Below are 57433 nucleotides of genomic sequence, written 5' to 3' on the forward strand. Positions count from 1 at the left end.
CCCTCCACGCCACTGGAAATCGCCATCTGCGCCGACGCGGACCTCGGGCAGGCGGACATCAAGCTCGCTGCCATCTACGAAAAGGTGAGGAAGATTACGGCCGGCGAGCCGGACAGGAAGCTTCTGGTCGAAAGCCAGCGCTCATGGCTCACCTTCGTGCAGGGAACCTGCCCGCTCGGTGCTGTCGGCGGCATTCCGCCGGTGCTGGGGCGTGCTTGCGTGCGTTCCGCTTTCGAACTGCGCGGGAAACAGCTCATGGCTTGCCTGTCGAAGCCGGACATCGAGCGCAAAGCCTGCCTCGATGATTTCAAGATCCTCGAAGACAAGAAGTAGTCTTTGGAGCGTTGTCCAGAAAGGCTGGCGCATGGCCGGGCCTCTATGCGCGACCGCATCGCTTCGCGTCAGCCGCGCGCCAGATCCTGCCGGTCGAGCAGCACCTCGATCCGGCCGTCCGCCATCCGCGCCGCCTTGTCGCACATATGGCCGATCACGTCGGGGTCGTGGCTCACCAGCACCAGTGTCATGCCGTGGCGGCGCTTGAGGTCGTTGAGCAGATTGAGGATGCCGGCCTGCACCGAGATGTCGAGCGCCGAGGTTGGTTCGTCGAGCAGCAGCAGCCGGGGCTCGAGCAGCAGGGCCCGGGCGATCGCCACGCGCTGGCGCTGGCCGCCGGAGAGCTGGTGCGGATAGCGTCCCGCGATCTCGGCGGCGAGGCCGACATCGGCGAGGCTGGCCCTGACACGACCGGCAATATCGGTCTCTCCTCGTATTTCCAGCGGTTCGCCGAGCACGCGCCCGATCGTGTGGCGCGGATGCAGCGAGGCATAGGGATCCTGGAACACCATCTGGATGTCGCGCCTCAGGGCGCCCTCGATGGCGCGCCCCGGCTGCAGGGAATGCCCGAATACCGCAATCGCGCCCTGCCAGTTCAGGTTCAGTCCGGCAAGGACGCGCAGCACCGTGCTCTTGCCGCAGCCCGACGGTCCGACCAGCCCGAAGGTCTCGCCGGGCTCTACGGCAAAGCTCACACCGCGCACGGCGGCAAAGCTGCGGCCGCGACGCTGGAAGCTGACCTCCAGATTGTCGATCGACAGCGCCGTCATTGCCGTGCATCCCCTGGGTAAGGCGCTTGCGGGGTGTCGGGAGCCGGCAGGCGGGTGCCGTAGGTCGCTGCCGAGGGGCGAGCCTGCCACAGGCCGCGCGTATAGGGATGGCTTGCCTGGGCGAGCTCATTGGCCGGAAGAGCATCGACGATCGAGCCCTGGCGCATCACCAGGACGCGGTCGGCAAAGCGGGAAACCTGCTGCAGGTCGTGGCTGATCAGGAGCAGGCCCATGCCGCGTTCGCGTGCCAGCCGCTCCAGCAATCCGAGGATCTGATCGCGCACGACATGGTCGAGCGCGGAAGTCGGTTCGTCGGCAATCAGCAGCTCCGGCTCGCCGATCAGCATGGCGGCGATCATCACGCGCTGGCCCATGCCGCCGGAGAGTTCGGCCGGCAGGCTGCCATAGACACGCTCGGGATCGTCGAGGCCCACCTGCTCGAGCAGGGCGAGAGCCTTTCGTCGCCGTTCGGCCTTGGGCAGGCGGCCATGCAGCAGCAGGACCTCCTCCACCTGGCGACCGACACGGTGAGCCGGATTGAGCGAGAATTTCGGATCCTGCAGCACCAGGCCGATGCGCCGGCCGCGCAGGCGCTGCCAACCCCGGGCGTCGAGACCGGCGAGGTCGGTCTCGCCCAGCCGCAGGCCGGCTGCCCGCGCTGCGAGGCTGGTGGGTAGCAGGCCCATGATCGCCCGCGCGGTGAGCGACTTGCCTGAGCCGGATTCGCCGACGATCGCCACTTTCTCGCGCCCGACCGTGAAAGAGATGCCGTGCACGAGCTGGCGAGGCGCCGCTTCGCGGCCTTCCTTGTCCTCGACTGTCTTGTCCTTGGTCTCGACCACCAGGTCCTCGACCTGCAGCAGCGTATCAGTCATGGCGCGGATCCAGGATGTCGCGCAAGCCGTCCCCCAGCAGGTTCAGGGCGAGGCTGGTGATGAAGATGGCAAGGCCCGGCGCGGCGGCGATCCACCACTGGTCGAAGATCACCTTGGTACCATCAGCCACCATCGAGCCCCATTCGGCCATGGGCGGGCGCACGCCGAGGCCGAGGAAACCCAGGCCGGCGGCGGCCAGGATGATGCCGGCGAGGTCGAGGGCCAGCCGGATGATGGCCGACGGCAGCACGAGCGGCAGCACATGGCCGAGAAGCAGGCGCGGCCCCCTGATGCCGACCATGGACGCGGCGGCGAGATAGTCGCTGCGGGCCAGGGCAGCGGTTTCAACCCGGGCGAGCCGGGCATAGGCAGGCCAACTCGTCAGGGCCAAGGCAAGGGCGCCATTGACCAGGCCGGGGCCGAGGATGGCAACGAAGGCGAAGGCCAGCACCAGGCGCGGGAAGGACATCACGATGTCGGTCAGGCGCATCAGCACCCGCTCGGTGAGGCCGCCGAAGAAGCCGGCGACCAGCCCGACGGCTACGCCGAGCGGAGCCATCAGCACGGTGACCAGGACGATGAGCAGCAGGGTCGGCTGCGCGCCGTAGATCAGGCGCGAAAGCAGGTCGCGCCCGAAGCCGTCCGTGCCGAGCCAGTGCTGCCAGGATGGGGCGGCGAGACGGATGGCGCTGTCCTGCAGGTTGGGATCGTAGGGGGCGATCAGCGGGGCCGCCAGCGCCATGAAGACGAGCAGGACGAGCACGCTCGCCCCTATCAAGGCGGATGGCGAACGGCGCAGGGCCGCCAGGGCGGTGACGAGGAAGGCCATCAGCCGCGCTCCGCCAATGCGGCCGGATCGATGCGGGTGACGATCAGGTCGGTGAGGCTGTTGAGCAGCACGAAGGCCATGCCGATCGCCAGGGTCGAGCCGAGGATGGCGGCGGTGTCGCCGGCGAACATGGCAACGGTGAGATAGCGCCCGATGCCGGGCCAGGCGAATACCGTCTCGGTCAGCACCGCGCCCTCGAGCAGGCTGGCATAGGCGAGGGCGACCACGGTGATCAGCGTGCCAGCCACATTGGGTAGGATATGGACCAGCACCACGCGCAGGGGCCCCGCTCCCTTGGCGCGGGCGGTGAGCACATATTCCCTGGAAAGCTGTTCGAGAATGGCGGCACGCGTCAGCCTCGAAATGCCGGCCATCGCATAGAGGGCCAGCACTGCCGTCGGCAAAACGAGATGGGCGAGGGCACTGCGCAGGGCGCCCGGCGTCCCCGCAAGCCAGGCATCGATCAACGCGAAGCCGGTGACGGGTTTCATGGTGTATTGGAACACGATGTCGAGGCGCCCCGGTCCTGGCGCCCAATGCAGCCTGGCATAGAACAGCAGCAGGAAGATCAGGCCGAGCCAGAAGATCGGCGTCGAATAGCCGATCAGCGACAGCAGGCGGGCGATGTTGTCGAGCAGGCCGCGCGGCCGCAGCGCTGCCAGGATGCCGAGCGCCAGGCCGAGTGTGGCGCCGATCAGCGCCGCGGCGGTGGCCAGTTCGAGCGTCGCGGTGAAGGTGCGCAGGATGTCGGAGCGGACGGGCTGGCCCGTCGAGGTGGCCATGCCGAGATCGCCTTGGACGACATGGCCGAGATAGCGCAAGAACTGCATCACCAGCGGCTGGTCGAGCCCGAGTTCGCGGCGCGCGGCCTCGTAGCTCGACTGGCTGGCGTGATCCCCGACCTGCTGCAGGGCAGGATCGATGCTGGAGAGCCTGGTCAGGATGAAGGTGACGACGATCAGGCCGAACAGCGTCAGAACGACGGACAGCAGCCAGCGCAGCACTCTGAGCACCGGGCGGAGGAAGGGCCTGGCGCCCGGCGTTTCATCAGCTTGCATCGTCAGTCCTGGAAGTGGCGCGAATGCGAAGCCCCGGCGCCACGAGGGAGAAGGCCGTCTCGTCCCAATCTCGACGATTGGAACGAGACATCAAGTCACTTCTCGACCTGATCGTAATAAACCTGGTCGGCGTTGAGGCCCTGGGCATAACCCTTGACCGCCTTGCTGAGCACAACCTGGTCGCTGCCCTGGAACATCAGCACATAGGGGGCACTCTTCTGGATCTTGCGCTGCAGCGTCTCGTAGAGGGCGGCGCGCTTGGCCGGATCCTGCTCCTTCACGGCGGCGGCCGTCTCGTCGCTGAGTTCGGGAATCACCCAGCCCGCCTGCTTGGCGATGGTATTGTACTTGTTGTCGCGGTTGATCGCGAAGGCACTGGCGTTGGAATGCGGGTCGAAATAGTCAGGAATCCAGTAGCGCAGCGTGAATTCATACTGGCCCGAGCGGCCCTTGGCATAGATGTCGCTGGCGACGCCCGGCTGGATATCGAGCGTGAGGCCGACCTGGCCGAAGGTCTGCTGCAGGGACTGGGCGATCTGCAGATAGGGCTCTTCGTTGAAGACGGGGAAGGCGATCTTGGTCGGGCCGATGCCGGCATCTGCCAGGATCTTTTTGGCCTTCTCGACATCGAGCTTGTAGGGATTGTCGTTGAGCGCACCCGGGAAGCCGGCGGGCAGGAAGGCCTGGTGCACCTGCGACTGCCCGCGCAGCAGGTTCTTGGCGATACCCTCATAGTCGACGAGGTAGCGCGCGGCTTCCCAGAAGGCGGGATTGCCGAGGGCGGCATTGGCCTTGGTGTTGATCAGGAGATAGTCCGAGCGGGCCGACGGCACGGCGAGCACGTTGAGCTTGCCCTCCTTCTTGAGGGCGTCGATCTGGTCGGCACCCAGGCCACGGGCGATATCGATGTCGCCCTGCTCGATCAAGAGACGGCGGGCGGCCGGGTCCGGCACGTTGCGCAGGATCACGCCCTGCAGCTTGGGGACGCCGCCCGGCGAGGTCGGATTGGCATCCAGGACCAGCGCCTCATGCGCGGTATAGGTGTTGATCTTGAAGGCGCCGCTGCCGGCCGAGTGCGACTTCAGCCAGCCATTGCCGAAATCGCCGTTGGCCGCCTGCGGAGAGACAGTGGCTTCGTCGACGACGGAGGCGATCGGCGCAGTCAGGATGGCGAGCACGAAGGCGGGGCCGACATCGGCCTGCCAGCTCAGCTTGACCTTGCCGTCATCGGCCTTGGTCACGGACTTGTCGACATTCTCCGCGGTCCAGCCGAGTTCGCCCAGGATAAAAGAGGGCGCCTTGTTGAGCTTCACCGCCCGTGAGAAGGAGAAGATCACGTCCTCAGGACGCACGGGGTTGCCCGAGGCGAATTTGGCGTCCTTGGCCAGGGTGAAGACCAGGCTCTTGCCGTCGCTGCCGGCTTCCCAGGAAGTGGCGAGCGCCGGCTCGATGCGAGTGCCGTCCTGGCGGTTCGACTGCACCAGGCGCTGGTAGAGGGCATTGAAGGCCTGCACCGTCGTCAATTCGAAGCCCTCGGCCGGGTCGAAGCTGACGGCATCGTCGATCGACTGGCCGACCACCAGCAGGCCGGGTGGCGTTTCGGCCTGCGCCGCGACCACCAGCATGGTCGACAGGCCGGCGGCCATAATGGCGATGCCGGCCCTGTTCCAGAACTTACCCATTTCACACCTCATGACAGCCGAAACCTTTGGGGAATGCCCGGTTCCCGGCCTTTCAGCCGCGACGATTAGGCAAGCCGATTGCTATGGTCAATATCTTTCTATCAATCTTGTAGACTATTGGTTGCGGGCCCGAGCCAGCCTGAACCGTGATCACGAAATTTCGGTTCCTATACACGAAAACGTGTGCGCGCGGAGGCTCGTTGTGCCGGATGAGAAACAATGCGTTCACATACTCGCTGCAATTTGTACGCATTGATACATCGCAACACCCGTTTCCGGATATGGTCGGCAGCGGTGGGTATCGTCGTGAAAAAGGGGGAGGCCTCGCCTGCCCGGACCTAATGAAGATCTGATGGCGGCTCGATGAAGCGTCTTCTCAATTTCGTGCTTGTTCTCGTCCTGGTCGTCGGCCTGGCCTGGTGGCAGCGTGCCAGCCTGGTGCCCTGGCTGGTGCAGACGGTGCCTTCCTCCAAGACTCTCATTGCCGCTCTGCCTGGCTTTGCCGATGCGTTGCATGCCCCCGAAGCGCCGCAGGCGGCCGGAACTGGCAAGTCTTCGCAGCGCAACGCCGCGCCCGTGCCGGTGGTGCTCGTCGAGGCGGTCGCCAAGCAGATGCCGATGGTGATCGATGCCGTCGGCACCGCCACGCCCTACGCCTCCATCCAGATCCGCACCCGCATCGACAACACCGCGGTGACGAGTGTTCGCGTCGCCGAAGGCGCCGAGGTCAAGCAGGGAGACATTCTCTTCACCCTCGACGATCGCGCCATCAAGGCGCAGATCGCCCAGATCCAGGCCCAGATCGCGCGCGACCAGGCCCAGATCGCCCAGGCCCAGATTGATCTTTCCCGCGCCAATGACCTGCTCGCCCGCAATGCCGGTGCGGCGACCACGCGCGATACGGCCGCCACTGCCCTCAAGGTCGGGCAGGCGCAGCTTCAGGCCGACCAGGCCTCGCTGGAAGCGGCCGAGGTAACCCTCGATTATACCGTGATCCGTGCACCCGTGCCCGGGCGCATCGGCTCGATCCCGGTCAAGCCTGGCTCGACGGTGCGCACCTCCGACACCGCCCCGCTCGCCACCGTGAACCAGCTCGATCCGGCCGTGGTGGCCTTCTCGATCCCGCAGTCGCGGCTGGCCGAGCTGCGCGAGGCGATGGCGAAGGGCCCGGTGCGCGTCGATGCCCTCACAGGCAACAACACGCTCACCGGCCAGGTGTCCTTCGTCGAGAACGCCATCGATGCCGCCACGGGCACCATCATGGTCAAGGCCGACATCCCCAATCCGCACGAGATCCTGTGGGGCGGCGCCTTCGTCAATGTGCAGGTCGTCCTGCCCAATGCCAGCCCGCAGGTGGTGGTTCCCGATGCCGCCGTCCAGCTCGGCCAAAAGGGAAGCTACGTCTTCGTGGTGAAAGATGGTAAAACAGCTGAGCTTCGGCCCGTGACCGTGGCGCGCGTCGCAGGCGCCGATGCCGTGATCACCAAGGGCGTCGAGAGCGGCGAGCAGGTGGTAGTCGACGGGGTTCTGCGCCTCGTCGACGGCGCGCCGGTCGCCATCAATGCGGGGGCCAAGGAGAGCACCGCCGCCAATACCTCTGCCAAGAGCTGAAGCCGGGAGACAAGCCGTTGCTTTCGGAACTGTGCATCCGCCGCCCGGTCATGACCATCCTGTTGATGGTCTCCTTCATTGCGGCCGGCTGGTTCGGCTACCGGCAATTGCCGGTGGCGGCCGTGCCGCGTGTCGACTATCCGACCATTTCGGTGACCGCCACCCTGCCGGGCGCCAGCCCGGAAACCATGGCTTCCTCGGTGGCCGCCATTCTCGAGAAGCAATTCTCGGCGATCTCCGGCATCTCGACGATGTCGTCGACCTCCTATCTGGGCTCGACCCAGATCGTGCTGCAGTTCGATCTCAACCGCAATGTCGATGGCGCGGCACTGGACGTGCAGGCGGCGATCGCCACGGCGCAGCGCCAACTGCCCAACGAGATGACCACGCCGCCGAGCTTCAGGAAGGTCAACCCGGCCGACCAGCCGGTGATCTTCATGGCGCTGACCTCCGACCAGGCGCGCACATCGGACATTGACCGCTTCGCCCAGTCCAACATCCAGCCGCTGCTGGCAACCCTGCCGGGCGTCGCCCAGGTCAATATCTGGGGTTCGCAGCAATACGCCGTGCGGGTGGAGGCAGACCTCGACCAGCTCACCGCGCGTGGCCTCACCCTCGACGATTTGCAAAAGGCCGTCGCCGCTGCCAATTCCAACACGCCGGTCGGTTCGACCAGCAATAACGGCCGCAACCTCATCCTTGATGCCACCGGCCCGATCCGCTACGCCAAGGGCTACATGCCGATCGTGGTGTCGTCCAGGAATGGCGCCCCTGTGCTGCTGCAGGATGTGGCGCGGGCGGTCGACAGCGTCGAGAACGACAAGACTGCGGCCTGGCGTAACGCGACCCGCGGCATCATCATCGCCATCCAGCGCCAGCCCGACGCCAACACGGTCGCCGTGGTCGACGCGGTCAAGAACACCTTGCCCAAGATCCGCGAGAGCCTGCCTGTAGGTGTCAGCCTCGACATGCTGCTGGACCGCTCCGTGCCGATCCGCGCCGCGGTTGAAGATGTCGAGTTCACGCTGGGCCTGTCGATCCTGCTGGTCATCATGGTGATTTACTTCTTCCTGCGCAGTGCGCGGGCCACCTTGATTCCGGCCATCGCCCTGCCGATCTCGCTGATCGGTACCTTCGCGGGCATGTATGTGCTCGGTTTTTCGATCGACAACATCTCCCTGCTCGCCTTGACGCTGTGCGTCGGCTTCGTGGTCGACGACGCCATCGTCATGCTGGAGAACATTGTCCGCCACGTCGAACTGGGGCAGAAACCCTTTGCCGCGGCCCTGATAGGCTCGCGCGAAGTCGGCTTCACCATCCTGGCCATGACGTTGTCGCTGATCGCCGTGTTCATCCCGGTGATCTTCATGGGCGGCATCGTCGGGCGGATGTTCTCCGAATTCGGCTATGTGATGGCCATCGCCATCCTGATCTCGGGCGTGGTCTCGCTGACGCTGACGCCGATGCTGTGCTCGCGCCTGATCAAGGAGCATGCAGAGGAAAAGCGCCCGGGGCTGCTGCTGCGCCTGTTCGAAGCCGGCTTCAACTGGCTGACCAGGGGCTATGCCCTCACAGTGCGCTGGGCTGTCAATTCGCCCGGCTTCATGCTCACCGTCACGGCGGCGACCTTCGTCGTCACCGCCATCCTCTTCGTCAACATCCCCAAGGGCTTCTTCCCGCAGGAGGACATGGGCTTCGTTTCCGTCTCGACGGTGGGACCCGACGACGTCTCCTTCGAGGCCATGATGGCGCGCCAGCAGGCCGTCGTCACCGAATTGCGCAAGGATCCCGACGTCGTCTCCATCCTGTCGAGCATCGGCGGCGGGGCGACCAGCCAGATCAGCTCCGGCTCCATGAATATCCAGCTGCGCGACAAGCCGGCGCGCCAGGATCCGATCGACGTGGTGATCAAGCGCCTCTCCCAGGAAGCGGCGAAGGTGCCCGGCATCAACACCTATTTCCAGGCGGTGCAGTCGATCAATATCGGCGCCACCCGCTCGCGCAGCCAGTACCAATACGCGCTGATGTCGCCCGACGTCGACGAATTGCGCACCAACGCCCAGAAGCTGCAGGCGCGCATGGCCCAGATTCCGGGCATCACCGGCGTCAATTCCGACCTGCAGATCAAGGCGCGCGATGCCGTCGTCTCCATCGATCGCGACAATGCCGCCAAGCTCGGCGTCACCGTCGACCAGATCCGCTCCGCGCTTTATTCGGCCTATGGCACCAGCCAGGTCTCGACCATCTATGCGCCCGAGAATACCTATGAGGTGATCCTGGAGGCGAGCCAGGCCTATAGCTCGCCGCAGGACCTGATGCGCAAGCTCAATGTGCGCTCGAGCTCGGGGGTGCTGATCCCGCTCGACAGCGTGGCGCGTATCGAGCAGAAGCCGTCCGCGGTCTCGTTGTCGCATATCGGCCAGCTGCCGTCGGTGACGATCTCCTTCAATCTCCAGCCCGGCGTTGCGCTCAGCCAGGCGGTGGACGCCATCCAGCAGGCGACGGCGGAGCTCGATATTCCCAAGACGATCTCCACCCAGTTCCAGGGTACGGCGCAGCAGTTCCAGGATTCGCTCGCCAGCATGCCGCTGCTGCTCTTCGCGGCGGTGCTGGTGGTCTACATCCTGCTCGGTATCCTCTATGAGAGCTTCATCCACCCGATCACCATCCTGTCGGGCCTGCCGACGGCCGGCATCGGTGCCCTGCTGACCCTGCAGATGTTCTCGATGGACCTGTCGATCATCGCCATGATCGGCCTGATCATGCTGATCGGCATCGTCAAGAAGAACGCCATCATGATGGTGGACTTCGCCGTGCAGCGCCGCTCGGCGGGCCTCTCCGCCAAGGAGGCCATCGTGGAGGCGGCGGTACTGCGCTTCCGCCCGATCATGATGACCTCGCTCGCCGCCATCCTCGGCGCGCTGCCGATCGCCCTCGGCCATGGCGCCGGTGCCGAGCTGCGCCGGCCCCTCGGCGTCACCGTGGTCGGTGGCCTGATCGTGTCGCAGATGCTCACCCTCTACATCACGCCGGTGGTCTATCTCGCCCTCGATCGTGTCGCCGGCTGGTTCACCCGCAAGCCGGAAGACCTGCCGGCGCGCACCGACGACGTCCTGCCCGAACCCGAGCAGCACGACGTCAGGCCGTCCGCGCCGGGCGAGCCGGCCATCGCCGCGGAGAAGAAGCCCGGCCTGATGACCGCGGCGGAGTAACCCCCGGGTGCGCGGATGTCCCGTCCGCTCTTCGGAGCACTGCACCTTAATGTAAGGAAAAGCGGACGGGACGTCCGCGCACCCGGAAAGGCCTCATTTGCCCTCCGGCCGCTCTTTCGCTTATGAAGGCTCCGTTTTTTCCGGATGCTTCTCCCATGCGCCTCAAGGCGATCTGCCGTATTGCCGCCGTCGCCCTGCTGGCCATGCCCCTGATCCCGCTGCAATGGCTGGCGGTGAGGCGGGACTGGGCATTGGCCCGCCGCCTGCCGGTATTTTTCCACCGTAGCGTGCTCGCCATCATCGGCGTCCGGGTTGCCGTCAACGGCACCCAGGCCCGGCAACGGCCTCTGCTCATCGTCGCCAACCATGTTTCCTGGCTCGACATCGTGGTGCTGGGCGCCCTGGCGCCCTTGTCCTTTATCGCCAAGAGCGAGGTGCGCGGCTGGCCGGTGATCGGCCTGTTCGCGAGGCTGCAGCGCTCGGTCTTCATCGAGCGCGAACGCCGCCACAAGACTGGCCATGCCACCGCTGCCATCGGCGCCAGGCTGAAGGCCGGCGATGCCATGGTGCTGTTCGGCGAGGGCACCACCGGCGATGGCGTGCATGTCCTGCCCTTCCGTTCCGCCCTGGTGGGAGCCGCGCGCGAGGCGCTCGACGGCGGCGAGGCGGCCGCCTATGTCCAGCCGCTCGCCTTGCGCTATGCCAAGCGCGGCGGGCTGCCGATTGGCCGCGGCGCCATGAAGGAGGTCGCCTGGATCGGTGACATGGACCTGGCGCCGCATCTCGTCGGCATTCTCTCAGGCCCGCCGATCGATGCGGTGGTGAGCTGGGGCGAAGTCCTGGCCTGCGATGCCGCCACCGACCGCAAGACCCTGACCCGCCAGCTCGAAGCCGATGTGCGCAGGCTGGTACGGGCGGGCTGAGGTGTTCCTTCACGCCTGCAGGGCAGGGGGAGGCGGATAGCCGAGTTCGGAGGCGATGAACGTCGCCAGTTTGGGGATATGAGGATTGCCTTTGGCCGCCAGGCCATAGAGCTTCAAAGCCTCTTCGTAATTTTGATGGGCCTGCCACGGGTTCCGGCGGGCGTGACGAACACGCGCCAGAAACAGGTTGTTCAGGAAACAGTTGAAAGCATCGGAGCTATCGGCCTGTTCCAGCAACGCCTCGGCCTCGTCATAGCGTTCGAGCAGACACAGGGCGGCGCCTCGCGTTCCCCTCAACGTCGGGATGTCGGGGCCGAGAGAGGCCGCCAGAGCCGTCCAGCGATCCAGCGGCGCTGCCAGACCAGGGTGCCAATAATAAAGGGCGCGGGTGGCCAGATGATCGAGGATCAGCAAGGCCTCGGCTGTCTGGGGATGCAACTCCAATTCACTCTCGAGCGATGCGATCAGATCCCCCCGCAACATTTCGCCGGTATCAATATCGAGCAAGGCCGCGATTCGACCGGATTGGCGGGTGGGTTCGGGAAGGGCTCCTAGGCCGTTCCAATATGAGCGCAACTTTTGTCGATAGACTTCCCAATATTGCAAATACTCTCGATGATCAGCCTGTAGAACATGGCTCATGTGGTGAATATCGTTCGTCGTATTGGTCCGCGGAGTGAGATTGCCAAGGATCAGGCCTGCCTGAGTGACCATCATGATCACTGCTATCCAGGCGATACTATCGGGCAGGACGTTGCTGGCATAAAGCCAAATGGCGAATGCAAAGAGACTGAGGTCCATCAACGGCCCGGCAGCGGCGAAGAGAAAATTCGCGGCCTTGCTAGGGTGAATTGTGTAATAAGGATAAACTATACCGCAATCGATCGATGCTCCGACCCACAACGTGGTCTTTCCTAGGCGTTTGCGAAACAGTTCTCTGCCTCTGCCAAATCGAATTTCTCTGATTTGTATTCCGAAGATTCGCCCCATGATCGCATGAGCGATTTCATGCAACGCGACACCGGTCGCTAATGCAACGGGCACGACCAGAGGAAACAACACGACGAATAAAACCGGTGACAAACGCAAACCTCCGGAGAGACAACACTCGACTATTCAGTGTAGCGGAAGGAGCATCAAGGAATATTCGTTTCTGTTTGTTGATAATACCTGCGCGGTGCGATGCGATCCGCAACGGCGTGGAATTTTGAAGACCACAAAACGCGGCATGTTTTTTCACTGTGCGGTAGGTGTTCCAACATGGATGGCGCGAACAAAAGCCGCCAGGGCCGTCCTTATGGCTGCCGCGATCTCGGGATCGCTGGCCATGCCGGCGGCATCCAGCCGGGTCGCCAGCAAGGGCAGGGTGATCGAGGCTTCCTCGACGATGCGGGCGGACATCGTGGTCAGCACCAGGCGCAGGGCCGCCTGCGCGTCGCCTGCGCGCGGCGATGCGTTGAAGAGGGCGACCGGCTTGCCCGGGAATTCGAAGCTGCCGACCAGCCAGTCGAGCGCGTTCTTGAAGGAACCGGGAATGCCGCGGGCATATTCGGGGCAGGATATGAGGAGGCCATCGGCGGCACCGACCCGGTGTCGCAGGGCCATGACGGTCTCGGGCGGATTGTCGTCATCGAGATCCGGATTGAAATGCGGCAAGGTGCCGATGCCCTGATAGGGTTCGATCTGCATGCCGGCCGGTGCCAGCAATCCCGCGGCTTCAAGCAGCACGGTGTTCGACGAGCCGAGGCGGAGGCTGCCGGAGAGCGCGAGAAGTGTGATCATTGGCGAATCCGCGGCGGTTCCGAATACCTACTCTTACCAATGGCTGGACGGGCGGCAAGCACACGCGCAAGTGACCGGATGTTGACGAGATAGACGGCTGACATCCGCGCGCATGAGGCGTATTGTCGCGGATCTACAGGTCGCGCTCGTCGTGGCTGTTTCGGCGTCGGCACCCCGCCCGGCGTTCCACTTCGGTCGCGGCCTTCATTCCTTTCGGGAGTAGGACCATGACGATCAGAAATCCCGTCGAATGGGGTATCGATGCCGTCCGCGGTGCCGCCAATGGCGTGGGCGCGCTCGGCACCACCCTGCATCGCCCCGCCGCCCAGTTCGAAACCTCGGCTCCCATCGTCCGCCGGATCGGCTTTGCCGATCTGCGCGAGGTCCTGGCCAAGGGTTTCCAGGATTTCGGCGCCTATCGCACCGACGTCATCTTCATCGGCCTGATCTATCCGCTCGCCGGGCTGGTCCTGGCCCAGTTCGCCTTCGGCAACGGCATGCTGCCGATGCTTTTCCCGCTGGTATCGGGCTTTGCGCTGGTTGGCCCGGTTGCCGCGATCGGTCTTTATGAAATGAGCCGCCGCCGCGAGCAGGGCCTCGAGGCCACCTGGGCGCATACGCTCGACGTGGCCCGCTCGCCCAATTTCGGCGCCATCCTCGGGCTCAGCCTGATCCTGGCGGTGATCTTCGCGCTCTGGCTCGGCGTCGCCGCGCTGATCTATCGCTACACGCTCGGCCCGGCCCTGCCGGTCTCGGTCGCCGCCTTCGTCTCGGATGTCTTCACCACGCCTGCCGGCTGGGCGATGATCGTGCTCGGCGTCGGGGTAGGCTTCCTGTTCGCCCTGGCGGTGCTGGCGATCAGCGTGGTGTCGTTCCCCATGCTGCTTGACCGCAAGGTGAGGATCGGCACCGCCGTCAGGACCTCGGTGGATGTGGTGCGCGCCAATCCCGGCCCGATGCTGGCCTGGGGCTTCATCGTCGCCTGCGCCCTGGTGCTCGGCTCGCTGCCCGCACTGCTCGGCCTGATCGTTGCCATGCCGGTGCTCGGCCACGCGACCTGGCACCTCTACCGCCGCGCGGTGGGTTAGAAGGCGCTGGGTCTTGTCCTGCCCGGGCCTGTCCCGGGCAGCCCGTGCCGGCATCTTCGCGATCCTGAAGGGCAGCCGTCACTTCGATGTCGCTTCGGCGAAATCCTGCTGGAATTGCTTCAGTTCCGGCTCGTTCAGGTCGGAGACCGCCCAAAAGTTCAGCCCTGCCTGGCTCCAGTTCAAGAGGCTATAGCCTTCGCGTTCGCCGGCGGGGGCAGAAGGCCCCGAGGCAGGCCAGATGAAGAGATTGATAACATGGCCGCTGCGCCGGTAGATCAGCGCGGCGACCACACGTCCCTTGAGATAGTCCACCCGCCCGCCGACCAGCGGGAAGCCACGCGCCTTGAGGTCCACCACCGGCGGCGAGAAGTCGATCTTGCCGTTGAACCAGGGCTTGACGGTGTGCTGGTCGGAGGTTGCGACGTCGGTCAGGTGATTGGCGAGCAGGGAGTGGACATGGCTGGAAATCAGTTCGTCCTCCAGCGAGGAACCGGGCTCGGGCCGCGTCGTCACGAACAGCACGCAGGCTGCCAGGACGGCCAGCGATGGCAGCAGGCTCCAGCGCGTGAAACGGTCGACGAGCAGGCGCCAGTCGAGGCCGGCGAGGGTGGAAGTCCGGGAAGCGCCGGCTTCGCGGCGCAGGGCCGCCGCCACCCGGCCATGCAAGGCCGCGGAGGCCGGCCAGCGCACGCCGTCCTGGCTGATCATCGCCCGGATCGCCTCGATCTCGGCAAGCCGCGTGGTACAGTCGGGGCAGCCGGCCAGATGCTCCTCCACCCGCAAGGCATTGGCGGCGTCGAGTTCGCCATCGGCATAGAGCTGCAGCAGCCTGTCCCAGTCCTGATGGGGTGTCTCGGCCATGCTCATGGCTCTCCTCCCGGCGTTGCCTGCCGGTTCTTCCAGGCCGCGGCGAACAGGGTGCGTGCGCGGGCGAGCCGCGACATCACCGTGCCCATGGGGGCCGCAATCGTTTCGGCGATCTCCCGATAGGAAAGCTCCTCCATTTCCCTGAGGACCAGGACCTCGCGGAAGGCCTCGGGCAGGCGCTTGAGAACCGCGCGGATCTCGCCCGCTTCAGCCTGCTGCAGCAAGGCGGCTTCCGGGCTCGCCTCGTCATGCGGCAGGTCGGTTCTCTCCTCCTCGCCTTCGCCGGCATCGAGCGGCTCTGTGCGGGGGCTGCGCTGGCGTGCCTGCCACCAGGAGCGATGGCAATTGCGCACGATGGTCAGGATCCAGGCGCGCGCGCTGCCGCCGCGATAGTCGCCAAAGCCGCGAAAGGCGCGCAGGAAGGCCTCCTGCACGATGTCCTCTGCCGTGTCGGCGTCGCGGCAGAGATAGCGCGCCAGATTATGCGCCGCGTCGAGATGCGGCAGCATCACGGCCTGGAACCGAGCGAGCGTATCGGCGTTCCCTGCCGTCCGTGCGGAAGGCTGCCCGTCTGCGGCCATGGTCCAGATGCCATGCCACCATGCGGCCAGCCGCCGGATCGACGGCAACAGCCAGGGAATGTCGGGATTCGCGCCGGCCTGCGCCGTCATGGCTGCTCGTCCTTCCCGCACAATCTTGGTTCGATCAATGCGCAGCCCACCGCATCGCGACCTTGCCGGTCACCGGCACCGGCCGAGAAAAGGAATAGCTGAAATCCCGGGCCTGCGTGAGGGCGAAATTGTCGGCGGCGGCTTGAAGAGGGCACCGTGCCCCGACCAGGGCGGGCAGGGACAACAGGGCCAGTTGCAGGACGAGCCGCGCCAGGGCAGGGCGATAGAGGCGGTTGGCCGGGGGTATCTCGAAAAGGCTCTCACGCCAGCGACGGCCGGCACCGCTCTCGCCCGGTGAAGGAGGTTCGTCGGAATGGATCATTTCGCGCTCCGGATAGGGAAGGTGGCTGCCAGCAGCCCATGCCGATCCAGATCGCGGTGATCGCTGTTTTATTCCCGAGCGTTCGATTTTTTCCGGCGCGGCTTGCGATGGACAGAAGGAGGCGGCGTAGGCGTGGCAAGCCGGTTTCCAGCTGAGGGCCGTCAGCCAAGAAACGCGTTGTCATGCCCTTCTTGCCACCTGCAGTGGCGCTGGCGATGACAAGCGTCCGATTCACTTCTTCGCGGACGGATCCCAAGTCTCGTGAAATCCTGTTGCCGACGGCAGTGTCCAGTCTTCCAGTCTGAGCCGCGGAATTCGACTGAATTCGCCCACATTATTCGACACCAGAGTCAGCGATCGGGCGATGGCTTGCCCGGCGATCAGCAGGTCATAGGGCCCGATCGGCGTTCCAGCCGTAGCCAGAGCAGCCCTGATATCGCCGGCTTCGCGGGCATCGCCGTCATCGAGGTCGAGAACCTCGAAATCACGCTTGATCAGACGGATGACCTCGAGATTGCGCTCGAGCTTCTGGCTGCGATAGGCGCCGTAATAGAGTTCATGCAGGACGATGGTGGGGAGGGCAATCTCACCCGGCTTGCACGCCAGTATGCGATCGAGCAGCGGACGTGAACGCTGGTTCTTGAGAGCAATGATCGCGTTTGTGTCGATGAGGTAGCGGATCATTCGAAGAACTCGTCGAGTCCGGACCGATCCGGTGTCGCCGGCTGCTCGCGGCCTTCGGCCAGAAAATCGTCGCTGAAACCAAGCTCGAGAGCCGCGCGCAGGGAGGCCCAGCTCTGGGCAGGGCCAGCACGGGGGCGCAGTATGAGAGCATCCCCCTCCCGGATGACCTCGACCTCATCGACCTGGAAGCGGAATTCCTTCGGCAGGCGGACCGCTTGGGAATTCCCGGAACGAAAGACCTTGGCGTAGTGAGGCATCATCGATTCCGTCATGGATGTATATACTCTATTGTATATACATCCATTCGGTCTCGGCTACAACGCCAGGTATTCCGTCTGTATGGCGCTGTCGGCTTCCAAGGCGGCCATGGTGCCGGAATAGCGGATCATGCCGCTCTCGATGACATAGGCGCGATCGGCGATCAGGCGGGCGAAATGCAGGTTCTGCTCGGAGAGCAGGATCGACAGCCCTTCCTGCTTGAGGCGCAGAATGGCGCGCGCCATGTCCTCGACGATCTTGGGCGCGAGGCCCTCTGAAGGCTCGTCCAGCAGCACGATGGCAGGGTTGCCCATCAGCGTGCGGGCAATGGTCAGCATCTGCTGCTCGCCGCCGCTCATCCGCCCGCCCAGCCGGCCCGGCATCGCGGCGAGATTGGGGAAGAGCTCGTAGAGCCGTTCCGGCGTCCAGGGTTTCAGGTCCTGGCGCGGCGGTCGGCGGCCGACTTCCAGGTTCTCCCTGACCGTCAGGTCGGTGAAGACGCGGCGATCCTCCGGCACATAGCCGATGCCGCGGCGGGCGATCTCGTAGACCGGCAGGCGGATGATGTCGGCGCCGTCGAGGCGAATGGTACCGCGCCGGTCGGCGACCAGGCCGATGATGGAGCGGAAGGTGGTGGATTTGCCGGCACCGTTGCGGCCGAGCAGGGCGACAACCTCGCCAGGCCCGATCTCGATGCAGACCTGGTGCAGGATATGGGCGGGGCCGTAGAAACTGTCGAGGCCGGCGATTTCCAGCTTCATGGGGCGGGCTCCTGCGCATGGATTGCAGCAGGCGCGAAAACCGTGCCGTCGCCGAGATAGACGGCGCGCACCTGCGGGTCGTTGCGCACGGTCTCGGCATCGCCGGCTGCGATCAGGCGGCCGCGGTCGAGCACGAGCAACCTGTCGGCATGCTCGAACACCACGTCCATGTCGTGCTCGGTGAACAGGATGCCGATGCCGCGCTGGCGGGCGATGCCGGCCGCCAGGGCCATCATGGCGATGCGCGCGCCCGGTGCCATGCCGGCCGTCGGCTCGTCCATCAAAAGGAGGCGCGGCTGATTGGAGAGCGCCACCGCCAGCTCCAGCCGCTTGAGGTCGCCATAGGCGAGCTCGCCGCAGGGATGGTCGGCCAGGGCGCTGATGCCGACGAGGTCGAGCAGGGCGTTGGCTTCCGTCCGCTTGTAGCGATCGAGGCGGGCGAAGCGGCGCCAGATCATGCCGTCATGGCTCGCCAGGGCCACCTGCAGGTTCTCGATCACGCGCATCGAGGCAAAGGTGGCAGTGATCTGGAAGGTACGCCCGACGCCCAGGCGGCAGATCGCGGCGGGCCGCATGCCGGCCGTCTCGCGGCCGAACAGGCGGATGGAGCCGCGATCGGGCTTGATCTGGCCGTGGATCATGTTGAAGCAGGTGCTCTTGCCGGCGCCGTTGGGACCGATCAGCGCCACCATCTCGCCCGCCGCGACCGTGAGCGAAACGTCCTTCACCGCTTCGACGCCACCATAGGTCTTGGCGAGCCCCTTCACCTCCAGCAGCACCGTCATGGCCGGTTCTCCTTTCGGGGCAGGAGATCGCGCAGGCCCGCCAGTCCGCGCGGCAGCGCCACCACGACCGCGACGATGAACAGGCCGATGGCGAGCTTGGAATAGTCGGTCGCGCTCATCAGCCAGATCGACAGCGTCTTGAACACGCCGGCGCCGAGCACGGCGCCGGAAACACTGCCCATGCCGCCGAGCAACACCATCACCAGCCCATCGACCGAGGTGGTGACGCCGAAGGCATCGGGAAATACGCTGCCCTTCAGGAAGGCGAACAGAGCGCCGGAGACGCCAGCCAGCAGGCCCGCCAATACGAAAGCGGCCCATTGCACCGGCGCCTTGGCGATGCCGACCGCCTCGGCACGCAGGTAGGAATCGCGCACGGCCCGCAGCATGAAGCCGAAGGGGGCGAAGGTGGCGAGCCTGAGCAGGCCGACGCCCAGCAGGGCGACGACCAATGTCAGTTCATAGAAGGCCCAGGGCTTGGCGGCCCATTTCGCCGGCCATACGCTCAAGATGCCGTTGTCGCCGCCGGTGAAGTCGACCCATTGCGAGGCGATAGACCAGCAGATCTGTGCAAAGGCGAGGCTGAGCATGGCGAGATAGACGCCCGAAAGCCGAACGGCGAAGCCGGCGAAGAGCATCGCGCCCGCCAGCGCCAACAAGGGCGCGACCAGCAAAGCAGCTTCCATCGGCCAACCCAGCATCGTCGTCAGCAAGGCGGCGCCATAGCTGCCCAGGCCGAAAAAAGCGGCATGGCCGAAGGAGACGAGGCCGCCGACCGAGACCAGGAACTGCAGGCTGGCGGCAAAGAGCACGAAGATCAGGATCTCGCTGCCCACCGACAGCACATAGGGGCTGGCGCCGAGCGGAAGCAATGCGGCAAGGGCGATGGCCGCGGCGGTGACCAGCCGGCCGGACATTCGCATGGGCTGCCAGGGTTGCGTCGTCAGGCCCAGGGCCGGGCGCTGCGGGCTCGTCGGCTTGCCGAACAGGCCCCAGGGCCTGACCACCAGCACCACCGCCATCACCAGGAAGATCAGCACGATGGAGATCTTCGGAAAGGCGAGGATGCCGAAGGCGTTCAGCTCGGAGATCAGGATGGCTGCCACCAGCGCTCCGACGATCGAGCCGAGCCCGCCAGTGACCACGATGATGAAGGCCTCGACGATGATGGCGAGGTCCATCTGGTGGGTGACGGCGTCGCGCGGGATCTGCAGGGCCCCGCCGAGGGCGGCCAGCCCGACGCCCAGCATGAACACGCCGGTGAACAGCCATTTCTGGTTGACGCCGAGGGCGGCGACCATGTCGCGGTCCTGCGTGGCGGCGCGCACCAGGATGCCCCAGCGGGTGCGGTTGAGCAGCAGCCAGATCAGGCCGAGGACCAGGGGGGACATGGCGATGAGGAAGAGGTCATAGGCGGGGATCGCCTTGCCCGCGATCTCGACCGCGCCCTTCAAACCCGGTGCGCGTGGCCCCAGCAGGTCATCGGCGCCGAAGACGATCACCACGAGGTCCTGCACCACCAGGGTGACGCCGAAGGTGGCGAGCAGTTGAAACAGCTCCGGCGCCCGGTAGATCCGCCGAAGCAGCGTCATCTCCAGCAGGCCGCCCAGCACCGCCACGACCGCTACGGCGGCCGGCAAAGCCAGCCAGAAGCCGAGCGGACCGGACCAGGCATTGGCAAGCGTGCAGGCGACATAGGCACCCAGCATGTAGAAGGCGCCATGGGCGAAATTGACGATGCGGGTCACGCCGAAGATCAGCGAGAGGCCCGACGCGACCAGGAACAGCGAGGCGGCCCCGGCAAGGCCGCTCAGGAATTGGGCGATGATGGTTCCCACGAAGACCTCAGGGTGGGTTGTGTCGAGTGGGGAAGCTGCAACAAAATGTTGCGCTTTCGGTCGTAGGTCCCGTGCGCTGCAAACCAGCGGGATAAGGCGCGGGAATCCCTCCCCGGTTTCGGGGAGGGTGGACCGGCGAGGCCGGTTCGGGAGGGGGAGAGTGGCGCGGCCTTGCAATCCAATGATTCATCTGCGCCACTCTCCCCCTTCCGTCACTGCTACGCAGCGACACCTTCCCCGAAGCCGGGGAAGGATTTGCGCGCTTCACGCCGGGCGCATCGAGCATCATAGCAAGGATGTGCGAGTGCTCTTCACGGCGCCGGCCGCATGCCCTTCACCGTGGCGTCATCCGGCAGATAGTCCTTGCCGTCGCGATAGGCGAAATCGGTCATCACGCCATTGCCGTCCGCGACCCCCGTCTTGCCGACAAAGGCGCCCATGGTAGATTGATGGTCGATGGCGCGGAAGCTGATCGGCCCGAACGGGGTCTCCAGCGGCAGGCCTTCCGCCGCCTTGACCAGGGCGGCGGTGTCCGTCGAACCGGCCTTGGCCAGGATGGCGGCGGCGGCCTTCATGGTGACGTAGCCGACGATCGAGCCGAGGCGCGGATAGTCGTTGTACTTGGCCTGGTAGGCCTTGAGGAAGGCGTCATGCGCCGGGGTTTTCACTGCGTTCCAGGGATAGCCGGTGACGATCCAGCCCGTCGGCGCCTCGTCCTTGAGGGGGGCGAGATATTCGGGCTCGCCGGTGAGGAAGCTCACCACGGCCCGATCCTTGAACAGGCCCCGGGTCGAGCCCTCGCGCACGAACTTCACCAGATCGCCGCCGAAGGTGACGTTGAGGATGGCATCCGGCTTGGTGGCGAGCAGGGCTTCCACCACCGGACCGGCATCGATCTTGCCCTGGGTCGGCCATTGCTCGCCCACCCATTTCACGTCGGGGCGCTTGGCGCTGAGGATCTGCTTGAACACGGCGACGGCCGACTGGCCATATTCGTAGTTGGGTGCCACCGTGGCCCAGTTCTTGGCCGGCAGCTTGGCGGCTTCCTCCGCCAGCATCGCCGCCTGCATGTAGTTGGAGGGGCGCAGGCGGAAGGTCTGGGCATTGCCTTTCGACCAGGTGATGGCGTCCGTCAGCGGCTCGGCCGCCAGGAACATCACGTCCTTCTGCTTGGCGAAGTCGGAGACGGCGAGGCCGACATTGGAGAAGAAGGTGCCCATCAGCATGACGGCGCCATCGCTCGAGGTGAGCTCGTTGGCGGCGGTGATGGCGCTGGCGGGCTTGCCGCCATCATCCTTGGAGATCACTTCGAGCGGCTTGCCGTTGACGCCGCCGGCGGCGTTGATCTCCTCCAGCGCGAGCTGCCAGCCCTTGCGGTAGGGTTCGGTGAAGGCGGGCAGGCCGGAATAGGAGTTGATCTCGCCGATCTTGATGCTGTCGGCCGCATACGAAGGAAGGGCCGCGAACAAGGTCACGGCGACGGTGCCCGCGAGGGCCAGTCGAGACAAGATCCGCATTCAGGGTCTCCGCTCTGGATGTTGGAGGCTTTATGATTCTTGGACTGTGTCGGCTCGCGTCCTCCCGGTCCAGCGTCAAGGCCGTTGGGAGAGGGCGCAAACCGCCGCAGGCAGGCTGAAACGGCGGAAAATCGTTCGTATGCAAACGAGTTTCCGCTGCGAAGGTCGCTATTGTCAAGTCGAATGCTCGGTCGGCTTGTGGCGCGCGCCTTGCCCGGAATGGGGCGTTGGAGCAGGATAACGCCATGGGCTGGAAGGGGGCTGGCATGGTTGCGGCAGGCGGCAGACGATCGCGGTTCCGTCTGGCGGCGCTCATGCTGCTCCTGGGGCTGTGTTGGCTGGGGAGTGTCATCCCGCTTCCGGGGTTGAAGCAGGAGGCCGTGGCGTCTCTGTTCGGTCCCGACGGCCATGGAATGCTGAGACAGCTTTCCATCTTCGCTCTCGGCCTCGGTTCGCTCTTGACGGCGCTGGCCTATCTGGAAATAGCAAAGCTGCTGTTTCCCGGCCTGGCGCGATGGCAGGGCGTTTCTGCCGACAACATGTTCAGGCTGAACGACTATGTGCGTCTCGCCGCCGTGGCGATCGCCCTCTTCCAGGCCTATGGCGTGGCGGTGGCGTTGCAGCAGGGCCCCTATCTCGTCGCCGAATCACAAGGCGGTTTTGTCCTGGTGGCGATTGCCACCCTGCTCGGGGGCTGCGCCCTGCTGTGGTGGCTCGTCGATCGCATCACCCTGCTGGGCTTCGGCAACGGATTCTGGCTGGTCTGGGCGGCTGGTATCGTCTCAGGCTTTCCCAAGGATATAGTGCAGCTGGCGGACCTGACGCGAACCGGCTGGGTGGGGACGGATATCTGGCTGATCTTGGCCGGCTTCCTGTTGGCCGTATGCCTTGCCACCGTCATCGTGAATGCGCTGCTTGTCGACCAAACCAGCGCCGATATCGGCCCTCCGACGGCCTCGAACCGCGAGGCGACCCTTTCCGCCAGGACGGCCAGCCTAGCCCTGATCTGGCCGCCGCTGCTGGCCAATATCATTCTTGGCTATGTCGTGTGGCTGCTTCTGGCGTTTGGGCTATCGACCGAGACCGTTTACGCATGGATGGACCATGGGCGTCCGGCTCGTCTGCTCCTGCTCGCCCTCTTGCTCCCGCTTTTTTGCTTCGCCTATATGCGAACATGGCTCCGCGAGGGCGCGCAGGCAGGTTTCGTGACCCGTCCCAGACTTGTCTTCTGGATGCTTTGCGCGCTCCAGATCATCAGTTGCCTGGGAGGCGAGTGGCTCGAGCGTCACCTGAAATTGCCCTTCAGCCTTCACGGTGCCTCGCTCATTCTGTGCATCACCGTGGCGATGCGCTTCCTGAGAGGCCTATCGTTCGGCACCTTCTCATCGATGCCAAAGGCCGTGGCAACTGGTCCGGAATAGCGGGGCGCTTGCGGCTTAGACCTCATCCTTTGCGTAGGAGATGATCGACAGGAAGCGGATCGGCAATTGCCGCATCTCGTCGGGGCCGTGCGGGGCATCGGCGTCGAAGAACAGGCTGTCGCCGGGCGTGAGGTGGTAGAGCTTGTCGGCGTGGCGGTAGACCACCTCGCCTTCCAGCATGTAGATGAACTCCAGGCCCGAATGCTGGAACAGCGGGAAGACGTCGGACTCTTCCGTCAGCGTGATGACATAGGGTTCGACCACCACGCGGCCGGTATTGCCGGCATTGTGGCCGAGCAGGCGATATTGATGGCCGGCGCGCGTGCCGCGCCGCTCGATGAGCAGGCCTTCGCCCGCCTTGACGAACACCGCTTCGCGCCGTTCCTCGAAGCGCCGGAAGAAGGCGGTCACCGGCACGCCGAGAGCGCGCGACAAGGTCTGCAGCGTAGTGAGCGAGGGCGAGGTCACGCCATTCTCGATCTTGGAGAGCATGCCGAGCGACAGGCCCGTCGCGGCAGCAAGATCGGCGACGGTGATGCCCAGCTTGTTGCGGAAGGAGCGAACCTCGCGGCCGATCGCCACTTCCAGAATATTGTCACGGGCCCCACCGAGCGCATGGGGGTCCTGGCCGGGAAAGGCGGAGGCGGGCGGCAGTTCGCGGGTGGGGAAAGCATCCGAGAACAAGCCTTCACCATCGTCCGGATCGATTGGATCGGCATAACGGGGGCCTAATGTCGGGGCAATGACCGTCTGGCCTCCACGCCCGGCGGTGGGCGTCGGCACTGTCCTGACAGCTGGTGTAACCACCCGCTTCGTCATGCTCGTTCCTTTCACGTCCCTGCGGAGAGTCTGGCGCGTCCGGCGCTTTCTCCCCACTCATTCCCGTTTGCCCCGCACCCGGAAGGTCTGAATTCCAAGACCGCGGCCGGCTTCAGAAAAAACACGCTCTCCCGTAACGAGAGGAGAGTCGTTCCCGCTCGTGTGAAGGCAACCCAGTTGCGGTTGCCCAGCTGTGCGACAGCCAACTCCCCGGCTGCATTGGGCTAACGCTTGAAAAATATCGTGCGGCCCACCGAGCGACAAGCTGGATGCCGCCCGTTATCCCGCCAATATGGCGACCATCGGTCGGGATTCCAGACAAGAAGTTGCGATTTTGGATGGGAGAGACGGTCGAATTGCATTTTTCGCCCGGCAGCGCCGCGTTTCTTGCCAGCCGCGCGGGATCGCTGGGCGAATCGCCGCCCGCCTTCCGGCATCGTCTGCGCACGCGCAAACTGCAGTGGACCCTCATGCCCGCCTCCTGCTCCAGGTGATCTTGCTGCGGGTCTTCCTGAAGTGCAAGAATTTTTCCGAGCATTAAACGTTCAGAAAAATGGCGTGAATCTGCCAAAGAATGTCGCGAATGCGAAGTTTCTTGTCAGACAAGCGCTTGACAGGGGCCGCGCAACGGGCGCAGACTTTCCTGGCATAAAAACAAATTGCCTCTCAGTAACAAAAGCGAACCCGCAAGAGGCTGTATTCGGGAGGAAATATCTATGACACCGGGATCGGAAGATCCGCGGATCGAGGTGATGTATCGCCGCGACCGCGCCTGGGCTTTCGGCGCCATCGGCGCCCTCTGGCTCATCCTGCTTTTCGTCTTCTTCAAGATAGCGCCCGACAGCGGCTCGACGGGCATCACCATTGCCCTGCTCATCGCCGGGGGCCTGGTGCTGCTGTTCAACACGGCCGCGATCATTGCGCTGCTGCGCCACTATCACGAGGACAAGCTGCATCTTTACGGGCTCGACCTCCACTACATCGATGAAATGAAGAAGAGCAAGCGGTGAGGAGCTGACATGGCCAAGACACCTTCAGGCAAGACACCCTATCAGCCGCCCGAACAATCGGCGCTCGGCCAGGTCATCGATTCCATCGTGCTACTCGCCCTAGTGATCGCCAGCCTGTTCGCGCCCATCGCCCTTGGGCTTGCCGGGGGGGGCAAGGTGGATCTGACCTTTTCGGACAAGAGCTGGGCCGGCATGGGACAATCGTCGTTCGCCCAGTCGCTGTGGGAAAAGCTCGGCTATACCGCCGAAACGGCAGCGCCGATCATCGCCTCGCGCTTCGATTATTCCTTCTCGCTGCTGGCCTTCCTGCTCACCGCGGCGATCATCGTGATCTATTTCGGTTTCCTGATCTACTTCTCGGAAAAGGAATACCGGGATGTGATCGCCGAGCGCTTCGGCGACAAGTGAGGGCGATGCCGTGAATACATTCCATCTTCTCGAATATGCGGCCTGGGCGATCTCGATCCTGATCGGCGCCTGGATGCTCTACGACCTCATCAAGACCAACGCCACCTATTCGGAAGACATGCTGATGTCATCCCGAGAAGGTGAAATCGAAGATGAGCTGATCATCGACCCAACGCATAGAGGTGCAAAATGAGCGAGATCACCTCCAATGCGGGGGCTTCGGCGCATGTCCAAACCACGGTCATCCATGGCGAGAAAATCTCTCTGCTGCGCGTGCTCGGCCCCGCCCATGTCTGGGCGCTCGGGGTCGGCATCGTGCTGGTCGGCGAGTTCATGGGCTGGAACTTCGCCGTCGGCAAGGGCGGAGCGCTCGCGGCCCTGATCGCCTGCTGGACGGCGGGCCTGCTCTATACCTGCGTGGCCATGATCGATTCCGAGGTGACCTCGACCGTCGCCGCGGCCGGTGGCCAATATGCCCAGGCCAAGCACATCGTCGGCCCGTTGATGGCCTTCAATGTCGGCCTCTATCTGGTGATGGCCTACACCATGCTCGAAGCGGCCAATGCGATCACCGCCGGCTATCTGATCCAGACGGTAGGCGGCATGGCCGGTTTCGATGCGGTGCATGACAAGCCCTTCATCGTGCTCACCATCATGGGCCTGGCCCTGCTGAACTATCGCGGCGTCTATGCCACGCTCACCTTCAACCTGGTGATCACCGCCATCGCCTTCCTCGCCATCGTCTTCCTGTTCGTCGGTGCCAAGCCCTGGTCGGAGGACCTGCTCAAGCCCGCCGAATTGCTGACGGGCCTGCCCTATGGCTGGCTGGGCGTGGTTGCGTCGCTGCATTTCGGCCTGTGGTTCTATCTCGGCATCGAGGGCACCTGCCAGGCGGCCGAGGAGGTGCGCTCGCCCGCGCGCTCCCTGCCATTCGGCACCATGCTCGGCATGATCACCCTCCTGATCGCGGCCGCCATGACCTGGTATGTCTGCGTCAGCCTGATGCCCTGGGAATATCTCGGCCAGGCCACCACGCCCTTGTTCGACGCGGCCCGCATGACCGGTTCGACCGGGCTGATGGTCCTGTTGTTCGTGGGCACCATCTTCGCCACGCTGGCTTCGGCCAATGGCTGCATCAACGACGCCTCGCGTGCCTGGTTCTCGATGGGACGCGATCGCTACATGCCGGCCTGGTTCGGCGCGGTGCATCCGAAATACCGCACGCCCTTCCGCTCGATCTTCTTCCTGGTGCCGATCGCGCTGATCTTCGCGCTGGGCGCGCCGCTCGACCAGGTGGTGACCTTCTCGATCCTGTCGGGCCTGCTCGGCTACTCCTACATGACCTTCAACGTGATGATGTTCCGCTGGAAATGGCCGGTGGGCAGCATCAAGCGCGGCTATGTGCATCCCTTGCATCCGCTGCCGGCGATCGTGCTGTTCCTGCTGTGCTCGACTGCCTATTTCGCGGTGTTCCTGGGTTATGGCACCCAGCTCATTGCCATGATGGTGTTCTACATCGTGGTCTCGATGTGGTTTGCCTTCCACCGCTACAAATATGTGCGGCGAGGCGACCAGTTCACCATGCCCTGGCCTCGGCCCAGGGGATATTGAGGCGTTGAGGAGGCGGCCAGCATGACCTTGTTCGCATTTCTTGCCGTCCTCGTGGCGGGCTTCGCCGGCCTGGGCTGGCTTTTGAATCGCGAGAGGTCGGCGCTTTGGCGCCGGCGGAGGGCCCTGCTGGCCGATTGCCGCCCGCTTTTCGAGCGGGTGGAACAGGCGGATGGCGTGGGGGGATTCCCCCGGCTGTCCGGGGAGATCGCCGGCCGTCGCGTCGTGGTCGAATTGATGCCCGATACGATGACGCTGCGGCGCTTGCCGCAGCTTTGGCTTTCACTGACGGTAATGATGCCGCTGCCGGGGGGAGCCGCCTTCGGCGTGTTGGCGCGCCCTTCCGGCAGCGAGTTCTACGCCCGCACGCCCGACCTGCCGGTGCGTCTCGAGCCACCCGCCGGCTTGCCCGAGGACGTGATGGTAAGAGGCCGGCGGCGTGGTGCAGCCTTCCTGGCCCAGGCGGAGCGGGCGATCGCAGACCTCATGGCCGATCCCAGGGTCAAGGAGGTGCTGGTGATGCCAGCCGGCCTGAGGGTGGTCTTTCAGGCCGCCGAAGGGCAGCGAGGCCAGCATCTGCTGCTGCGTCAATGCGATTTCGGTGACGCAGGTTTCGATCCCGCCCTGTTCATGCGGCTTTATGATGGTCTGGAGGAGATCGCCCGCAGGCTGTCGCCTGCGCCGACGCCCGCGCATCTGCAGGAGACGCGTGGCCAGCGGGCCTAGGGCGCATCGTCAGTTAGGAATAGACTTCTGGATTGCTTCGCCGCTCCTGCAATGGCGATTGAATCAGAGTCGCAGTGCTCAAATCACCGTCAGGAGGGCGCCATGGCCGCAGCCATGCTCGCGAAACCCTTTCATCCCTATCTCATCCTCGCCCTCGCCGTTGCGCTTCCCGGGGTCGGCCATGTCGCTCTTGGCCGCCAGATGCGCGGGTTGGGATTTGCGTTCTTCACGCTCCTGTTCGCCTTTCTGAGCTGGCATTTGTCGACGCCGGAGACGTCTCCGATCGGCCGCATGGCGGGAGGCCTGTTCGTCTGGGCGCTTTCGATCCCGGATGCCTACCGGGTGGCGCGCCTGCGCTGGGAACGCTGGCGCCAGCAGGCCTGAGAGCTTCATTTTCTCGCTGTTTCCTGTGAGGAAAATCCGTTTCCAAAAAAATATTCCTCACAGGAAAAAAATGTTCAGGTGGATATTGCTGGCGCCTCAGGAAATTGCTAGCCTCCCTGAAATCAACGCATGAGGGACCCGTGCTATGTGTGGCATTGTCGGCCTGTTTCTGAAGGATAAGAGCCTGGAGCCCCAATTGGGTACGCTCCTGTCGGGTATGCTCGCCACCATGTGCGACCGCGGCCCGGATTCGGCCGGGTTCGCGATCTATGGCGCGCCGCAAGCCGGCAAGGCCAAGATCACCGTCCAGTCGGCCGATCCGGCCAAGGATTTCGAGGGTCTCTCTGCCCTGGTCGAAAAGGCCGTTGGTGCCAAGGTCTCCATCACGCCGAAGGACACCCACGCCGTTCTCGTCCTCGATGCCGACAAGGCCGAAGCGGCCCGCCAGGCCATCAAGGCTGAGCGCCCTTCGATCCGCATCATGGGTGCGGGCGAGGCGATCGAGATCTACAAGGAAGTGGGCTATCCCACCGAGGTCGCCAAGCGTTTCGGCCTGGCCGGGATGACCGGCAGCCATGGCATCGGCCACACCCGCATGGCGACGGAATCGGCGGTGACCACGCTCGGCGCCCATCCCTTCTCGACCGGCGCCGACGAGTGCCTCGTGCACAATGGCTCGCTGTCCAACCACAACAATCTGCGCCGCGAGCTCAGGCATGACGGCATGACCTTCGAGACCGAGAACGACTCGGAAGTCGCGGCCGCCTATCTGACCTGGCGCATGAACCAGGGCCTCAATCTCGGCGAGGCCATGGAGAAGGGCCTCGACGACCTCGACGGCTTCTTCACCTTCGTGGTCGGCACCAAGGACGGCTTCGGGGTGGTGCGCGATCCTGTCGCGTGCAAGCCGGCCGTGCTCGCTGAGACCGATCAATATGTCGCCTTCGGGTCCGAATATCGCGCTCTGGTCAACCTGCCCGGCATCGAGGATGCCAAGGTGTGGGAGCCCGAGCCGGCCACCGTCTATTTCTGGGAGCGCTGAGGCATGGATCAACTTGCGAAGAAAGTCGCGAGCGTGAGCACGGACGTTGAAAAGATCGATCTGGCCAAGACGCCGTTGCGCGAGCTCAACCAGGCTCTGCACGCGCTCAAGGCCGGCACCAACGCCACCTCCTGGGAGGTGAGCAATCCCAAGGGCTCGCATGCCCTGGCCGTCGGTGTCGACGCGCCCGTGCGCATCGATGTCAAGGGCAGCGTCGGCTATTACTGTGCCGGCATGAACAAGGAAGCCACTGTCGTCGTGCACGGCTCTGCCGGCCCGGGCGTGGCCGAGAACATGATGTCGGGCGAAGTCCGCATCAAGGGCGATGCCAGCCAATATGCCGGCGCCACCGGCAAGGGCGGTCTTCTGGTGATCGAAGGCAACGCATCGTCGCGCTGCGGCATCTCGATGAAGGGCATCGACATCGTGGTGAAGGGCAATATCGGCCACATGTCCGCCTTCATGGCCCAGTCGGGCAATCTGGTGGTCTGTGGCGATGCCGGCGACGCCCTGGGCGACTCGATCTACGAGGCTCGCTTGTTCGTGCGCGGCAAGGTGAAGAGCCTGGGGGCCGACTGCATCGAGAAGGAGATGCGCCCCGAGCATCTGGAAATCCTCGGTGGGCTGCTGGCCAAGGCCGGCTTCACCGACGTCAAGCCCGAGGAGTTCAAGCGCTACGGCTCGGCCCGTACGCTCTACAACTTCAACATCGACAATGCGGATGCCTACTGACCTGGGATCACAGGCTCTCGGCCTGCTCTTCCCGCTGCATCGACTGTTTCCAGAGCAGGCTATAGGCCTGCGATCCCAGGATTGACCTCATGAGCTATCACAATCCGCCGACCGTTCCGCGCAAGTCCGCGACTTTCGACGATTACACCCTGTCCGAGATCCGCCGCGCCGCCACCACCGGCATCTATGACATCCGCGGCGGCGGCGCCAAGCGCAAGGTCCCGCATTTCGACGACCTGCTCTTCCTCGGCGCTTCGATCTCGCGCTATCCGCTCGAAGGCTATCGCGAGCGTTGCGCCACCAATGTCGTGCTCGGCTCGCGCTTCGCCAAGAAGCCGATCGAGCTCAAGATCCCGATCACCGTGGCCGGCATGAGCTTCGGCTCCCTGTCGGGCCGCGCCAAGGAAGCCCTCGGGCGTGGTGCCTCGCTGGCGGGGACCTCGACCACCACGGGCGACGGCGGCATGACGCCGGAAGAGCGCGGCCAGTCCAAGACGCTGGTCTATCAATATCTGCCTTCGCGCTACGGCATGAATCCGGACGACCTGCGCAAGGCTGACGCCATCGAGGTGGTAGTCGGCCAGGGCGCCAAGCCCGGCGGCGGCGGCATGCTGCTCGGCCAGAAGATCTCCGACCGCGTCGCTCAGATGCGCACGCTGCCCAAGGGCATCGACCAGCGCTCCGCCTGCCGCCATCCCGACTGGACCGGGCCGGATGATCTCGAGATCAAGATCCTCGAGCTGCGCGAAATCACCGATTGGGAAAAGCCGATCTATGTGAAGGTTGGCGGCGCCCGTCCCTATTACGACGTGGCCCTGGCGGTGAAGGCCGGCGCCGACGTGGTGGTTCTCGACGGCATGCAAGGCGGCACGGCCGCCACCCAGGAAGTCTTCATCGAGAATGTCGGCCAGCCCACGCTCGCCTGTATCCGTCCTGCCGTGCAGGCGCTGCAGGACCTGAACATGCATCGCAAGGTACAGCTGATCGTCTCCGGCGGCATCCGCAACGGTGCCGACGTCGCCAAGGCCCTGGCGCTCGGCGCGGACGCGGTCTCGGTCGGCTCGGCAGCCCTGATCGCCCTCGGCGACAACGACCCCGCACTCGAGGACGAATATCGCAAGCTCGGCACCACCGCCGGCGCCTATGACGACTGGCACGAGGGCAAGGATCCGGCCGGCATCACCACGCAGGATCCCGAGCTGATGGAAAGGCTCGATCCGGTCAAGGCAGGCCGTCGCTTGGCCAACTACCTCAAGGTGATGACGCTGGAGGCCCAGACCATCGCCCGTGCCTGCGGCAAGAACCACGTCCACAATCTCGAGCCGGAAGACCTGTGTGCCCTCACCATCGAGGCCGCGGCCATGGCCCGCGTACCGCTGGCAGGCACCAGCTGGATCCCCGGACAGGGTTTCTGAAGATATGCCGGTCTTCGGACCGGCATATTCTTTGTCCACCATGATCAAAAGATGCCGATCTGAAGATCGGCACACCTAACCATCCATTTATCGGGATTCCGCACATGACCCAGGATTTGGCGACGCTCGCCAGGGAAAAAGGCATTCGCTATTTCATGATTTCCTACACGGACCTGTTCGGCGCCCAGCGCGCCAAACTGGTTCCGGCAGCAGCGATCGCCGACATGCAGAAGGACGGCGCCGGTTTCGCCGGTTTTGCTACCTTCCTGGACCTGACACCGGCCCATCCCGATCTGTTCGGCCTGCCCGATCCCAGCGCGGTGATCCAGCTGCCCTGGAAGAAGGAAGTCGCCTGGGTTCCCGCCGACTGCGTGATGGAAGACAAGCATGTCGGCCAGGCGCCGCGCGTGGTGCTCAAGAACGTCATGGCCAATGCGGCCAAGGAAGGGCTCTATGTGAAGACCGGCGTCGAGGCCGAGTTCTTCCTGATCGATGCCGACGGCACCGCCATCTCCGACGCCATGGATTGCGCCGCCAAGCCCTGCTACGACCAGCAGGCCCTGATGCGCCGCTATGACGTGATCGCCGAGATCTGCGACTACATGCTGGAGCTGGGCTGGGGCCCCTACCAGAACGACCACGAGGACGCCAACGGCCAGTTCGAGATGAACTGGAACTTCGACGACTGCCTCATCACCGCCGACCGGCACTCCTTCTTCAAGTTCATGGTGCGCTCGGTCGCCGAGAAGCACGGCCTGCGCGCCACCTTCATGCCCAAGCCCTTCATGGGGCTGACCGGCTCGGGCTGCCATGCCCATATCTCGGTGTGGGACGAGACCGGCAAGGTCAACATGTTCTACGACAACAAGGACGAGATGGGCTTGTCGCGGCAGGGCTATCACTTCCTCGGCGGCATCATGAAGCATGCCGAGAGCCTGTCGGCGATCACCAATCCGACGGTGAACTCCTACAAGCGCATCAACGCCCCCCGCACCATCTCCGGCGCGACCTGGGCCCCGAATTCGGTGACCTGGACCGGCAACAACCGCACCCACATGGTGCGCGTGCCCGGCAAGGGGCGCTTCGAGCTGCGCCTGCCAGACGGCGCCGCCAATCCCTATCTGATGCAGGCCGTGATCGTCGCCGCCGGCCTCGACGGCATCCATTCCAAGGCCGATCCCGGCAAGCGCTACGACATCGACATGTACCAGATGGGCCATACGGTGACGGACGCGCCCAAGCTGCCGCTGAACCTGCTCGATGCTCTGCGCAATTTCGACGCGGACGAGTCGCTGAAAGCCGCGTTGGGCAATGACTTTTCGGCTGCCTACCTCAAGCTCAAGCGTCAGGAATGGAACAGCTACGCCAGTCATCTGACCCAGTGGGAGCGCGACCACACGCTCGACATCTGATCGCGGCGAACAGGTCAGAAAGATCAAGGGCGCCGGAGCCATCCGGCGCCCTTCTTTTTGGAAGCTCTCACAGGAGCCCCTCTGCTCTTCACCCCTTCAGAAACGTGGCCTGTTCGATGGCTTCGCGCGCGATTTCCTGCAGCAGCACGCCGCCTCGATGCAGCGCGCGCGAGGCATGGCTGTCCGAACGCCGGGCCTGCCGCACCAGATGCGCCGCCGCCGGCCTGGCGGCCCTGGCGAGGGCCTGCGGATCGGCTGAAGCCAGCCGCCGCAGTACGGTGCGAATTGGTCGCGCGGCGGCCTTCTGGGTCTGTGCCAGCCTGTCGAGCTCCATGGCGGCCTCGCCGATGGTCAGGGCGGCCAGCATGCCGGCCATATCCCGGTCCATCACGGCGCTGGTCAGGGCCTTTTCGGCGGCAAGTTGCCGGCCGAAACGGTCCGCGGTCCGGCTGAACCATTCCGCCGAGGTCCAGATCCCCGGTGTGCTGCCGATCAAGGCGAGATCATGCCGGATGGCTTGGTGCAGGCGGCGGCGCGTCGCCTGGGCATTGGGCGGGAACAGCAAAGCGAAGGCAAGCGTGCCGCAGGCGATGCCGGCCAGCAGCGTCATGCCACCATTGAAGAAGCCGGCAGCCTCGGTGCGGACATCGTTGCTCGGCCCCACCAGGTCCCAGAAGAAGATGGCAAAGCTCGCTGCGGGAGCAGCCGTACGGGGGTGGCGCATGGCGATCCCGGCGGGAACCATGAACAGGCTGACCACGGCAGCGAGCAGCGGGAAGCCCGAGATCATCGGCATCAGCGCGAAGTTGCAGATGGCGCTGGCCGCAAAGGCCCAGCCCGTGCCTTTCAGGAAGCCGAGGCCGGCGGCGACCGGATCGTCCCGTGTGGCGAACAGGGCGCAGACCACGCCGACGATGGTGACGAAGCCCGAACCGGTCGGGGCTGCCGTCATGATCCAGGCGGCTGAGGCGAGCAGCACGGCGGCGACGGCGCGGATGCTGTTGTGCAGTGCCGCCGTCCAGTCGACGTGGAAGGCGAAGTCGAGGCGCGAGGGCGGTGGTTCCGGCCTGGCTAGGAGCGCCCGGCGCGCCAGGGCCGTCTGCAGGGAAGAGAGCAGCGCGTCGAGCCGATCATACAGGAATAGCTGTTCGTCCCCGCCCTCGCCCCGGTCATCGGGGAAGGAGAGGACCGCACCAAGACGCCCGCGCAAGGCGACGATTGTCGCCTGCTCGTTGGTGCTGCCATTGGCGACGGCTTGCAGCAAGGCGGAAGTTTCGACCAGGAAGATGTCTCCCTGGCCGTCCCGCTGGGTCAGATAGTCCCGCAGGCTGTGCGCGGCGGCGAGCTGGGCCAGCGTTGCGCTGGCGGCGGCGCGGACATGCCCGAGGGCACTGCGTGCGAGGGTGGAAGCGGAGGCGGCATATTCGGCCGTGGTGTCCAGGGCCAGAGCCTTGGCGAACAGGCGCTGCAACGCCGGTGTTGCTGCTGCCTCTCCAGTGATGGCACGGGCACAGATCCCGGCGGCCTGCCGGATATAGGCGTCGAGGCCGGCGCGGACATCGTCCAGGGGCCGGGAGGGAGCAAGGATGGCGCTCAGCGTGGCCTCCACCCCGATGCCGAGCAGGATATAGACGAGGCGCGCCTCGGCGACGTCGAAGATCTGCGAGGGGTTGGCAGCCGCATCCAGGGTGATGATCGCCGCGGTATAGCCGGCCAGCACGGCGCCATAGGCGCGGAAATTCCGCAGCGCCGTGGCGACGCCGGTGCACAGCCCGATCCAGATGGCGAGAGCGCAGAGAAGCAGTTCCGGCGCCTGGGCGAACAGGGCGGTGAGGGAGACGGCGATGCCCGTTCCCGTGAAGGTGCCGAGGACGCGATAGCGTGCCTTCGACAGCGTCATGCCGCGGCTGCCTTGGGCCACGATCCACACCGTCATGGCCGCCCATTTCGGGCTGTCCAGATTGATCAGGAAAGCGAGGTAGAGCGCGATCAGCGAGGCGGCCGTCGTCCGCAAGGCGAAGGCGATGCCGCTCCAGCTGGTGCCGGGCGGCGCCTGCGTCAGCCGAGTCCACAAGGGCATCGGCCCATGCGTGGACGTGGACTGGGCGGTCATGCAGGCGCTTATAGCGCCAGGACAGGAATGGAATAACTATGGCTATTTGGCAAAAACTATTGCTGAATATGGAATAGTCATTGCGAGGTGCCGATTGCATAATCTCCAGAGCCTCTGGATCTTCCTGCGCGTGGTCGAGAGGGGTGGTTTCACCGCCGCGGCGAGCCAGCTCGGCCTGCCGCTGAGCACGGTGAGCCGGCGCGTTACGGCGCTCGAAGAGGATCTCGGCGTGCGCCTGCTCAACCGGACGACGAGGCGGGTGTCGCTCACCGAAGCCGGGCGGGATTTCTACGAACGCTGCAGCCTTGCCGAGGAGATCCTGGAGGAGGCCGATCTGTCGGTTCGCGCCTTGCGGACCGACCCGGAGGGCACGCTGCGCCTTCTGGTCCCCTACGCCCTCGGCCTGATCGCGCTGGAACCGGCCCTGGAGGAATTTCGGCGCCGTTATCCCAGGATCAGGCTGGCGCTGACCTTCGACAATCATCCGCTCGATCTGGTGGAGCACGGCTTCGACGTGGCGCTGCGGACGGGCGTGCTGCCCGATTCCAGCTATGTTGCCCGGCGCCTGGGACGATCACGGGCTCGCCTGCTCGCCAGCCCCTCTTATCTCGAGCGCGCCGGGCGCCCTGCCTCCCCGCAGGAGCTTTCCGATCATGCCGTGCTGGCCCATGGACCGGGAGAGTTCCTGACCACTTGGCGGCTGAGAAGCAAGGCCGGAAGCGAAGTCGAGGTCGCGGTCCGCCCGATCCTGATGTCGAACGAATCCGACACCATCATCCGCCAGATGCTCAAGGGGGCCGGCATTGCCCTGGTGTCCACCCGGCTGATGGCCAATCGGGCCGGAGAGCAGCCCTTCGAGATCGTGCTGCCGGACTGGCACCGGGCCGAGGATGCCGAGGTCTGGGCGCTCTACTCCAAGCGCGCCACGCGTGACCGCAAGATCCAGGCCTTCGTCGAATTCGCGGCAGAGATCTTCGCGCCCTGGACGAGGGATCCGGACGCGGAAGAAGCCTGAGGGCCGAAACCGCATATTTCGGGCGCTGGTTTCCTGGCGGTGTTGATTGTGCTGTTCGAAGCGCGATACCGTCACGCCGACAATCTCAAGCAGGCCCTGTCGTGATCGCCATCCTCGCGGCTCTCGCCGCCTCCTGTACCTGGGCTTGCGCTTCCCTGGTTTCCCATGCCCCGGCCCGGCATCTCGGTGCGTTCGCCTTTGCCAGGATACAACTGCCGACATCCGCGCTGCTCCTGGTCGTCATCGCCACGATGGTGGGTGGCTGGCCTACGATTGAGGTGGGGAACTGGTCGATCTTCCTTATCAGCGGCTTTGTCGGCATCCTCATGGGCGATATCGCCTTGTTCAACTGCCTGAGAAAGGGCGGGCCGAGGCGAATGCAGCTTCTGTTCGCCTTGAATGCGCCGCTGGCAGCGGTTCTGGGCTATGTCTGGCTGAGCGAAAGCCTGAATTTTCGGTCGATCCTCGGAATGGTCCTGGTGCTGGGCGGTGTCGTCATAGCCATCCTCCACAACCGCAAAGCCGATACGGAGAATGATCTCGATGAGCTCCGAGGCTCCTTGTTCTCGGTGATTGCCTGGGGGCTCCTCGCGGCTCTGTGCCAGGCCATAGGCCTCATTGCGGTGAAACCGATATTGTCAGCCGGGGCGAATCCATTCGCGGTATCGGCCCTTCGCACGCTGGCGGCAGCGATCCTGATCCTTGCGGCGGCTCGCCTGAAGGAGCGGCGACAGCCATCCGAAGCGCCGGCAATGCGTTGGGTGGCCCAAACGGTCATTGCGGGTTGGCTCGGCTACGGCTTGGCCATGACCCTGCTTCTGATTGCGCTCGGTCGTTTCGAAACGGGCATCGTTGCGACTTTGGGCGCAACCGTCCCGGTGATGATGCTGCCACTCATCTGGATCCGGACAGGGAGGCGGCCATCGATGCCCGCTTGGGTCGGTGCCTTGATCGTGGTGGCGGGAACGGCTCGGATTCTGATCCGGAGTTGAGCGCGATCGAGGCCGTGCTCGGCGCTCATCCAAGAACGGCGGTGGCGATCTCGAGCCAGAGCGCCGTCGTCACCACGGAAAAGGCGGTGGCGATGGTGATCTGGTTGGAGGCCAGGGATTGTTCCGTCTTGAGCTGGATCGCGATCAGATAGGAGTTCACGCCCGACGGCAGGCTCGCCGCGGCCACGGCGACCTTGGCCGGGAAAGGCGGCAGGCCGAACAACCAGGCGGCGCCGAGGGCGACGGCCGGCATCAGCAGCAGTTTCAGTCCAGACAGGACCAGTGCCGGCCTGAGGTTACCGGAGAGGCCGAATCGGCGCAGGCCGAGGCCCATGGCAAACAAAGCGATCGGACCGGCCACGTCGGCGAGGGCGTCAACGAAGCGATTGGCGATGCCGGGCAGGGGAACGCCGCCCGCCCGCCAGGCGAGGCCGGCGAAGATGCCGATGATCAGGGGATTGCTGAGCAGCCTGCGCAGGAAGTCGCGAATGATCGCCAGGGGATGCAGCGGCTCCTGGCGCCGTGGCCCGAACCAGTGGAACAGCAGGATCGAGGCCATCAGCATGGTGGGCAGATGCACCGAGATGATCAGCGAGAGGATCTCGAAGCCCTCATTGCCGAAGACGCCGAGCATGAAGGGAATGCCGAGCAACACCAGGTTGGAGAAGGCGGCGGAGACGCCGCCGATCACGCCGGCCTGGCCATCACGCCGGAACAGGCGAGTGGTCACCAGGTGGCCGGCGATCCAGGCTGCGGCAACGGCGGTGAAATAGGTGGCCCACAATTGCCAGGGTGCCGAGCCATGGAAGCTCGAGGTGACCATGGTGCGGAACAGCAGCAGCGGCAGGGCGACGCGGACGGCAAAATCGGAAAGGGCATCCCCCGTCTCGGGTTTGAGATAGGAGCTTGCTCCCGCGCCATAGCCGAGTGCGACCAGGCCGAAGACGAACAGCACGGTTTCGACCAGAGGCGACATCGGCTCCTTGGGGCATTCGGGTGGCAGCCTGTGCCACCTCCTTCTGCCCCAAGGTCTCGCAATGCCTGGTGATTCCGTCAAATGACGGCTTCAAGATCAAGAGGCACCAATCCTGTCAGCGAAGCCTTTGTTACACGGTGTGCCGATCTCCAGATCGGCACCTTCCTCGCCAACAAACAGAGCCTTTCCAAGGATGCCGATCTGGTGATCGGCACACCGGTCCGCGTTTATTCCGCAGCGTTGATCTTTTACACCCTCACACCTGCCCGATGCGCCATTGATAGGGGGGCGGCGTGCCGTTGACGGCAAAGTCCCCGATGATCCGGTCCTTGTAGATGCGCGGATTATGCGAGGAGAGGGTGCGCGCATTGCGCCAATGACGGTCGAGGGCGGCGGAGCGCTGCGTGGCGGAGGCGCCGAGCGCGTCGAACACGATGGTGGAGGCATCGAGGATCAAAGTGGTGACCACGGTCTGGGCCTGTGCCACCTCGAGCTCGGCGACGGCATTGGCTGCTTCCTCCGCCGCGGCGTCGCCGGCAAAGCGGGTATCGAAGGCGCGCTGCACGGCCTCGGCTGCCTTGAGCACGATGGCCCCGGCCGAATAGGCCGCGCCACGGATCCGCCCGACCACCTGCAGCACCTGGGCATCCTCGCTCGGGCGCGGAGAGGGGGCGTTGGAATAGCTGCGGCGGCGGGCCTTCACCGCCGCGGCGACGTCGTCGCTGGCAGCACGGCCGATGCCTGCGAGCGTCGCCAGATGCACGAGCTGGTAGAAGGCGGCCGAATATTTGAAGCGGTCGTCATCGATGACGACATCGGCGGGGTCGACGGGGGCATCGGTGAAGGTGGTGGTGCCGCTGGCGGTGAGGATCTGGCCGAAGCCGTCCCAATCGTCGACCACGTCGACACCCGGCGCGTGGCGGGCGACCACGGCCGAAAGCGACTGGCCCTCCTCGCCGCTGGCGCCGATGTCGATCCAGTCGGCGAAGAGGGAACCGGTGGTGTAATATTTGGCGCCGGTGACCGAGGCGGCCTTTCCGGCTTGAAGCTTCACGATGGTGGAGAAGGCGGCCTGCTTGGCTTCGCCGATCTCGGTCCAGGCGCTGCCGGCGATCTCGCCGCGGGAGAGGCGCGGCAGCCAGCGGTCGCGGCGATCCTGGGCGCGGGCATTGACGATGTCCTCGGCGAAGCCGAAATGGGCGCGCAGGGCCTGCGTGACGTTGGAATCGGCGTGGGAAAGCTCGATCAGCAGGGCGAAGAGCTGCGGCAGGCTGGCGCCGAAGCCGCCTTCCTTTTCCGGCACGCGCAGGGCGCCGAAGCGGGCATCCTTGAGCCAGCCGATCGGTTCATGCGGCAAGGTGCGATTGAGTTCCCGCTCGACGGCACCCTCGCGGATGCGTTCGAAGACGGAGCGGAAGGTGGCGGCGAGTTCGTCGTAATTATGTCCCGGCCCGCTGCCCCAGCCCGTCGCCACTATCGATGCCTTCTGTGTCATCTGTCTGATTCTCTTAGCTTTTATCAAGTGATCCCACGCCGAACCCTGTTTCCTGTCCAGCCGGGTCGGTGTCGATTCCATCTATTTTGTATATATTCTCTATAAAAATACTAGACATTTAGTTTGCAGGACGTTTTCATAAGCGCCGACCGATGCGGTAGCCGGGTGCGGTGCCGCCGCTGTTTTCAGATGTGGAGATTGGGAATGCCCCGCCAGATACGCTTCAACGCCTTCGACATGAATTGCGTGGGTCACCAATCACCGGGCTTGTGGGCGCATCCGCGCGACAAATCGTGGAAATACAAGGATCTCGACTACTGGCAGGATCTGGCGCGGACGCTGGAGAAAGGTATCTTCGACGGCATCTTCATCGCCGATGTCATCGGCTATTACGACGTCTACAAGGGCTCGAACTACCACGCCCTCCACCAGGCCGCGCAGATCCCGGTCAACGACCCCTTGCAGTTGGCGGCTCCGATCGCGCTGGCCACCGAGCATCTGGGCATCGGCATCACCGCATCGACCTCCTTCGAGCATCCCTATACCTTCGCCCGGCGCCTCGCCACGGCGGATCATCACTCCAAGGGGCGCGTCGGCTGGAACATCGTCACCTCCTATCTGGAGAGCGGCGCCAAGAACGTCAGCCAGGGGGGCCTGCGCCAGCACAACAACCGCTACGAAGTCGCCAACGAATATGTCGAAGTGCTCTACAAACTCCTGGAAGGCTCCTGGGAGGAAGGGGCGGTGCGGCGCGACCGTGAGAACCGCATCTTCACCGATCCCGACAAGGTCCATGAGATCGGCCACAAGGGCAAATATTTCGAGGTGCCCGGCTATCAGCTCACCGAGCCCTCGCCGCAGCGCACGCCCGTGCTCTACCAGGCCGGTGCCTCCGGGCCGGGCAAGACCTTTGCCGCCGGCCATGCCGAATGCGTCTTCGTGGCAGCGCCGACCAAGTCGCTGCTGAAGGCCTATGTCGCCGACATCCGCCGCCAGGCCGCGGCCGCTGGCCGCGATCCGCGCAAGATCCTGATCTACAACCTCACCACGGTGATCGTCGACGAGACCGAGGCCAAGGCGCAGGCCAAGTTCAAGGACTATGAGTCCTATACCTCCTATGACGGCTCGCTGGTCTTCCTCTCCGGCTGGAGCGGTATCGATTTCGGGCAGTATGCACCCAGCGATCCGATCAAGAAGGTCGAGACCAACGCCATCATCTCGGTGGTCGAGCATTTCGCCGGCGAGGACAAGACCTGGACCATGGAGGAACTGGCGCGCTGGGGCGGCATTGGTGGCCTCGGTCCGGTTTTCGTCGGTTCGGCTTCCCACATCGCCGATACGCTGCAGGAATGGGTCGAGGAGACCGATGTCGACGGCTTCAACCTTGCCTATGCGGTGACGCCGGAGAGCTTCGAGGATGCCGTCGGCTATCTCGTGCCGGAGCTGCAGAAGCGAGGGGCCTATCCCACCGCCTACAAGCCTGGCACGCTGCGCGAGAAGCTGTTCGGCGAAGGCCCCTATCTGCCGGCCAGCCACCCCGCCCATGCCTATCGCGACATCGAGGGGGTGAAGCGCCGCGAGGCTGATGAACGTGAGGCAGGCGTCTCCCGCCTCGCCGCCGGACGGTGATGCCGATGCCGGCGCCCCTCCTGCAGCTTCACGACGTCTCCCTGTCCTTCAAGGGCGTCAGCGCCCTGAGCCGGCTGAGCTTTTCGGTCGAGCAGGGGGAGATCTGCGCGCTGATCGGGCCCAATGGCGCCGGCAAGAGTTCCCTCCTCAACGTGATCAACGGCGTCTACCGGGCCGACGAAGGCGATGTCGTCTTCGACGGTGCCAGGTTCGAGGCCATTCATCCCTACAAGGCGGCCCATCTCGGCATCGGGCGGACCTTCCAGCACAATGCCCTGTTCGATCGGCTGAGCGTCGTCGAGAACGTCAAGGCGGGGCTAGCGCGCTGGGGCCGCGCCACCTTTGTGGAGAACATCTTCCGGGTGGGGCGCGATGCGGCGGAGCGCTGGTGCTTCGAAGCGCGGACACATGAGATCCTGGGTTTTCTCGGCCTGGAGCGCCATGCCAACACGATCGTCTCCACGCTGCCCTATGGCCTGCAGAAGCGCGTCGACCTCGCCCGCGCCTTGGCGGCCTGGCCGAAACTGCTGCTCCTGGACGAGCCCATGGCCGGCATGAACCAGGAGGAGAAACAGGCGATGAGCCGGCTCATCGCCGATGTGAACGGCAAGCTCGGCACCACCGTCGTGCTGATCGAGCATGATATCGGCATCGTCATGGGCCTCGCCCATCACGTCGTCGTACTCGATTACGGCCGCAAGGTCGGCGACGGCACGCCCGATGCCGTGCGCGAAGATCCCGACGTCATCGCCGCCTATCTCGGCACGGTTCACTGAGGGGGGGATGATGATCCAACGTACCCATCGCAACTGTTCCGAAACAAGCGCGACTCCCTTCTCCCCTTGTGGGTTATCGGAATCACACATCTCGGTATTGCCAGTCTATGGCGACGGAAATCCTTCCCCGGCTTCGGGGAAGGTGGCGATGCGCAGCATCGACGGAAGGGGGAGATTGGCGCGACACCGCCAATTGTGGCCCACAAACCGCCACTCTACCCCATCCGACCTCACTGCGTTCGGCCACCTTCCCCGAAGCCGGGGAAGGATAACCGCGCCTTGTCCTGCCATGTTGAGATGTGTGAATAAGATAGCTCTTTGCGGGAGAAGGCAGGTCGCGTCACGGCAAGCCAGGGCCTGCGTAATCCCATGACCTTTTTTCTCGAAACCCTGATCGGCGGTCTCCTCGCCGGCGTGATGTATGGCCTGGTCGCGATCGGCTTCGTGCTGATCTACAAGGCTTCCGGCGTCTTCAATTTCGCGCAAGGGTCCATGCTCCTGTTCGCCACGCTCACTTTCGTGACGCTGGTCGAGCGCGAGGTGCCGTTCTGGGCCGCGATCCTGCTGACCGTCGCGGTGATGGTTTTTGGTGCGGTGCTGATCGAGCGCCTGGTCCTGCGACCCCTGGTCAATCGCGATGCGTTGACCCTGTTCATGGCGACCCTCGGCCTCACCTTCGTGATCGAGGGGCTGGCGCAATTGCTGATGGGTTCGGACGTGCACATGCTCGACCTAGGCATCGACGACGTGCCGATCTCCGTTGCCGGCCTCTCGATCAGTCAGTTCGATCTCTTCGTCTCCGGCGGAGCCCTCGTCCTGGTCGTCGCGCTTTCCATCCTGTTCGATCGTACCCGCATGGGCATTTCGCTCAGGGCCGTCGCCGACGACACGCTTGCCGCCCAGTCGATCGGCATCCGCCTGCCGGCGATCTGGCGCATCGTCTGGAGCGTGGCCGGCATCGTTGCTCTGGTCGCAGGCCTGGTCTGGGGCGCCCGCCAGGGCGTGCAATATTCGCTGTCACTGGTGACGCTGAAGGCCCTGCCGGTGCTGATCATCGGCGGCTTCTCCTCCGTGCCGGGCGCCATCGTCGGTGGCCTTCTCGTGGGTGCCGCCGAAGCCCTGGCCGACATCTATCTGGGGCCGCTGCTGCAGGGCAGCGTGTCGACCTGGTTTGCCTATATCCTCGCCGTGGCCTTCCTGCTGGTGCGTCCGGCCGGGCTGTTCGGCGACCGTGCCATCGAAAGGGTCTAGCGATGTCCCTCCTATCGCAATCCGGCGAAGGCCTCGTCCTGTCGCAGGGCCGCAGCCTCAATCCCCGCTTCTTCGCCATCGCCGGCGTGCTGGCGGCCGCCTTCGTGGTCGTGCCCCTTATCGCCAGCGATTACTGGCTGTCCTCCATCATCATCCCCACCATCGTGATGGGGGTGGCGGGCCTCGGCCTCAACCTCCTGATGGGCTATACCGGGCTGGTGTCGCTCGGCTCGGCCGCCTTCATGTCGGTCGGCGCCTTCGCCAGCTACAATCTCCTGTTGCGCGCACCGTTCCTGCCGCTGCCGGTCGTGCTGGTGCTGGCAGGCCTGATCGCGGCTCTGGCCGGCATCGTCTTCGGCCTGCCGAGCCTGCGCATCAAGGGCTTCTATCTCGGTGCCTCGACGCTGGGGGCGCAGTTCTTCTTCGAATGGCTGTTCACCAACTACAACTGGTTTTCGAACGGCAGCCAGTCGCTCACCATTTCCGCGCCGCGGCTACAGATCCTCGGCCATGATCTCAGCTCGGCTACCGGGCGCTATCTCCTCGTGGCGGTGACGGCGGCGGCACTGATCGCCTTCGCCCATGCGGTGGTGAAGAGCCGTGTCGGGCGCGAGTGGATGACGATCCGCGACATGGACACGGCCGCCTCGGTGATCGGCATCCACGTCGCCAGCCGCAAGCTCCTTTCCTTTGCCATCAGCTCCTTCGTCTGCGGCATCGCCGGGGCGCTCTGGGCCTTCGGCTATCTCGGCACGGCGGATGCCCACGCCTTCAACCTGGACAAGTCCTTCCAGGTGCTGTTCATCGTGCTGATCGGCGGCACCGCCACCCTGGCCGGCAATTTCCTCGGCGCGGCCTTCATCGTGCTGATGCCGATCCTGCTCGACCGCCTCGCCCCGCTCACCGGCCTGCAGTTCCTGGCCGACCAGGGTGCACTCGCCAATATCCAGCACATCATCTTCGGCGTGATCATCATCGCGCTGCTGATCAAGGAGCCCGATGGTCTCGCCCGCCTGGTGAGGCGTATCCGCTTGCCGCGGCGGCGGCCGGCAGCCGCTGTAACCGGGGACTGAACAAGCCTTCCCAACAAAACTGCCTCCCGGAACAGCGGAAGCGTTTTCCGCCGACGGGAGAGCTTTGCCCTCGAACATCCCAACCGAATGGAGACGAACCGGATGTCACCCTCCCTCCTCAAGGCCCTCGCGCTGGCGACAGGGCTCGGCCTGGCCGCTCTAGCGGTCGCCGGCCCGGCCATGGCCCAGGACCACAAGAACGAGCAGCTCTATCCGCTCTTCACCTATCGCACCGGTCCCTATGCGCCCTCCTTCATTCCCTTCGGCGCCGGCAACCGGGACTACCTGACCTATATCAACGAGGTCGAGGGCGGGGTCGACGGCGTCAAGATCCTGATCCAGGAATGCGAGACCGCCTATACGATCGAACGTGGCATCGAATGCTACGAGCGCTACAAGAACGGCTATGACGGCGCGCCGACGGCGGCGATCTATCCCCATTCGAGTGGCCTGGACGTGGCCCTCACCGACAAGGCGCGCATCGACAAGGTGCCGATCGTCTCGCCCGGCGGCGGCCAGAACATCGCCACCGACGGGCGGGTCTTCCCCTATCAATATCCGCTGATCTTCGACTATTGGAGCGAAGCCCAGATCATCGTCGACTACATCGCCCAGAAGTCAGGCGGCTACGACAAGCTCAAGGGCGTCAAGATCGCCACGCTCTATCACGACTCCGGCTATGGCCGCGACACGATCGAGCCGCTCGGCATCCTCGCCAAGAAATACGGCTTCACCGATATCCAGATCCCGGTGCCTCATCCCGGCGAGCAGCAGCAGGCGCAATGGCAGCAGATCCGCAGCGCCGGCGCCGACTGGGTGTTCCTGCGCGGCTGGGGCGTGATGACGCCGGTGGGCATCAAGACGGCCGCGCGCGTGGGGTTCCCGGCGGATCGCATCATCGGCGACATCTGGAGCGGCTCGGAGGACGATGCCCGTCCGGCCGGCAGCGCCGCCAAGGGCTACCTCGCCGTCTCGGTGTTTCCGCCGGGAACCGACTACGGCATCCTCAAGACGCTGAAGGAAAAGATCGTCGACGCCGGCAAGAGCGATCTCAAGGACAAGGCCAAGTTCGGCACGGTCTACTACAATTACGGGGTGATCGAGGCGATCACCTTCGTGGAGGCCCTGCGCGTCGGCCACAAGAAGTTCGGAAACCGCCCCCTCACCGCCGAGGAAGGCCGCTGGGCCCTGGAAAATCTCAATATCGATGACAAGCGCATCGCCGAACTGGGAGCCCAGGGGCTGATCTCGCCGCTGAAGACCTCGCCGGCGAACCACAAGGGCGAGACCGTCGCGGCCAAGATCATCCAGTGGGACGGCAAGTCCTGGAATACGCTGACCGACTGGATCAAGGCCGATGCCTCGCTCTTTGCCGAGACCATCCGCGCCAAGGCCGCCGCCTATGCCCAGGAGAAGGGCATCACGCCGGTGGCCCAGACCAATTGAGCGGGGCCGGGCCAGCCCGGACACGTTTTGGATTTGATCCATAACGGAAAAGCACAGACCTTTGTCATGCCCGGGCCTGACCCGGGCATCCAGAACCCCTGGCCAAAAGCTCGCTGGATTGCCGGGTCAAGCCCGGCAATGACAAAGGTCGCGTTGTCTGGGGAATGGCGACGCTCGACACGACGGCGGATACCGCCCTTTGGGAGACCTACGATGAGCCAGCCATCCGCACTGCTGCGCGCGAGCGGCTTCCTCGATGTCGCGAGCATCGAGGTGCATTACCAGGCGATCCTGGCAGTCAGGGACGTGTCCCTCACCGTCGGTGAGGGCGCCGTGGTCGCGCTGCTCGGCGCCAATGGTGCGGGCAAGTCGACCACGCTGAAGGCGATCTCCAACCTGCTTGGGCCGGAACGGGGTACCGTCACACGCGGCAGCATCAGCTGGAGGGGTGAGCCGGTCAACCGCCTCACCCCGGCCGTCCTCGTGGCACGCGGCGTGGTGCAGGTGCTGGAGGGACGCCACTGCTTTCCCCAGCTGACGATCGAGGAGAATCTTCTCTCCGGTGCCTTTCTGCGCCGCCCCGGCCGGCGGCAGATCGCGCAGGATCTCGAGCAGATCTACGCCTGGTTCCCCCGCCTGAAGCACAAGCGCCGGACCAAGGCCGGCCTGACCTCCGGCGGCGAACAGCAGATGGCGGCCATCGGGCGGGCTTTGATGACCAAGCCCAGGCTGGTGCTGCTCGACGAGCCGTCGATGGGCCTCGCACCGATCGTGGTGCAGGAGATCTTTGAGATCATCCGCACCCTCAATCGCGAGCAGGGCGTGAGCTTCCTGGTGGCCGAACAGAACGCCGCGCTGGCCCTGCGCCATGCCGATCACGGCTATATTCTCGAAAACGGCCGGGTCGCCGCTTCGGGACCGGCCGCCGAGCTCGCAGCACGCGAGGACGTGAAGGCCTTCTATCTCGGTGGCACCAAATGAAATCCGCGGGTATTTCTGGGACCGCCAGCATCTTGCTGGCTCTTTCTACCGTCAGGCGCGGTGGTTCCAAGGGCCAGCAGGATGCTGGCGGTCCCAGGCTCACCTCGCCGCCGCTCCACTCGTCAGACCATTACCCATCTACCGCTTGACAGCCTGCCGAAAACTTGGCCTAACTGGTCTGCTGGCTGGTCCAGTAGATCAGATGTCGAGCATCGTTCCCAAGCGCCTTTCCGATGAACCTGCCCACTGCCCTTTCGGTGTTCGAACGCGTGCCCGAGCTGCGCCACGGCGTGATCCGGCGCAATGTGCGCGAACTCGTCGCCGACAAGATCGCCTCCCTGATCGCCGCGGGCATGCTGCAGGTCGGTGAGGCCCTGCCGAGCGAGCGCGATCTTGCCGTGGCCCTGCAGGTCAGCCGCGAGACGGTGCGCGGGGCGCTGCAGATCCTGGCGGCGCGCGACATCATCGCCATCTCGCAAGGGGCTCGCACCCGCGTGCTCAGCGCGGAGGTCGGTGCGCTGGCGATCGGTGTGCGCGAGCCGAAACTGATCAACAGCTATGAGATCGAGGCTATCCATGCCGCCCGCCTGCTGGTGGAGCGCCCGGTGGTCGAGGAGGCGGCGCGACGGATCGATGACGAGACCCTGGCCATGCTCGACGCTTCGCTGGACACACAGCGCGAGGCGCTCGACGATCCCGTTCGCTTCCTGATCTGCGACCGCGAGTTCCATGTCGCGATCTATCGGGCTTGCGGCAACGACCTGCTCGCCGACTTCGTCATCGATCTCTATTTCTATGCCATGGCGCATCGGCGCAAGGCCGTGTCGCGGCCCGGCGCGATCGCCCAGAGCTGCCAGGACCATGCCGCCATCCTGGCGGGGCTGCATGCCCGGGATCCCGAGGCCGTCGTAGAGGCTTTCGGTATTCATCTCGATCGGATCTATGCCAGCACGCGCTCCATCCTGGAGGAGGAGGCCGCGTTGCCGCAAGCGTGAAACGGACCCGTGAAAGAAGGTCCGGTTTCCAAGACAAAGAGCCTGTAACGGCCGGAAGAGAACCATTGGAGCCGCCCGAGGGCGGGAGGGAGGACAACATGAAGAGAAGAACGTTCCTGCAGCTTGCCGCCGGCGCTGCTTTGGCCGGTACAGGCAGCCTCGGCTTCCAGCCGGCACGGGCCGCCGGCAAGGATATCGTCTATCTGACGCCGGGTCTCGACCTGCCGTTCTGGCGCTATCTTGCCAAGGGCGTCGAATCCGCCGCCAAGGCCAAGGGCTATGGTTTCCAGGCGCTCGACTCCCACAACAGCCCGCAGACACAGCTGCAGAACGCCCAGGACTCGATCGCCAAGGGCGTGGCGGGCATCGTGATCTCGCCCACCGATTCCTCCACCGCCCCGAGCGTGCTGGCGCTGGCCGCCAAGACCGGAATCCCGGTGGTGATCGGCGATATCGGCACCAATAGCGGCGACTACGCCTCCTTCATCATCTCCAACAACTATGACGGCGCCAAGGGTGTCGGCGAGGCGTTGGCTGCCGCGCTCAAGGCCAAGGGTTGGGAAGGCGGCTCCGTCGGCCTCATCACCATCTCTCAGGCCCGCAAGAACGGCCAGGCCCGCACCAAGGGCTTCCGGGACGGCCTTGCGGCCGGCGGCTGGACTGGCAAGGAGGCGGGGCTGCAGCAGATGCAATCCTATACGACCGACGAGACCTTCAAGTTCACCCAGGACATGCTCACCGCCAATCCGGACATGCGCGGCCTGTTCATCCAGACCGACCAGCCGGCCCTGGGGGCGCTGCGCGCCATCAAGGCGGCCCGGCGCGGCTCCGACCTGCTGGTCGCGGCCTTCGACGGCATCCCCGAATTCGTCGATCTCCTCAAGTCCAAGCAGATCGTCGCTTCCGGCATGCAGCAGCCTTATCTGATGGGCCAGAAGTCGGGCGAAGCGCTGCTGGCCAAGCTCGCCGGCGGCAGTGTCGAGAAGGAAGTCTCGGTGCCGATCCTGGTGGTGACCAGCGAGAACATCGACAAGGAGCTTCCGATTGTGAAGGAGACCGTGTTCGCCAATGAGATGAAGTGAGCGTTCTTGACGGTGTTGCGGCCGGTTCAATTCGAGTGCCGCAATGCGGAAGATGGCGCAACCTTTGTCATTGCCGGGCTTGACCCGGCAATCCAGACCACCTTTCGATGTGACAAAGCGGATAGGCTGGATGCCCGGGGCGAGCCCGGGCATGACAAAGGGCAGTGCTTCCAATTGGCCGATTTAGACGGTGGAGCCCGGAAAGACATGAAGTCTGGGTTCGGCCACAATACCCTCGGATCGATCGTATGAACGTGCAGCCTTCTCCCGCGTCGGCGGAGCCCTTGCTGGTCGCCACCGGCATTGCCAAGACCTTCGACCGCACCCGCGCTCTGGCGGGGGCCGGCTTCGAACTGCGCGCGGGCGAAGTCCATGGCCTGCTCGGTGCCAATGGCGCCGGCAAGTCGACCCTGTCCAAGGTGATCTCGGGGCATGTCAGGCCGGACGAGGGGGACCTCCTCTATCGCGGCCAGTCGGTGCGGCTGCGCTCCACCCGCGATGCGCTCGATAACGGTATCGCCATCGTGATGCAGGAGACGAGCCTGGTACCGGACCTCAGCGTCGCCGAGAACATCTTCCTGCCCGAACTCGGCCGGCCGGGTCGCTTGTCCTATGCCTCTCTCCATCGGCGCGGGGCCGAGCTGCTCTCGGTGCTGGGCCAGAGTGACGCCTTGCCTCTCGACGTGGAGGTGCGGCGCCTGTCGGCAGCCCAGCGCCAGCTCGTCGAGATAGCCAAGGCGCTCGGCGTCAATGCCAAGCTGATCATTTTCGACGAGCCCACCTCGTCATTGAGCCCGAGCGAGGTCGAGCGCCTGTTCGACATCATGGCGCGGCTCAGGGCGGATGGGCGCGGGCTCGTCTTCGTCTCGCATCGGCTCGAGGAAGTCTTCGCCATCACCGACCGCGTCACCATCATGCGCGAAGGGCGCACGGTCGCGGCCTCGCTGGCGACCGCCAGCCTGAGCCAGGCCGAACTCATCCGCCACATGGTCGGCCAGGATGTCGGCGCCATCTATGCGCGGGATGCGGACGCGACGGCCCGGGACGCGCCGATTGCACTGGAGGTCAAGGGATTGGCGACACCGCCTCTGGTGCGTGACGTTTCCTTCCAGGTCCGCCGCGGAGAGATCCTCGGATTGGGCGGCCTGGTCGGCGCCGGGCGCTCGGAAACCGTGGAGGCGATTTTCGGCCTGAGGCCGCGCAGCGCCGGCACCATCCTCGTCGACGGCAAGCAAATCGATCCGCGCAAGCCTGCGCAGGCGGTGAGGGCCGGCATCGGCTTCGTGGCCGAGGATCGCCGCACGCAGAACATCGTGCCCGATCTTTCGGTGAAGGAGAATTTGCTGCTCGCCCATCTCGGCGCCCACCGGGGCTTCGGCGTCGGCTATCGCAGCCGCGAGAAGGCCGTCGATGCACTGCTCAAGAGCCTCGCCTTGCCGCCGGACCGCCTGCTCGACGCCAACATGCTCAACTTTTCCGGCGGCATGCAGCAGAAGATCATCATCGCGCGCTGGCTGCTGCTCGAGCCGCGCGTGCTGATCCTCGACGAACCCACCAAGGGCGTGGATATCGGCACGCGCGCCTCGATCTATGCGATCCTGCGCGACATTGCCGCCAAGGGCGTTGCCGTGGTGGTGGTGTCCTCCGATTTCGAGGAATTGCTGGGGCTCTCGCACCGCATCGTCGTCATCAGTGACGGCTACAGCGTTGCCGACCTGCCCGCCGACCTGCTCGACGAGGAAAAGCTCACTTTGCTGGCGGCGCCGCGCACCTCGATGGCCCGCAACACCGAAGTCCTGCGCGGGCTGACGGGCGAATGCGGCGGCGCCGGCTTCTGGGCCCTGATCGACCAGGATCGCCTGATCTGCCTCAACCTCGTCACCGCCGACAAGGCGGCGGATCCGGGCTTTGCGGCGGGCGAGGTAAAGCCGCTCTCGGCGACCCGCATCGCCGCGGCGCTGGCCGGGCGCGAACCCATCTTCATGCCGGAGCCGGATGGCTCGCGCTCAACTTTGCTCCTGCCGATCGTCAGCCCCCGCGGGCACGATCTCGGCTGGGTCGGCCTGACCCTGCCGCAGGGTGCCGCCCTGCCATCGCCCGACATCGTCCGCAGCCATGTCGACGAACTCGCTGCAACGCTCTGACCTCCCGTTTGCCAAGGACTGCCGCATGTCGACCACCACCTCTCCCGATCCCACGCGACGGCGCCTCGGCTGGCTGACGGGGCGGCTCGAAGTGCGCATGCTCGGCCTCGCCATCGTGCTGGCGATCTGCCTGTCGCTGCTCTCGCCCTATTTCCTGACGCGATCGAACATCTTCAACATTCTCGACCAGTCGGTGGTGATCGGCATCGTCGCCGTCGGCATGACCTTCGTCATCCTCACCGGTGGCATCGATCTTTCGGTCGGATCGGTCGCCGGCTTGACGGGCATCATCCTCGGCCTCGCCGTGCAGCAATATCCGCCGGCTTTGGCCGTGGCGCTCGCCATTCTCAGCGGAGCCGGCATCGGGCTGATCTCGGGGATCCTGATCGCCTATTTCGGGCTCGCGGCCTTCGTGGTGACCCTGGGCGTGATGGCGATCGGGCGCAGCCTCGCCTACATCCTCTCCGGCCAGACTGCGATCGCCTCGATCCCCGATTCCATGCAGGCGATCGTCTATACCGACTTTTTCGGCGTTCCCGCCAATGTGCTGTTCCTGGCGCTGCTCTACATCCTGGCCTGGGCCTATCTGACCTACACCAAGGGCGGGCGCACCATCTATGCCGTCGGCTCCAACAAGGAGGCGGCGCGGGCGGCGGGCCTGAGCGTGATGTTCTACTCCATCCTGCCCTATGTGATTTCAGGCGCGCTTTCGGCGGTGGCGATCACCTTCTCGATCGGCCAGATCCTCTCGGCCGACCCGCTGATGGGCAATGCCTGGGAGCTCGATGCCATCGCGGCCGTGGTGATCGGCGGCGCCAGCCTGTTCGGCGGGCGCGGCTCGATCATCGGTACGCTGATCGGCGTCCTGATCATGGTGATGATCCGCAACGGTCTCAATCTGATGGGGGTCTCGCCCTTTTGGCAGGGCTCGGCCATCGGCACCATCATCATCGTGGCGCTGTTGTTCGAGCGCCTGATCGGGCAGCGGGCGGGACGGTGAGAAACGGTGGGTCGATCTCCAGATCGACCTTCTTGGAAACGCTATGCGTGCGGGCGTGCGAAGAAGGTCGATCTGGAGATCGACCCACCGTGTTTCGTTCGCCCCGTAGACGATACGGGTCCGAAGACCCGCCCCCCAAACCTACCCCAGGCTCTTGGCCAGCACCTGCGAGAGGCGCTCGGCAAAGCCGGTCGGATCGGTCGGCACCGTGCCGTCGAGAATGCGGGCCTCGTCGAGGAGCAGGCGCGTGGCGCTCTCGATGAAGGCAGCATCGCCGCCGGCCTCGCGCGCCGTGGCGAGACGCGTCACCAGGGCGTGGCGCGGATTGATCTCCAGGATCGGCTTCTGCAGGGCGCCGTCGAGCTTGCCGGCGCTGGCGAGGATCTGCTCCATGCGCTTGTCCATGCCGCTATCGGGTGCCACCAGGCAGACAGCGCTGGAGGTCAGCCGCTCGGAGGCGCGCACGTCGGAGACATCCTCGCCCAGCGTGGTCTTGAGATAGGCGATGTAGGAGGCGATGGCCGCGCTCACTTCCGGCGCCTGCTCCTCCAGCTTTTCAGCCAGTGGGATCAGATCGAGATCGGCGGCGCCCTGCGTCACCGACTTGAAGGGCTTGCCTTCGAAGCCGAGTGCCGAAGTCACCCAGAAGCTGTCGACCGGATCGGAGAGCAGCAGCACCTCGATGCCGCGCGCGCGGAAACCTTCGAGATGGGGCGAGTTTTCCAGGCGCTTCGCGTCGTCGCCGGCGAGATAGTAGATCGACGTCTGGTTGTCCTTGAGGCCGGCGACGTAATCCTTGAGTGAGCGCCATTCGCCACCCGAGGTCGTGGTCTTGAAGCGGGCGAGGGCAAGCAGCGCATCCCGCCGCTCGAAATCCTCATAGAGACCTTCCTTCAGGACGGCGCCGAAATTCTCCCAGATCTTGACATAGGCGGGGGTGTCCGAGGTGGCGAGCTTCTCCAGGTCGGAGAGCACGCGCCCCGTCACCGCCTTGCGGATCGCGGTGAGCAGGGGGCTTTCCTGGATCATTTCGCGCGAGACGTTGAGCGGCAGGTCGGCCGAATCGATCAAGCCGCGCACGAAGCGCAGATAGCCGGGAACGAGGTCTGCTTCGTCGGAGATCAGCACGCGCCGCACGTAGAGCTTCATGCGGCCCTTGCGCTGGGGGTCGAACAGGTCGAACGGGCGCGAGCCGGGCACGAAGGCCAGCATCGTGTATTCCTGCCGGCCCTCGGCGCGGAAGTGGATGGTGAGCGCCGGATCGTCGAACTGACCGGCGACGCTGCGATAGAAGTCGGTGTAGTCAGCTTCGGAAATGTCGGATTTCGGGCGAGTCCACAGGGCGGCACCATCGGCGATCTGCCGCGCTTCGGCATCCGGCTTGTCGGCAAGCAGGATAGGCACCGGCACATGGCCGGAATGGGTCTTGATCAGGTTTTCGATCGTGTAGGCTTCGGCGTAGGACTTGGCGTCCTCCATCAGATGGAGCACCACCCTGGTGCCGCGGGCAGGGGCCTCCTCGAGGCCAACAGGCGCCACCGAATAGGAGCCCTTGCCGTCCGAGGTCCAGACATTGGCGACGTCGCTGCCGGCGCGACGGGAGAACACCTCCACCTTGTCGGCGACCATGAAGGTCGAATAGAAGCCGACGCCGAACTGGCCGATCAGCTGGCTGCCTTCGGCCTGCTGGGCCGTTTCGAGCCGCTCGACGAAAGCCTTGGTGCCGGAGCGCGCGATGGTGCCGAGCGCCTCGATCATCTCCTCCGCGGTCATGCCGATGCCGTTGTCGGCGACCGTGATGCGCCTGGCCTCGGCATCGAGGGTGATGCGGATCGTGCCCTTCTGGTCTTCCCCGAGCAAGGCGGGATCGGACAGGGATTCGTAGCGCAGCTTCTCGCAGGCATCGGCCGCGTTGGAGATCAATTCGCGCAGGAAGACATCCTTGTCGGAATAGACCGAGTGCACCATCAGATGCAGCAGCTTGGCGACGTCGGCCTCGAAGGTATGGCTCTGCGGCGCGGCAATGTCCGGGCCGGCGCTTTCGGCTTCAGCGCTCATGAAAACTCACTCTTGCTTGATGATCGTCTTGGGACTGGGTGGCGGGAACGCCGCTGCACAGATGGACAATCTCGGCGAGGGATTCAAGAGAGAGCTTGGAAAAGGGGCGGCGGGCGCCGGACGACGGAGGCATCGCATCCGTGGGAGGGCGGAAGCGGGCGAGACGTCCGCGGTCCCAGCGGCGATGCCTCTTGCGTGATTGCTGGAAGGTTCGCACCGGAAGCGGCAAGGCTGGGACCGCGGACGTCCCGTCCGCTTCTCGGCGGCCAGCATGCGCGAGGGATTGTGAGCGCAGGCCTGCCCAAAAGAGCCAAAAAGAAAGGCCGGTTCCAGAGGAGCCGGCCTGCATTTCTTGGGTCATCTAACGCCACCTCGGCGGACCCGGTCCGACAAAGTCGGGGGGCTGGGGGGCTGAGGTTTCCGGCTTACGCCGGACCAGGTGCCGAGGTAACGAGGAGAAAAGTCGCGCCGGGCTGGGGCGGCCCCTGGGCTGGATTGCGGCAAAGTCGTGACTTTTGGTGAAGTTATATTTCCGGTGTGCGCTGCAGCAAACTCCCTGCCGGGAGGACTGCAGCCCACGCACGAAAATGCCGCCGCGGCCGAGCCGGCGGGGCCTGACAAGATGGAGATTGGGGGAGTTGGCGGGGGCCGCCTTTATTGCCGCTGCTTCGACGCCAAAAGCTGGGTGTCGTTTGCCTTCAGGCTTCCTCGCCGAACTTGTCGGCCAACAGGGCTTCCAGGGCATCCATGCAAGCCTGGGCATCGCTGCCCGCCGTCTCAACCACGATGCTGGTGCCACGGGCCGCGGCCAGCATCATCAGGCCCATGATCGACTGGCCGCCGACCGTTTCACCGCACCGCGTCACCTTGACGGTGGCATCGAAACCTTCGGCCGTCTGCACGAATTTCGCCGAGGCGCGGGCGTGCAGGCCCTTGAGATTGATGATGGGGAGGATACGGACGATACCGCCGTCCATGGTGGGAGCGGGAGCCGCTTCCGGTTCTGCGCAGGCTTGCTCGTCGGTGCTGCCGGTCTGCATCTGCTGCTTGTGCATCGAGGAGGTCTCCGCCTGCATCTGCACCGGGGTGCACCCGCTTGGGGCACTGCTGCCCCAACATTTGGCCCAAGGATTGCTGAATGCGAGCGGTACCGCAAGAGCCGCCTCGGCAAGTTTCTGGCCGTGACCAGCATAGTTGAATGAACGTCGAATCATTGGCCTGACAACACACGACTGGCAATGTTGATATATTTCCTGCCAGCCTCTTGGGCGCGCGTGACGGCCTCAGCGAGGGGAACCTCGCTGCGCAGCCGCGCCAGTTTGACGAGCATGGGAAGGTTGATGCCGGCCACGACCTCGATGGAGGGGCCGCTCATCACGGAAATCGCCAGATTTGAAGGTGTTCCTCCGAACATATCCGTGAGTACAGCCACCCCGGAGCCGTCTTCGACCCGGCCGATGGCATCGATGATGTCGCGGCGGCGTTGCTCGACATCGTCCTCGGGGCCGATATCGATGGCCTCGACATTACGCTGCGGCCCAACGACGTGCTCGAGGGCCGACAGGAACTCGGTTGCAAGGTGACCATGCGTAACAAGCACCATGCCGATCATAGGATGATCCGCATCGAATCTTTCCGGTCGCCGTCGCTATCGCGACAACAATCCAGGTCCTTTTCGCTTTCGCGCCACCCGGTGTTGGGCAAAATGAGACGACGCCTCCGCAACGCACGGCCAGGATGCCCTTCGGACAACCTGCAACCCGTAGCTCCGAGGCCTGATATTATTCCCGCGCTGCACAAAAACAAGCCTCTCTCCGGCTCACATTGTCGCAGTCTCGTCACATCATGGCCATAGGCATCAACGTTTCGTTAACGCTGACCGGCGCGGGTCGGGCCTGGAATCCGGTCAAACCGGTGGCAATTGCGGCAAGATGGCCTCAATCAGGGCGACAGCTGCCTGAAAATCGCGAGGAACCGGCAGATAGGGCAAGTCCACGCCTTCCAGCCTGATGTGCCGAATATTTTTGCTGGGGATGACGATCTCTGCGTCATCGTCGAGAATATCCACAACCAGGCCGACAGGCGCCGAGGGCTGCCAGTCGATCCGTTCGATGCCGGCATCCCGCAGGCCGCTGCTGCGTCGCTCGATCAGGCCGGCTATGGCTGATGGCACGGAGGCGATCAGCCTGCCCTCGACGAGTTCGAGATAGACGCGGTCGTCTCCCACCAGGCGGGCCTGGCGGCCACGAACCGGTGCGGTTTCGATGAAGTGCAGGGCCAACCGGCTCTTGCCGGCGCCGGAGGCGCCGCGCAGCAGTATGCCCTGTCCGTCGATGACGAAGCAGGTTGCATGCACGGTGGGCGAGGCTGGCATATTTAGGCCTGCGCAGCCGGCAACCGGGCCACGAAACGGGCGCCGAGCACTTTTTCGCCGTCCTTGCGGTTCTCGACCCAGAGCTTGCCGCCATGGGCCTCGATGATCTGCTTGGAAATGGACAGGCCGAGGCCCGAATTCTGGCCGAAGCCCTGTTCCTCCGGACGGTCGGTGTAGAAGCGCTCGAAGATCCTCTCGATGGCATGGTCCGGCACGCCCGGCCCGTCATCCTCCACCGCGATCTCGACATCGTTCTTGTTCCGCCGCAACTCGACGCGCACCTCGCCGTTCCGGGGCGAGAAGGAGCGGGCATTGTCGACGAGATTGTTGATGACCTGGCCGAGCCTGGAATCATGACCATTGATGAAAAGGGCCTGCGGCGGCAGGCCCGTCGGCATGGACAGGCGCACCGTGACACCGTCCTCGCGCTCGACCGAGTTGAACACGCCGGTGAGAGCGGTGAGCAGCCTGCCGAGATCGACGGGCTCGGCGCCGGACCGCAGCAGTTCGGCATCCAGACGCGAGGCGTCGGAAATGTCCGAGATCAGCCGGTCGAGTCGGCGGACATCGTGCTGGATCACCTCGAGCAGCCGATTGCGCGAGGTGTCGTTGCGAGCGAGCGGCAGGGTCTCGACGGCCGAACGCAGCGAAGTCAGCGGGTTCTTGAGCTCATGGGCGACATCGGCTGCGAAGCTCTCGATCGCCTCGATGCGCTTGAACAGGGCATTGGTCATGTCGCGCAGGGCACCAGAGAGGTGGCCGATCTCGTCGGAGCGTTCGGTGAAATCGGGGATTTCCTGGCGCGATTTCACGCCGTAGCGCACCCGCTCGGCAGCCCGCGCCAACTGGCGGATCGGGCCGGCGATGGTGCTCGCCAGCAGGATCGACAGGATCACCATCACCACCGCGGCAACGGCGAAGACCCTGAGGATGGCGAGGCGCTCGGCCGTGACGATCTCGTCGATCTCGCCGGGGCGCGTCGAGAGCAGCAGCACGCCCAGCACCGACTTGAAGCGCTGGATCGGCACGGCAACCGAAACGATGGATTCGTTCTGCTCGTTGATGCTCACCTGGGTGGAGGGAGCGCCGCTGAGCGCCGTTATCACTTCCGGATAGCCCTTGCCGTTTTGGTTGCCGAGTTCCTTGTAAAGCGGCGCATCGGAACGGAAGAGGTAGCGCTTGACCGTGTT

General features: G+C 64.8%; 53 protein-coding genes (1 of these 53 cut by a window edge). 28 read left to right on the forward strand and 25 right to left on the reverse strand.

Annotated features, from left to right (window positions below):
• Positions 1-333 (forward strand): lysozyme inhibitor LprI family protein (locus BA190_RS29490; RefSeq protein ID WP_156771758.1); only part of this gene is annotated, 333 nt, incomplete at its 5' end.
• Positions 334-401: 68 nt separating this feature from the next.
• Here the strand turns inward: BA190_RS29490 and BA190_RS29495 are convergent.
• From BA190_RS29495 to BA190_RS29515, 5 genes are all read right to left on the reverse strand, one after another.
• Positions 402-1103, reverse strand: coding sequence for an ABC transporter ATP-binding protein (locus BA190_RS29495; protein ID WP_068296539.1), 702 nt, complete (start codon positions 1101-1103; stop codon positions 402-404).
• Complete coding sequence (locus BA190_RS29500) at positions 1100-1978, reverse strand: ABC transporter ATP-binding protein (protein ID WP_082980120.1); 879 nt, start codon at positions 1976-1978, stop codon at positions 1100-1102. Before BA190_RS29500 ends, BA190_RS29495 begins: the two co-directional genes overlap by 4 nt.
• Complete coding sequence (locus BA190_RS29505) at positions 1971-2807, reverse strand: ABC transporter permease (protein WP_068296542.1); 837 nt, start codon at positions 2805-2807, stop codon at positions 1971-1973. The genes BA190_RS29500 and BA190_RS29505 overlap by 8 nt, the downstream gene beginning before the upstream one ends.
• Positions 2807-3865 carry an ABC transporter permease gene (locus BA190_RS29510; RefSeq protein ID WP_068296545.1) on the reverse strand — a complete coding sequence of 353 codons (1059 nt, stop codon included), beginning with the start codon at positions 3863-3865 and terminating at the stop codon, positions 2807-2809. Before BA190_RS29510 ends, BA190_RS29505 begins: the two co-directional genes overlap by 1 nt.
• Before the next feature lie 95 nt (positions 3866-3960).
• Positions 3961-5511: an ABC transporter substrate-binding protein gene (locus BA190_RS29515; protein ID WP_068296703.1), complete on the reverse strand. Its 1551-nt coding sequence runs from the start codon at positions 5509-5511 to the stop codon at positions 3961-3963.
• Between the two features lie 399 nt (positions 5512-5910).
• Here BA190_RS29515 and BA190_RS29520 point away from each other — a divergent pair, with 399 nt between their 5' ends.
• The 3 genes from BA190_RS29520 to BA190_RS29530 all read left to right on the forward strand — a co-directional run bounded on the left by BA190_RS29520 (position 5911) and on the right by BA190_RS29530 (position 11293).
• On the forward strand, positions 5911-7158 hold the full coding sequence (locus tag BA190_RS29520) for an efflux RND transporter periplasmic adaptor subunit (protein WP_082980121.1): 1248 nt from the start codon (positions 5911-5913) through the stop codon (positions 7156-7158).
• Between the two features lie 17 nt (positions 7159-7175).
• On the forward strand, positions 7176-10370 hold the full coding sequence (locus BA190_RS29525; RefSeq protein WP_068296548.1) for an efflux RND transporter permease subunit: 3195 nt from the start codon (positions 7176-7178) through the stop codon (positions 10368-10370).
• A gap of 155 nt (positions 10371-10525) precedes the next feature.
• Entirely contained in the window at positions 10526-11293 is a 768-nt protein-coding gene (locus tag BA190_RS29530; protein ID WP_068296707.1) for a 1-acyl-sn-glycerol-3-phosphate acyltransferase, read from the forward strand.
• A gap of 9 nt (positions 11294-11302) precedes the next feature.
• Here BA190_RS29530 and BA190_RS29535 read toward each other — a convergent pair whose 3' ends face one another.
• Together BA190_RS29535 and BA190_RS29540 are read right to left on the reverse strand one after the other, a co-directional pair.
• A complete protein-coding gene (locus tag BA190_RS29535) occupies positions 11303-12376 on the reverse strand; it encodes a site-2 protease family protein (protein WP_156771759.1) in 1074 nt (357 codons plus the stop codon).
• Between the two features lie 153 nt (positions 12377-12529).
• Positions 12530-13075, reverse strand: coding sequence for an NADPH-dependent FMN reductase (locus BA190_RS29540; RefSeq protein ID WP_068296556.1), 546 nt, complete (start codon positions 13073-13075; stop codon positions 12530-12532).
• Between the two features lie 227 nt (positions 13076-13302).
• On the opposite strand from BA190_RS29540, the gene BA190_RS29545 reads away from it, so the two are divergent.
• Positions 13303-14163 (forward strand): DUF2189 domain-containing protein, encoded by an 861-nt coding sequence (locus BA190_RS29545; protein ID WP_068296559.1) that lies wholly within the window; start codon positions 13303-13305, stop codon positions 14161-14163.
• Positions 14164-14241: 78 nt separating this feature from the next.
• On the opposite strand, the gene BA190_RS29550 is transcribed toward BA190_RS29545, so the two are convergent.
• The 9 genes from BA190_RS29550 to BA190_RS29590 all read right to left on the reverse strand — a co-directional run bounded on the left by BA190_RS29550 (position 14242) and on the right by BA190_RS29590 (position 21866).
• Positions 14242-15024 carry an anti-sigma factor gene (locus tag BA190_RS29550; protein ID WP_245314993.1) on the reverse strand — a complete coding sequence of 261 codons (783 nt, stop codon included), beginning with the start codon at positions 15022-15024 and terminating at the stop codon, positions 14242-14244.
• A 2-nt stretch (positions 15025-15026) separates the two neighbouring features.
• A complete protein-coding gene (locus BA190_RS29555; protein WP_245314994.1) occupies positions 15027-15701 on the reverse strand; it encodes a sigma-70 family RNA polymerase sigma factor in 675 nt (224 codons plus the stop codon).
• Between the two features lie 34 nt (positions 15702-15735).
• Positions 15736-16023 carry a hypothetical protein gene (locus BA190_RS29560; protein ID WP_068296564.1) on the reverse strand — a complete coding sequence of 96 codons (288 nt, stop codon included), beginning with the start codon at positions 16021-16023 and terminating at the stop codon, positions 15736-15738.
• 231 nt (positions 16024-16254) lie between these two features.
• Positions 16255-16707, reverse strand: coding sequence for a type II toxin-antitoxin system VapC family toxin (locus BA190_RS29565; RefSeq protein WP_068296566.1), 453 nt, complete (start codon positions 16705-16707; stop codon positions 16255-16257).
• Positions 16704-16964 (reverse strand): AbrB/MazE/SpoVT family DNA-binding domain-containing protein, encoded by a 261-nt coding sequence (locus BA190_RS29570; protein WP_068296714.1) that lies wholly within the window; start codon positions 16962-16964, stop codon positions 16704-16706. Before BA190_RS29570 ends, BA190_RS29565 begins: the two co-directional genes overlap by 4 nt.
• Before the next feature lie 57 nt (positions 16965-17021).
• A complete protein-coding gene (locus BA190_RS29575) occupies positions 17022-17726 on the reverse strand; it encodes an ABC transporter ATP-binding protein (RefSeq protein WP_068296569.1) in 705 nt (234 codons plus the stop codon).
• Positions 17723-18511, reverse strand: coding sequence for an ABC transporter ATP-binding protein (locus BA190_RS29580; RefSeq protein WP_068296573.1), 789 nt, complete (start codon positions 18509-18511; stop codon positions 17723-17725). The genes BA190_RS29575 and BA190_RS29580 overlap by 4 nt, the downstream gene beginning before the upstream one ends.
• Complete coding sequence (locus BA190_RS29585) at positions 18508-20349, reverse strand: ABC transporter permease (protein WP_068296577.1); 1842 nt, start codon at positions 20347-20349, stop codon at positions 18508-18510. The genes BA190_RS29580 and BA190_RS29585 overlap by 4 nt, the downstream gene beginning before the upstream one ends.
• A gap of 311 nt (positions 20350-20660) precedes the next feature.
• Positions 20661-21866 carry an ABC transporter substrate-binding protein gene (locus tag BA190_RS29590; RefSeq protein WP_082980122.1) on the reverse strand — a complete coding sequence of 402 codons (1206 nt, stop codon included), beginning with the start codon at positions 21864-21866 and terminating at the stop codon, positions 20661-20663.
• A gap of 245 nt (positions 21867-22111) precedes the next feature.
• Between BA190_RS29590 and BA190_RS29595 the strand changes: the two genes are divergently transcribed.
• Entirely contained in the window at positions 22112-23287 is a 1176-nt protein-coding gene (locus tag BA190_RS29595) for a hypothetical protein (protein WP_068296580.1), read from the forward strand.
• A 15-nt stretch (positions 23288-23302) separates the two neighbouring features.
• Here the strand turns inward: BA190_RS29595 and BA190_RS29600 are convergent, their stop codons facing one another.
• On the reverse strand, positions 23303-24106 hold the full coding sequence (locus tag BA190_RS29600; RefSeq protein ID WP_245314995.1) for an XRE family transcriptional regulator: 804 nt from the start codon (positions 24104-24106) through the stop codon (positions 23303-23305).
• 716 nt (positions 24107-24822) lie between these two features.
• Between BA190_RS29600 and BA190_RS29605 the strand changes: the two genes are divergently transcribed.
• From BA190_RS29605 to glnT, 10 genes are all read left to right on the forward strand, one after another.
• Positions 24823-25116, forward strand: a complete 294-nt coding sequence (locus BA190_RS29605) for a hypothetical protein (RefSeq protein ID WP_068296585.1) — start codon at positions 24823-24825, stop codon at positions 25114-25116.
• Positions 25117-25125: 9 nt separating this feature from the next.
• Entirely contained in the window at positions 25126-25524 is a 399-nt protein-coding gene (locus tag BA190_RS29610) for a hypothetical protein (protein ID WP_068296588.1), read from the forward strand.
• A 10-nt stretch (positions 25525-25534) separates the two neighbouring features.
• Positions 25535-25717 carry a hypothetical protein gene (locus tag BA190_RS29615; protein WP_068296597.1) on the forward strand — a complete coding sequence of 61 codons (183 nt, stop codon included), beginning with the start codon at positions 25535-25537 and terminating at the stop codon, positions 25715-25717.
• Entirely contained in the window at positions 25714-27135 is a 1422-nt protein-coding gene (locus BA190_RS29620) for an APC family permease (protein ID WP_082980123.1), read from the forward strand. Before BA190_RS29615 ends, BA190_RS29620 begins: the two co-directional genes overlap by 4 nt.
• Positions 27136-27156: 21 nt before the next feature.
• Positions 27157-27858: a hypothetical protein gene (locus BA190_RS29625; protein WP_068296599.1), complete on the forward strand. Its 702-nt coding sequence runs from the start codon at positions 27157-27159 to the stop codon at positions 27856-27858.
• 102 nt (positions 27859-27960) lie between these two features.
• Positions 27961-28242 (forward strand): hypothetical protein, encoded by a 282-nt coding sequence (locus BA190_RS29630; RefSeq protein ID WP_156771760.1) that lies wholly within the window; start codon positions 27961-27963, stop codon positions 28240-28242.
• A gap of 145 nt (positions 28243-28387) precedes the next feature.
• On the forward strand, positions 28388-29284 hold the full coding sequence (locus tag BA190_RS29635; protein ID WP_068296602.1) for a glutamine amidotransferase family protein: 897 nt from the start codon (positions 28388-28390) through the stop codon (positions 29282-29284).
• Positions 29285-29317: 33 nt separating this feature from the next.
• On the forward strand, positions 29318-30016 hold the full coding sequence (locus BA190_RS29640) for a GXGXG domain-containing protein (RefSeq protein ID WP_245314996.1): 699 nt from the start codon (positions 29318-29320) through the stop codon (positions 30014-30016).
• A gap of 89 nt (positions 30017-30105) precedes the next feature.
• Complete coding sequence (locus BA190_RS29645; RefSeq protein ID WP_068296611.1) at positions 30106-31431, forward strand: FMN-binding glutamate synthase family protein; 1326 nt, start codon at positions 30106-30108, stop codon at positions 31429-31431.
• Between the two features lie 104 nt (positions 31432-31535).
• Positions 31536-32843 (forward strand): type III glutamate--ammonia ligase, encoded by a 1308-nt coding sequence (gene glnT, locus BA190_RS29650; RefSeq protein ID WP_068296614.1) that lies wholly within the window; start codon positions 31536-31538, stop codon positions 32841-32843.
• Positions 32844-32931: 88 nt separating this feature from the next.
• Here glnT and BA190_RS29655 read toward each other — a convergent pair whose 3' ends face one another.
• On the reverse strand, positions 32932-34956 hold the full coding sequence (locus BA190_RS29655; protein WP_068296617.1) for an FUSC family protein: 2025 nt from the start codon (positions 34954-34956) through the stop codon (positions 32932-32934).
• A 94-nt stretch (positions 34957-35050) separates the two neighbouring features.
• Here BA190_RS29655 and BA190_RS29660 point away from each other — a divergent pair, with 94 nt between their 5' ends.
• A complete protein-coding gene (locus tag BA190_RS29660; RefSeq protein ID WP_068296619.1) occupies positions 35051-35971 on the forward strand; it encodes a LysR family transcriptional regulator in 921 nt (306 codons plus the stop codon).
• A 101-nt stretch (positions 35972-36072) separates the two neighbouring features.
• A complete protein-coding gene (locus tag BA190_RS29665) occupies positions 36073-36963 on the forward strand; it encodes a DMT family transporter (protein ID WP_068296625.1) in 891 nt (296 codons plus the stop codon).
• 25 nt (positions 36964-36988) lie between these two features.
• Here BA190_RS29665 and BA190_RS29670 read toward each other — a convergent pair whose 3' ends face one another.
• Together BA190_RS29670 and BA190_RS29675 are read right to left on the reverse strand one after the other, a co-directional pair.
• Positions 36989-37939, reverse strand: a complete 951-nt coding sequence (locus BA190_RS29670; protein ID WP_068296628.1) for an AEC family transporter — start codon at positions 37937-37939, stop codon at positions 36989-36991.
• Between the two features lie 256 nt (positions 37940-38195).
• Positions 38196-39434: an acyl-CoA dehydrogenase family protein gene (locus BA190_RS29675; protein ID WP_068296631.1), complete on the reverse strand. Its 1239-nt coding sequence runs from the start codon at positions 39432-39434 to the stop codon at positions 38196-38198.
• A gap of 204 nt (positions 39435-39638) precedes the next feature.
• Here BA190_RS29675 and BA190_RS29680 point away from each other — a divergent pair, with 204 nt between their 5' ends.
• The 10 genes from BA190_RS29680 to BA190_RS29730 all read left to right on the forward strand — a co-directional run bounded on the left by BA190_RS29680 (position 39639) and on the right by BA190_RS29730 (position 51811).
• Positions 39639-41063, forward strand: coding sequence for an LLM class flavin-dependent oxidoreductase (locus tag BA190_RS29680; RefSeq protein ID WP_068296635.1), 1425 nt, complete (start codon positions 39639-39641; stop codon positions 41061-41063).
• 5 nt (positions 41064-41068) lie between these two features.
• Positions 41069-41839 carry an ABC transporter ATP-binding protein gene (locus BA190_RS29685; protein ID WP_068296724.1) on the forward strand — a complete coding sequence of 257 codons (771 nt, stop codon included), beginning with the start codon at positions 41069-41071 and terminating at the stop codon, positions 41837-41839.
• A 369-nt stretch (positions 41840-42208) separates the two neighbouring features.
• Positions 42209-43090, forward strand: coding sequence for a branched-chain amino acid ABC transporter permease (locus BA190_RS29690; protein ID WP_068296637.1), 882 nt, complete (start codon positions 42209-42211; stop codon positions 43088-43090).
• Between the two features lie 2 nt (positions 43091-43092).
• Positions 43093-44163 (forward strand): branched-chain amino acid ABC transporter permease, encoded by a 1071-nt coding sequence (locus BA190_RS29695; protein WP_068296640.1) that lies wholly within the window; start codon positions 43093-43095, stop codon positions 44161-44163.
• Positions 44164-44265: 102 nt separating this feature from the next.
• A complete protein-coding gene (locus BA190_RS29700) occupies positions 44266-45609 on the forward strand; it encodes an ABC transporter substrate-binding protein (RefSeq protein ID WP_068296645.1) in 1344 nt (447 codons plus the stop codon).
• Between the two features lie 213 nt (positions 45610-45822).
• Positions 45823-46590 (forward strand): ABC transporter ATP-binding protein, encoded by a 768-nt coding sequence (locus tag BA190_RS29705; RefSeq protein ID WP_068296648.1) that lies wholly within the window; start codon positions 45823-45825, stop codon positions 46588-46590.
• 233 nt (positions 46591-46823) lie between these two features.
• Positions 46824-47585 (forward strand): FadR/GntR family transcriptional regulator, encoded by a 762-nt coding sequence (locus BA190_RS29710; protein ID WP_068296654.1) that lies wholly within the window; start codon positions 46824-46826, stop codon positions 47583-47585.
• Positions 47586-47683: 98 nt separating this feature from the next.
• Positions 47684-48667 (forward strand): substrate-binding domain-containing protein, encoded by a 984-nt coding sequence (locus BA190_RS29715; RefSeq protein ID WP_068296656.1) that lies wholly within the window; start codon positions 47684-47686, stop codon positions 48665-48667.
• Positions 48668-48915: 248 nt separating this feature from the next.
• Positions 48916-50811 (forward strand): sugar ABC transporter ATP-binding protein, encoded by a 1896-nt coding sequence (locus BA190_RS29725; protein WP_156771761.1) that lies wholly within the window; start codon positions 48916-48918, stop codon positions 50809-50811.
• Positions 50812-50836: 25 nt separating this feature from the next.
• A complete protein-coding gene (locus BA190_RS29730) occupies positions 50837-51811 on the forward strand; it encodes an ABC transporter permease (protein ID WP_068296670.1) in 975 nt (324 codons plus the stop codon).
• Positions 51812-51952: 141 nt separating this feature from the next.
• On the opposite strand, the gene htpG is transcribed toward BA190_RS29730, so the two are convergent.
• The 5 genes from htpG to BA190_RS29760 form a co-directional block, all read right to left on the reverse strand.
• The gene (gene htpG / locus BA190_RS29735) at positions 51953-53869 is read right to left on the reverse strand and encodes a molecular chaperone HtpG (RefSeq protein WP_068296676.1); all 1917 of its coding nucleotides are present in this window, start codon (positions 53867-53869) and stop codon (positions 51953-51955) included.
• Between the two features lie 698 nt (positions 53870-54567).
• Positions 54568-54846, reverse strand: coding sequence for an HPr family phosphocarrier protein (locus BA190_RS29745; protein WP_245314997.1), 279 nt, complete (start codon positions 54844-54846; stop codon positions 54568-54570).
• 233 nt (positions 54847-55079) lie between these two features.
• On the reverse strand, positions 55080-55481 hold the full coding sequence (locus BA190_RS29750; protein WP_068296680.1) for a PTS sugar transporter subunit IIA: 402 nt from the start codon (positions 55479-55481) through the stop codon (positions 55080-55082).
• Between the two features lie 294 nt (positions 55482-55775).
• Positions 55776-56243, reverse strand: coding sequence for an HPr kinase/phosphorylase (locus BA190_RS29755; RefSeq protein ID WP_068296682.1), 468 nt, complete (start codon positions 56241-56243; stop codon positions 55776-55778).
• A 2-nt stretch (positions 56244-56245) separates the two neighbouring features.
• Positions 56246-57433 carry the 3' portion of a sensor histidine kinase gene (locus BA190_RS29760; protein WP_068296685.1) on the reverse strand. Its footprint extends 555 nt past the window's final position, so the window shows 1188 of its 1743 coding nt (coding positions 556-1743); the start codon falls outside the window, past its right edge; its stop codon occupies positions 56246-56248.

Origin of the sequence: Labrys sp. WJW, assembly GCF_001676615.1 — a bacterium.
GTDB classification, from domain to species: domain Bacteria; phylum Pseudomonadota; class Alphaproteobacteria; order Rhizobiales; family Labraceae; genus Labrys; species Labrys sedimenti.

Coding starts and splice junctions, on each gene's coding strand:
- BA190_RS29595 (WP_068296580.1), top strand. CDS start 22,112: ATGGGCTGGAAGGGGGCTGGCATGGTTGCGGCAGGCGGCAGACGATCG.
- BA190_RS29545 (WP_068296559.1), top strand. CDS start 13,303: ATGACGATCAGAAATCCCGTCGAATGGGGTATCGATGCCGTCCGCGGT.
- BA190_RS29520 (WP_082980121.1), top strand. CDS start 5,911: ATGAAGCGTCTTCTCAATTTCGTGCTTGTTCTCGTCCTGGTCGTCGGC.
- BA190_RS29710 (WP_068296654.1), top strand. CDS start 46,824: ATGAACCTGCCCACTGCCCTTTCGGTGTTCGAACGCGTGCCCGAGCTG.
- BA190_RS29755 (WP_068296682.1), bottom strand. CDS start 56,243: ATGCCAGCCTCGCCCACCGTGCATGCAACCTGCTTCGTCATCGACGGA.
- BA190_RS29685 (WP_068296724.1), top strand. CDS start 41,069: ATGCCGGCGCCCCTCCTGCAGCTTCACGACGTCTCCCTGTCCTTCAAG.
- BA190_RS29540 (WP_068296556.1), bottom strand. CDS start 13,075: ATGATCACACTTCTCGCGCTCTCCGGCAGCCTCCGCCTCGGCTCGTCG.
- BA190_RS29700 (WP_068296645.1), top strand. CDS start 44,266: ATGTCACCCTCCCTCCTCAAGGCCCTCGCGCTGGCGACAGGGCTCGGC.
- BA190_RS29495 (WP_068296539.1), bottom strand. CDS start 1,103: ATGACGGCGCTGTCGATCGACAATCTGGAGGTCAGCTTCCAGCGTCGC.
- BA190_RS29680 (WP_068296635.1), top strand. CDS start 39,639: ATGCCCCGCCAGATACGCTTCAACGCCTTCGACATGAATTGCGTGGGT.
- BA190_RS29570 (WP_068296714.1), bottom strand. CDS start 16,964: ATGCCTCACTACGCCAAGGTCTTTCGTTCCGGGAATTCCCAAGCGGTC.
- BA190_RS29515 (WP_068296703.1), bottom strand. CDS start 5,511: ATGGCCGCCGGCCTGTCGACCATGCTGGTGGTCGCGGCGCAGGCCGAA.
- BA190_RS29705 (WP_068296648.1), top strand. CDS start 45,823: ATGAGCCAGCCATCCGCACTGCTGCGCGCGAGCGGCTTCCTCGATGTC.
- BA190_RS29690 (WP_068296637.1), top strand. CDS start 42,209: ATGACCTTTTTTCTCGAAACCCTGATCGGCGGTCTCCTCGCCGGCGTG.
- BA190_RS29605 (WP_068296585.1), top strand. CDS start 24,823: ATGACACCGGGATCGGAAGATCCGCGGATCGAGGTGATGTATCGCCGC.
- BA190_RS29655 (WP_068296617.1), bottom strand. CDS start 34,956: ATGACCGCCCAGTCCACGTCCACGCATGGGCCGATGCCCTTGTGGACT.
- BA190_RS29630 (WP_156771760.1), top strand. CDS start 27,961: ATGGCCGCAGCCATGCTCGCGAAACCCTTTCATCCCTATCTCATCCTC.
- BA190_RS29750 (WP_068296680.1), bottom strand. CDS start 55,481: ATGATCGGCATGGTGCTTGTTACGCATGGTCACCTTGCAACCGAGTTC.
- htpG (WP_068296676.1), bottom strand. CDS start 53,869: ATGAGCGCTGAAGCCGAAAGCGCCGGCCCGGACATTGCCGCGCCGCAG.
- BA190_RS29645 (WP_068296611.1), top strand. CDS start 30,106: ATGAGCTATCACAATCCGCCGACCGTTCCGCGCAAGTCCGCGACTTTC.
- BA190_RS29670 (WP_068296628.1), bottom strand. CDS start 37,939: ATGTCGCCTCTGGTCGAAACCGTGCTGTTCGTCTTCGGCCTGGTCGCA.
- BA190_RS29590 (WP_082980122.1), bottom strand. CDS start 21,866: ATGCGGATCTTGTCTCGACTGGCCCTCGCGGGCACCGTCGCCGTGACC.
- BA190_RS29550 (WP_245314993.1), bottom strand. CDS start 15,024: ATGGCCGAGACACCCCATCAGGACTGGGACAGGCTGCTGCAGCTCTAT.
- BA190_RS29600 (WP_245314995.1), bottom strand. CDS start 24,106: ATGACGAAGCGGGTGGTTACACCAGCTGTCAGGACAGTGCCGACGCCC.
- BA190_RS29715 (WP_068296656.1), top strand. CDS start 47,684: ATGAAGAGAAGAACGTTCCTGCAGCTTGCCGCCGGCGCTGCTTTGGCC.
- BA190_RS29695 (WP_068296640.1), top strand. CDS start 43,093: ATGTCCCTCCTATCGCAATCCGGCGAAGGCCTCGTCCTGTCGCAGGGC.
- BA190_RS29575 (WP_068296569.1), bottom strand. CDS start 17,726: ATGAAGCTGGAAATCGCCGGCCTCGACAGTTTCTACGGCCCCGCCCAT.
- BA190_RS29745 (WP_245314997.1), bottom strand. CDS start 54,846: ATGGACGGCGGTATCGTCCGTATCCTCCCCATCATCAATCTCAAGGGC.
- BA190_RS29510 (WP_068296545.1), bottom strand. CDS start 3,865: ATGCAAGCTGATGAAACGCCGGGCGCCAGGCCCTTCCTCCGCCCGGTG.
- glnT (WP_068296614.1), top strand. CDS start 31,536: ATGACCCAGGATTTGGCGACGCTCGCCAGGGAAAAAGGCATTCGCTAT.
- BA190_RS29635 (WP_068296602.1), top strand. CDS start 28,388: ATGTGTGGCATTGTCGGCCTGTTTCTGAAGGATAAGAGCCTGGAGCCC.
- BA190_RS29580 (WP_068296573.1), bottom strand. CDS start 18,511: ATGACGGTGCTGCTGGAGGTGAAGGGGCTCGCCAAGACCTATGGTGGC.
- BA190_RS29730 (WP_068296670.1), top strand. CDS start 50,837: ATGTCGACCACCACCTCTCCCGATCCCACGCGACGGCGCCTCGGCTGG.
- BA190_RS29620 (WP_082980123.1), top strand. CDS start 25,714: ATGAGCGAGATCACCTCCAATGCGGGGGCTTCGGCGCATGTCCAAACC.
- BA190_RS29555 (WP_245314994.1), bottom strand. CDS start 15,701: ATGACGGCGCAGGCCGGCGCGAATCCCGACATTCCCTGGCTGTTGCCG.
- BA190_RS29625 (WP_068296599.1), top strand. CDS start 27,157: ATGACCTTGTTCGCATTTCTTGCCGTCCTCGTGGCGGGCTTCGCCGGC.
- BA190_RS29565 (WP_068296566.1), bottom strand. CDS start 16,707: ATGATCCGCTACCTCATCGACACAAACGCGATCATTGCTCTCAAGAAC.
- BA190_RS29675 (WP_068296631.1), bottom strand. CDS start 39,434: ATGACACAGAAGGCATCGATAGTGGCGACGGGCTGGGGCAGCGGGCCG.
- BA190_RS29610 (WP_068296588.1), top strand. CDS start 25,126: ATGGCCAAGACACCTTCAGGCAAGACACCCTATCAGCCGCCCGAACAA.
- BA190_RS29500 (WP_082980120.1), bottom strand. CDS start 1,978: ATGACTGATACGCTGCTGCAGGTCGAGGACCTGGTGGTCGAGACCAAG.
- BA190_RS29505 (WP_068296542.1), bottom strand. CDS start 2,807: ATGGCCTTCCTCGTCACCGCCCTGGCGGCCCTGCGCCGTTCGCCATCC.
- BA190_RS29725 (WP_156771761.1), top strand. CDS start 48,916: ATGAACGTGCAGCCTTCTCCCGCGTCGGCGGAGCCCTTGCTGGTCGCC.
- BA190_RS29560 (WP_068296564.1), bottom strand. CDS start 16,023: ATGATCCATTCCGACGAACCTCCTTCACCGGGCGAGAGCGGTGCCGGC.
- BA190_RS29530 (WP_068296707.1), top strand. CDS start 10,526: ATGCGCCTCAAGGCGATCTGCCGTATTGCCGCCGTCGCCCTGCTGGCC.